Annotated in this window: 47 protein-coding genes and 3 riboswitches (1 of these 50 cut by a window edge); of the genes, 21 read left to right on the forward strand and 26 right to left on the reverse strand. The window is 72.4% G+C overall.

Annotation, left to right across the window (positions count from 1 at the left end; genetic code table 11):
- Window positions 1–700, reverse strand: partial view of an exodeoxyribonuclease III gene (locus tag ACH0BZ_RS10610; protein WP_406898317.1) — the 5' portion only. The gene continues 173 nt to the left of window position 1, outside the view; only the first 700 of its 873 coding nucleotides appear in the window; the start codon lies at window positions 698–700; its stop codon lies beyond the left edge, outside the window.
- A 298-nt stretch (window positions 701–998) separates the two neighbouring features.
- On the opposite strand from ACH0BZ_RS10610, the gene ACH0BZ_RS10615 reads away from it, so the two are divergent.
- Window positions 999–2,381, forward strand: a complete 1,383-nt coding sequence (locus ACH0BZ_RS10615) for a DUF222 domain-containing protein (RefSeq protein WP_406898247.1) — start codon at window positions 999–1,001, stop codon at window positions 2,379–2,381.
- Here the strand turns inward: ACH0BZ_RS10615 and ACH0BZ_RS10620 are convergent.
- The 3 genes from ACH0BZ_RS10620 to ACH0BZ_RS10630 all read right to left on the reverse strand — a co-directional run bounded on the left by ACH0BZ_RS10620 (window position 2,363) and on the right by ACH0BZ_RS10630 (window position 6,048).
- Window positions 2,363–3,553: an MFS transporter gene (locus tag ACH0BZ_RS10620; protein ID WP_406898249.1), complete on the reverse strand. Its 1,191-nt coding sequence runs from the start codon at window positions 3,551–3,553 to the stop codon at window positions 2,363–2,365. The genes ACH0BZ_RS10615 and ACH0BZ_RS10620 overlap by 19 nt on opposite strands.
- 353 nt (window positions 3,554–3,906) lie before the next feature.
- Window positions 3,907–4,785, reverse strand: coding sequence for a bile acid:sodium symporter family protein (locus tag ACH0BZ_RS10625; RefSeq protein ID WP_406898250.1), 879 nt, complete (start codon window positions 4,783–4,785; stop codon window positions 3,907–3,909).
- Between the two features lie 45 nt (window positions 4,786–4,830).
- Window positions 4,831–6,048 (reverse strand): NADP-dependent isocitrate dehydrogenase, encoded by a 1,218-nt coding sequence (locus ACH0BZ_RS10630; protein WP_406898251.1) that lies wholly within the window; start codon window positions 6,046–6,048, stop codon window positions 4,831–4,833.
- 162 nt (window positions 6,049–6,210) lie between these two features.
- Window positions 6,211–6,325: riboswitch (SAM riboswitch) on the forward strand.
- A gap of 50 nt (window positions 6,326–6,375) precedes the next feature.
- Here ACH0BZ_RS10630 and ACH0BZ_RS10635 point away from each other — a divergent pair.
- The 3 genes from ACH0BZ_RS10635 to ACH0BZ_RS10645 are packed head-to-tail and all read left to right on the forward strand — an operon-like array spanning window position 6,376 to window position 9,330.
- On the forward strand, window positions 6,376–7,710 hold the full coding sequence (locus tag ACH0BZ_RS10635) for an O-acetylhomoserine aminocarboxypropyltransferase/cysteine synthase family protein (RefSeq protein WP_406898253.1): 1,335 nt from the start codon (window positions 6,376–6,378) through the stop codon (window positions 7,708–7,710).
- A 13-nt stretch (window positions 7,711–7,723) separates the two neighbouring features.
- Entirely contained in the window at window positions 7,724–8,893 is a 1,170-nt protein-coding gene (locus tag ACH0BZ_RS10640; protein ID WP_406898254.1) for a homoserine O-acetyltransferase, read from the forward strand.
- Entirely contained in the window at window positions 8,884–9,330 is a 447-nt protein-coding gene (locus tag ACH0BZ_RS10645) for a hypothetical protein (RefSeq protein WP_406898255.1), read from the forward strand. The genes ACH0BZ_RS10640 and ACH0BZ_RS10645 overlap by 10 nt, the downstream gene beginning before the upstream one ends.
- Window positions 9,331–9,337: 7 nt before the next feature.
- Here the strand turns inward: ACH0BZ_RS10645 and ACH0BZ_RS10650 are convergent, their stop codons facing one another.
- Both ACH0BZ_RS10650 and ACH0BZ_RS10655 read right to left on the reverse strand, forming a co-directional pair.
- On the reverse strand, window positions 9,338–9,664 hold the full coding sequence (locus ACH0BZ_RS10650) for a DUF3017 domain-containing protein (protein ID WP_406898256.1): 327 nt from the start codon (window positions 9,662–9,664) through the stop codon (window positions 9,338–9,340).
- Window positions 9,661–10,524, reverse strand: a complete 864-nt coding sequence (locus tag ACH0BZ_RS10655) for a bifunctional methylenetetrahydrofolate dehydrogenase/methenyltetrahydrofolate cyclohydrolase (RefSeq protein WP_406898258.1) — start codon at window positions 10,522–10,524, stop codon at window positions 9,661–9,663. The genes ACH0BZ_RS10650 and ACH0BZ_RS10655 overlap by 4 nt, the downstream gene beginning before the upstream one ends.
- A gap of 54 nt (window positions 10,525–10,578) precedes the next feature.
- Here ACH0BZ_RS10655 and ACH0BZ_RS10660 point away from each other — a divergent pair, with 54 nt between their 5' ends.
- From ACH0BZ_RS10660 to ACH0BZ_RS10680, 5 genes are read left to right on the forward strand one after another with little or no spacing between them, the layout of a single operon-like run.
- Window positions 10,579–11,055: a tRNA (cytidine(34)-2'-O)-methyltransferase gene (locus ACH0BZ_RS10660; protein ID WP_406898259.1), complete on the forward strand. Its 477-nt coding sequence runs from the start codon at window positions 10,579–10,581 to the stop codon at window positions 11,053–11,055.
- Window positions 11,056–11,091: 36 nt separating this feature from the next.
- The gene (locus ACH0BZ_RS10665) at window positions 11,092–12,018 is read left to right on the forward strand and encodes a metal ABC transporter substrate-binding protein (RefSeq protein ID WP_406898261.1); all 927 of its coding nucleotides are present in this window, start codon (window positions 11,092–11,094) and stop codon (window positions 12,016–12,018) included.
- Entirely contained in the window at window positions 12,015–12,785 is a 771-nt protein-coding gene (locus tag ACH0BZ_RS10670) for a metal ABC transporter ATP-binding protein (RefSeq protein WP_406898262.1), read from the forward strand. The genes ACH0BZ_RS10665 and ACH0BZ_RS10670 overlap by 4 nt, the downstream gene beginning before the upstream one ends.
- Window positions 12,782–13,639 (forward strand): metal ABC transporter permease, encoded by an 858-nt coding sequence (locus ACH0BZ_RS10675; protein ID WP_406898263.1) that lies wholly within the window; start codon window positions 12,782–12,784, stop codon window positions 13,637–13,639. The genes ACH0BZ_RS10670 and ACH0BZ_RS10675 overlap by 4 nt, the downstream gene beginning before the upstream one ends.
- Window positions 13,636–14,334, forward strand: a complete 699-nt coding sequence (locus ACH0BZ_RS10680; protein WP_406898264.1) for a metal-dependent transcriptional regulator — start codon at window positions 13,636–13,638, stop codon at window positions 14,332–14,334. The genes ACH0BZ_RS10675 and ACH0BZ_RS10680 overlap by 4 nt, the downstream gene beginning before the upstream one ends.
- 69 nt (window positions 14,335–14,403) lie before the next feature.
- On the opposite strand, the gene ACH0BZ_RS10685 is transcribed toward ACH0BZ_RS10680, so the two are convergent.
- Window positions 14,404–15,312, reverse strand: a complete 909-nt coding sequence (locus ACH0BZ_RS10685; protein WP_406898265.1) for a LysR family transcriptional regulator — start codon at window positions 15,310–15,312, stop codon at window positions 14,404–14,406.
- Between the two features lie 104 nt (window positions 15,313–15,416).
- Between ACH0BZ_RS10685 and ACH0BZ_RS10690 the strand changes: the two genes are divergently transcribed.
- On the forward strand, window positions 15,417–16,547 hold the full coding sequence (locus ACH0BZ_RS10690) for a TDT family transporter (RefSeq protein WP_406898266.1): 1,131 nt from the start codon (window positions 15,417–15,419) through the stop codon (window positions 16,545–16,547).
- Window positions 16,548–16,590: 43 nt separating this feature from the next.
- Here ACH0BZ_RS10690 and ACH0BZ_RS10695 read toward each other — a convergent pair whose 3' ends face one another.
- On the reverse strand, window positions 16,591–18,027 hold the full coding sequence (locus ACH0BZ_RS10695) for a short-chain fatty acyl-CoA regulator family protein (protein WP_406898268.1): 1,437 nt from the start codon (window positions 18,025–18,027) through the stop codon (window positions 16,591–16,593).
- A 111-nt stretch (window positions 18,028–18,138) separates the two neighbouring features.
- On the opposite strand from ACH0BZ_RS10695, the gene prpD reads away from it, so the two are divergent.
- The 4 genes from prpD to ACH0BZ_RS10715 are packed head-to-tail and all read left to right on the forward strand — an operon-like array spanning window position 18,139 to window position 25,149.
- Entirely contained in the window at window positions 18,139–19,650 is a 1,512-nt protein-coding gene (prpD, locus tag ACH0BZ_RS10700; RefSeq protein WP_406898269.1) for a 2-methylcitrate dehydratase PrpD, read from the forward strand.
- On the forward strand, window positions 19,650–20,588 hold the full coding sequence (gene prpB, locus ACH0BZ_RS10705; RefSeq protein ID WP_406898271.1) for a methylisocitrate lyase: 939 nt from the start codon (window positions 19,650–19,652) through the stop codon (window positions 20,586–20,588). The genes prpD and prpB overlap by 1 nt, the downstream gene beginning before the upstream one ends.
- Window positions 20,585–21,715: a bifunctional 2-methylcitrate synthase/citrate synthase gene (locus ACH0BZ_RS10710; protein WP_406898272.1), complete on the forward strand. Its 1,131-nt coding sequence runs from the start codon at window positions 20,585–20,587 to the stop codon at window positions 21,713–21,715. Before prpB ends, ACH0BZ_RS10710 begins: the two co-directional genes overlap by 4 nt.
- A complete protein-coding gene (locus tag ACH0BZ_RS10715) occupies window positions 21,712–25,149 on the forward strand; it encodes a pyruvate carboxylase (RefSeq protein ID WP_406898273.1) in 3,438 nt (1,145 codons plus the stop codon). The genes ACH0BZ_RS10710 and ACH0BZ_RS10715 overlap by 4 nt, the downstream gene beginning before the upstream one ends.
- A gap of 28 nt (window positions 25,150–25,177) precedes the next feature.
- Here ACH0BZ_RS10715 and ACH0BZ_RS10720 read toward each other — a convergent pair whose 3' ends face one another.
- The 11 genes from ACH0BZ_RS10720 to ACH0BZ_RS10770 form a co-directional block, all read right to left on the reverse strand.
- A complete protein-coding gene (locus tag ACH0BZ_RS10720) occupies window positions 25,178–26,074 on the reverse strand; it encodes an LLM class flavin-dependent oxidoreductase (RefSeq protein WP_406898274.1) in 897 nt (298 codons plus the stop codon).
- Between the two features lie 5 nt (window positions 26,075–26,079).
- Complete coding sequence (locus tag ACH0BZ_RS10725) at window positions 26,080–26,835, reverse strand: ABC transporter ATP-binding protein (RefSeq protein ID WP_406898275.1); 756 nt, start codon at window positions 26,833–26,835, stop codon at window positions 26,080–26,082.
- On the reverse strand, window positions 26,835–27,860 hold the full coding sequence (locus tag ACH0BZ_RS10730; RefSeq protein WP_406898276.1) for a FecCD family ABC transporter permease: 1,026 nt from the start codon (window positions 27,858–27,860) through the stop codon (window positions 26,835–26,837). Before ACH0BZ_RS10730 ends, ACH0BZ_RS10725 begins: the two co-directional genes overlap by 1 nt.
- 17 nt (window positions 27,861–27,877) lie before the next feature.
- On the reverse strand, window positions 27,878–28,885 hold the full coding sequence (locus tag ACH0BZ_RS10735; RefSeq protein WP_406898277.1) for an ABC transporter substrate-binding protein: 1,008 nt from the start codon (window positions 28,883–28,885) through the stop codon (window positions 27,878–27,880).
- A gap of 32 nt (window positions 28,886–28,917) precedes the next feature.
- Window positions 28,918–29,040: riboswitch (cobalamin riboswitch) on the reverse strand.
- 50 nt (window positions 29,041–29,090) lie between these two features.
- Window positions 29,091–30,062: a class 1b ribonucleoside-diphosphate reductase subunit beta gene (gene nrdF, locus ACH0BZ_RS10740; protein ID WP_406898279.1), complete on the reverse strand. Its 972-nt coding sequence runs from the start codon at window positions 30,060–30,062 to the stop codon at window positions 29,091–29,093.
- The gene (locus tag ACH0BZ_RS10745; RefSeq protein WP_406898281.1) at window positions 30,059–30,376 is read right to left on the reverse strand and encodes a hypothetical protein; all 318 of its coding nucleotides are present in this window, start codon (window positions 30,374–30,376) and stop codon (window positions 30,059–30,061) included. The genes nrdF and ACH0BZ_RS10745 overlap by 4 nt, the downstream gene beginning before the upstream one ends.
- Complete coding sequence (locus ACH0BZ_RS10750; RefSeq protein WP_406898282.1) at window positions 30,373–31,011, reverse strand: superoxide dismutase; 639 nt, start codon at window positions 31,009–31,011, stop codon at window positions 30,373–30,375. The genes ACH0BZ_RS10745 and ACH0BZ_RS10750 overlap by 4 nt, the downstream gene beginning before the upstream one ends.
- Before the next feature lie 184 nt (window positions 31,012–31,195).
- Window positions 31,196–33,523 (reverse strand): 5-methyltetrahydropteroyltriglutamate--homocysteine S-methyltransferase, encoded by a 2,328-nt coding sequence (gene metE, locus ACH0BZ_RS10755; protein ID WP_406898284.1) that lies wholly within the window; start codon window positions 33,521–33,523, stop codon window positions 31,196–31,198.
- Between the two features lie 191 nt (window positions 33,524–33,714).
- A riboswitch (cobalamin riboswitch) is annotated at window positions 33,715–33,928 on the reverse strand.
- A gap of 112 nt (window positions 33,929–34,040) precedes the next feature.
- The gene (locus ACH0BZ_RS10760; RefSeq protein WP_406898286.1) at window positions 34,041–35,441 is read right to left on the reverse strand and encodes an FAD-binding oxidoreductase; all 1,401 of its coding nucleotides are present in this window, start codon (window positions 35,439–35,441) and stop codon (window positions 34,041–34,043) included.
- Window positions 35,442–35,503: 62 nt separating this feature from the next.
- Window positions 35,504–38,875 (reverse strand): error-prone DNA polymerase, encoded by a 3,372-nt coding sequence (locus ACH0BZ_RS10765; RefSeq protein WP_406898288.1) that lies wholly within the window; start codon window positions 38,873–38,875, stop codon window positions 35,504–35,506.
- Between the two features lie 48 nt (window positions 38,876–38,923).
- The gene (locus tag ACH0BZ_RS10770; protein WP_406898289.1) at window positions 38,924–39,865 is read right to left on the reverse strand and encodes a sucrase ferredoxin; all 942 of its coding nucleotides are present in this window, start codon (window positions 39,863–39,865) and stop codon (window positions 38,924–38,926) included.
- 95 nt (window positions 39,866–39,960) lie between these two features.
- Here ACH0BZ_RS10770 and ACH0BZ_RS10775 point away from each other — a divergent pair, with 95 nt between their 5' ends.
- Window positions 39,961–40,605, forward strand: coding sequence for a hypothetical protein (locus ACH0BZ_RS10775; RefSeq protein WP_406898291.1), 645 nt, complete (start codon window positions 39,961–39,963; stop codon window positions 40,603–40,605).
- Window positions 40,606–40,640: 35 nt separating this feature from the next.
- Here ACH0BZ_RS10775 and ACH0BZ_RS10780 read toward each other — a convergent pair whose 3' ends face one another.
- Window positions 40,641–42,308 (reverse strand): Y-family DNA polymerase, encoded by a 1,668-nt coding sequence (locus ACH0BZ_RS10780; protein WP_406898292.1) that lies wholly within the window; start codon window positions 42,306–42,308, stop codon window positions 40,641–40,643.
- A complete protein-coding gene (locus ACH0BZ_RS10785; RefSeq protein ID WP_406898293.1) occupies window positions 42,305–42,979 on the reverse strand; it encodes a hypothetical protein in 675 nt (224 codons plus the stop codon). The genes ACH0BZ_RS10780 and ACH0BZ_RS10785 overlap by 4 nt, the downstream gene beginning before the upstream one ends.
- A 218-nt stretch (window positions 42,980–43,197) precedes the next feature.
- On the opposite strand from ACH0BZ_RS10785, the gene ACH0BZ_RS10790 reads away from it, so the two are divergent.
- From ACH0BZ_RS10790 to ACH0BZ_RS10800, 3 genes are all read left to right on the forward strand, one after another.
- The gene (locus ACH0BZ_RS10790) at window positions 43,198–44,151 is read left to right on the forward strand and encodes an L-lactate dehydrogenase (protein ID WP_406898294.1); all 954 of its coding nucleotides are present in this window, start codon (window positions 43,198–43,200) and stop codon (window positions 44,149–44,151) included.
- 266 nt (window positions 44,152–44,417) lie between these two features.
- On the forward strand, window positions 44,418–44,780 hold the full coding sequence (locus ACH0BZ_RS10795; protein ID WP_406898296.1) for a hypothetical protein: 363 nt from the start codon (window positions 44,418–44,420) through the stop codon (window positions 44,778–44,780).
- A gap of 158 nt (window positions 44,781–44,938) precedes the next feature.
- Window positions 44,939–45,391 (forward strand): DUF6157 family protein, encoded by a 453-nt coding sequence (locus tag ACH0BZ_RS10800; protein WP_406898297.1) that lies wholly within the window; start codon window positions 44,939–44,941, stop codon window positions 45,389–45,391.
- 10 nt (window positions 45,392–45,401) lie between these two features.
- On the opposite strand, the gene ACH0BZ_RS10805 is transcribed toward ACH0BZ_RS10800, so the two are convergent.
- The 4 genes from ACH0BZ_RS10805 to ACH0BZ_RS10820 form a co-directional block, all read right to left on the reverse strand.
- Complete coding sequence (locus tag ACH0BZ_RS10805; RefSeq protein ID WP_406898299.1) at window positions 45,402–45,527, reverse strand: hypothetical protein; 126 nt, start codon at window positions 45,525–45,527, stop codon at window positions 45,402–45,404.
- A 44-nt stretch (window positions 45,528–45,571) separates the two neighbouring features.
- The gene (locus ACH0BZ_RS10810) at window positions 45,572–46,240 is read right to left on the reverse strand and encodes a GDSL-type esterase/lipase family protein (RefSeq protein WP_406898301.1); all 669 of its coding nucleotides are present in this window, start codon (window positions 46,238–46,240) and stop codon (window positions 45,572–45,574) included.
- A gap of 166 nt (window positions 46,241–46,406) precedes the next feature.
- A complete protein-coding gene (locus ACH0BZ_RS10815) occupies window positions 46,407–47,093 on the reverse strand; it encodes a response regulator (protein WP_406898302.1) in 687 nt (228 codons plus the stop codon).
- Window positions 47,090–48,352, reverse strand: a complete 1,263-nt coding sequence (locus tag ACH0BZ_RS10820; protein WP_406898303.1) for a PspC domain-containing protein — start codon at window positions 48,350–48,352, stop codon at window positions 47,090–47,092. The genes ACH0BZ_RS10815 and ACH0BZ_RS10820 overlap by 4 nt, the downstream gene beginning before the upstream one ends.
- 122 nt (window positions 48,353–48,474) lie before the next feature.
- Here ACH0BZ_RS10820 and ACH0BZ_RS10825 point away from each other — a divergent pair, with 122 nt between their 5' ends.
- Window positions 48,475–49,674, forward strand: a complete 1,200-nt coding sequence (locus tag ACH0BZ_RS10825; RefSeq protein ID WP_406898304.1) for a PspC domain-containing protein — start codon at window positions 48,475–48,477, stop codon at window positions 49,672–49,674.
- A complete protein-coding gene (locus ACH0BZ_RS10830) occupies window positions 49,671–50,057 on the forward strand; it encodes a hypothetical protein (RefSeq protein ID WP_406898305.1) in 387 nt (128 codons plus the stop codon). The genes ACH0BZ_RS10825 and ACH0BZ_RS10830 overlap by 4 nt, the downstream gene beginning before the upstream one ends.
- Before the next feature lie 41 nt (window positions 50,058–50,098).
- Here the strand turns inward: ACH0BZ_RS10830 and guaA are convergent, their stop codons facing one another.
- Window positions 50,099–51,703: a glutamine-hydrolyzing GMP synthase gene (gene guaA / locus ACH0BZ_RS10835; RefSeq protein WP_406898306.1), complete on the reverse strand. Its 1,605-nt coding sequence runs from the start codon at window positions 51,701–51,703 to the stop codon at window positions 50,099–50,101.
- 222 nt (window positions 51,704–51,925) lie between these two features.
- Here guaA and ACH0BZ_RS10840 point away from each other — a divergent pair, with 222 nt between their 5' ends.
- A complete protein-coding gene (locus ACH0BZ_RS10840; RefSeq protein ID WP_406898318.1) occupies window positions 51,926–53,323 on the forward strand; it encodes a WS/DGAT/MGAT family O-acyltransferase in 1,398 nt (465 codons plus the stop codon).
- The last annotated feature ends 132 nt before the right edge of the window (window positions 53,324–53,455 follow it).

The following is a 53,455-nucleotide window of genomic DNA, read 5'->3' on the forward strand; positions in this document are numbered from 1 at the left end:
AGTAGGGCCCCACCTCGTCGGGGCGACGATGCCGCACGATGTCGGTCCACCCCGACCCGTCCGCGAAGACCCCTGACATCCACTCCCGCTCGTGCGGTAGGAAACCGGAGGTCTTGTGATTGCCCTTGTGGTTCTTCAGATCCTCTTCGCGATGCGCGATGTTCCAGTCCCCGCACACCACCATCTCGTGACCGTCCCTCGCCGCGACTGCCTCGGCCCGCAGGTCGAGGAACCGCCGGAAGGTCACCAGGAAACGCTCCTTCTCGTCCTGCTTCGGCGTACCCGCCGAACCGGACGGCAGGTACAGACTGGCGATGGTCACCGTCTCGCCGGACGCGGGACCGTCGAACTCGGCCTCGATGTACCGGCCGGAGGCGGCGAACTCGTCGTCGTCATGCCCGATCCGAACCTCTCGCGGCTCGGCGCGCGACAACAACGCCACCCCCGCCCGACCCTTGAACTCCGAGTCCGCGATCACCAGGTTCCACCCGTCCGCCAACGCAGGCTCGAGCGCCTTGCGCGCCTGCTCCTCCGTGGCACGCACCTCCTGCATCGCCACCACGTCCACCCCCGACGAATCCAACCAGGGCAACAGGCCCCGATTGAGCTCATGGCGCTCGCGAACCGCGGCGCGGATGCCGTTGACGTTGACCGAAGCAATGGTGAGACTCACGCCGACCAGGGTAGCCAGCCGCCCCATCCGATGATTGACTCCATCCATTGCCATGACATTCCCGCCGACAGCCCGATGGCGGCGGGGCCGCACGCGTCCTGGTCTCCGTATGGGCGGGCCTCGTCGTCACCTCCCTCCTCTCCCCACCCTGCCCGCCGCCGGCGCGCAATCCCTCGGCGGATCCGCAGCGAGCGTCGAGGGCTCACCCCGACCGCCTCAACACGGTGGCGTAGGTCGGCCTGGCACCGACACTCTCCCACGGCGGTCGACGGCCCCTGAACTGCACGGACCCATCCTGTCGGACCCATGTGATCTACTCGAACACATGAACGGGAACGTGGAGGCCGAGCGGGGTGCCGGCGAGACGGTGGCGGTGGCGGAGGCCATGGCCGCCGCTGGTGCCGCGTTCGCCGACGAGTGCCGCGCCTGCGCCCGCCGCATCCGCCTCGCGCACACGATTTTCGCCGCGCGCGAGGACGGGGCGGACGATCGGACCGGACCCGCGTGGTCCCATGTGGACGCGTGGGACCGGGCGCGCGCGGATCTCGCCGAGGCTCTGGTCATCAACGTGGGCCGCGCCCAGTCGTTCCTGGCCTTCTCGCTCGACCTGGTCCGACGCCTACCCGCCGTGCTGGAGGCCATGGAGGCCGGCCGGATGGACGAGCGCATCGCCCGCGACTTCCACCGTCGTCTCGCGACGGTCGACTCCGACCGTATCGCGGCGGTCCAGGCCCGCGCAGTCTCCGAGTACCTGGACCGGCTCGATCGCGGCGAGCGTCCCGGCCGGGCGGCCGTGGACGCGCTCATCGACGAGGTCATCGAACAACTCGATGCCGAGGCTCTCGCCCGGCGCCGGAAGGCGGCGGTCCGGGACCGCTTCGTGTCGCTCCGCGAGGCGCCGGACGGGATGTGCACCCTCTACGCCTCCCTCACCGCCGCGGAGGGGGCCGTCCTCGCCGCACGCCTCGAGCACGACGCCGCCGACGCCCTGGATCGCGAGCCCGACGCCGGGACCAGCCGCGGCGAGCGGTTGGCCGATGCCCTGGTCCACCTGGCCGTCAACACGGCGGCCCCCTCGTGCTCGACCCCGGGATCCGACGGGGGCCCCGGGCGCGCGCCGATCATCCGTCCGCAGGTCACCGTCATCGCCGGTCGGGGCCCCGCGGCCGGCCGGGTCGTGTTCGCCCGGAGCGGCGCGGCCTCGGTGGACGCGCTCCTGCAGCTTCTCGGAGCCTGCACCGGCGCTACCCTCGAATCGGTCGATCCGACCCCTGGGGCGGCGGACCACGGCAACCGTGCCGAGCGTCGCGCCAGGACACGCACGTACCGCATCGCGGAGGACCTCAAGCGCCGGATCCGGTTGCGTGACGGCACCTGCCGCCACCCCGGCTGCAGCGTGCGGGCGGAGTTCTGCGACGTCGACCATGTTCGCCCCTTCGACCACACCGATCCCAGCCGCGGCGGCCCGACGGCCGAGCACAATCTCATGTGCCTGTGCAGGCGGCATCACCGGTTCAAGACCCACGGATCCTGGCACTACCACCTGGCGCGGGACGGCACGCTCACCGTCGTCACCGATACCGGCCGTCGGCTGCGCACCCGTCCCTTCGGCCCCCTGGCACGCTGGCGAGAACTCGAGGCCCGCGGCAGCGTCGCCCCGGATGTCGTGTGGCCGCCGAATCGCGGTCGTTACCTGCTGGCCTGCTGACGCGCCGCCCGGGCCGCCGGTGCCAGGATCGCGAGCCCGAGCGCGGCCAGGCCGGCTCCTGCGAGCGCGGGTGAGGTGTATCCGAAGTCGGCGGCGATCACCACGCCGCCAATCCACGCGCCGAGCGCGTTGGCCACGTTGAGCGCGGAGTGGTTGAGCGCCGCGGCGAGGGTCTGCCCCCGCCCGGCCACTGCCATGAGCCGCGCCTGCAGGCCCGGCACGAGCGCCGCGCCGGTGGTTCCCACGAGGAACAGCCCCACCAGCGCGGTCACCGGGTTGCGCGCGGCCACCGAGAACAGCGCCAGCACGGCGATCATGAACACCGTGGTGCCGACGAGGCCGCGGTCGAGGTCGCGGTCGGCGATCACGCCGCCGGCGAGGTTGCCGGTCACCATCCCGAGGCCGTAGAGCGCGAGCACGGCGGGCATCCACCGCGAGGAGATCCCGGCCACGTCGACCATGGTCCACTGGATGTACGTGTAGACGGCGAACATGCCGCCGAAGCCGACGCACCCCACGGCCAGAGTCGCCAGGACCTGGGGCCGGGCCAGCGCGCCGAGCTCCTCCCGGGCGCGGACGGGGTCCCCGGAGCCCGGCGGCTCGGGGACGAGGGTCGCGATCGCCGCCACCGTCACCAGGCCGACGGCGCCGACGGCGAGGAAGGCCACCTGCCACCCCACCGCCTCGCCCAGCCAGGTGGCTGCCGGCACACCCACGACGTTGGCCACCGACAGCCCGAGGAGCACCAGCGCCACCGCCCGCGCCTGCTTCCCGGCCCCGGCGAGCGACGCCGCCACGAGGGAGGCCACCCCGAAGTAGGCGCCGTGTGGGATCCCCGCGACGAACCGCGCCGCGACGAGCAGTCCGGCCGACGGCGCGAACGCCGCCGCGACGTTGCCCACGGCGAACAGGCCCATGAGTGCCAGCAGCAGGGTGCGGCGTCGCCACCGCGAGGTCCACACGGTGAGCAGCGGGGCACCCACGACCACACCGAGCGCGTAGGCGGAGATGACGTGGCCGGCCTGCGGCTCGGTGAGTCCGAAGTCGTCGGCGATGGCGCGGAGCAGCCCCATGGCCGCGAACTCGGTCACGCCGATCCCGAACCCTCCGAGCGCGAGCGCGGCCAGGGCGAGGGGCACTCGCCGGCGCGAGGGGCGGCGGGTCGGGGTCACCGACGCAGGCTACGCCATCACCGCTTCCCTGCAGAGACGAGGGCGATCACGGCCCCCAGTGCGACGAGAGCGACGAGCAGGCCGCCGCCCACGAGCCACGGCCAGAACCGGCCGCCGGACTCCCCCGCACCGTAGGCGAGCCTCCCAACGCATACCGGGACCGGCGCCCGGCAACCATCCCGGCACCACCACCGCGAGCAGCATCGCCACCACGGCCACGAGGGCGAGGACAGGCCGGGACGAACGGGGAACACGCACCGTGAGGCTCCTTCTGCCGCTGATCTGGTCGAACGCAACAGCAGGCGCGACAGACGTTGCCCCGGTTCACGTGTCGTTCATCAGCGCCACCCCGATCAGGACGTGGCGGTCCGCATGAGCCGCCGGCCGCCGTAGACGAGCGCGACCATCGTGAGATACATGACGAGGCTGTAGACAGCGGCCGCCAGGCCCACCTCCTCGTTCCCGATCACCGTGAACGCGATGAGCATGGACAACGTGGTGTTCTTGATGCTGAACTCCACGGCGATCGCGATCTGCTCGGCCCGCCCCAGTCGGCACGCCCACGCGACGAACCCGCCCAGGAGGATGACGGCGAGATTGAGCACGATGACGGCGGGGCCGACGGCCACGACGAGGTCCACGATCCGGTCCCGCTGCCCGATGACGATGCCCACGATGAGCAACACCAGGACCACGGCGCCGACGAGGCCGACGAAGCGCTCGATCCGGTCGGCGAGAGCCGGCTTGCGGGCCCGGAGGATCATGCCGAGCAGCACCGGGATGAGGATGACGCCGAGGAGCAGACCGAAAGTCTGCACGAGCGGCACGGTGACCTCGAACTCGGCTGCGCCCGGGATGATGCGGGCGCCGACGTCGAACCACAGCGGCAGCGTGAGGATCACCGCGACCGAGGCGATCGCGGTGAGGATGATCGAGAGCGCGACGTTGCCGCGCGCGAGGTACGTGATGAGGTTGGACGTGGCCCCGCCCGGGCTGGCCGCCACGAGGACCACGCCGAGCGCCAGCAGCGGCGTCATGCCGTCGAAGAGCATCGCGACGCCGATGCCGACGAGCGGGACCAGGACGAGCTGACCGACGAGCCCCACGATCGACGGCCACGGGGCGCGTGCCTGGACGGCGAAGTCCTCCCTGGTCAGGCTGAGGCCGATGCCCACCATGATGATCGCCAGGGCGATCGGCAGACCGATGTCGATGAGGGGATTCTGATCCATGAGTGAACGCTAACCCACGGGCGGGGCCGGGACCGGCGGGTCCGCTCAGTCGCGGGCCGCACGCAGGTTTTCGTCGAGCGCCGCGAGGAAATCCTCTGTGGTGAGGTACTCCTGGTCCTCGCCGACGAGCAGCGCGAGGTCCTTGGTCATCTTGCCGTCCTCGACGGTCTTGATCACCACGTCCTCGAGCTGGTGGGCGAACTCGATGACCTCCGGGGTGTCGTCGAGCTTGCCCCGGTGCTCGAGTCCGCGGGTCCACGCGAAGATCGAGGCGATCGGGTTGGTGGAGGTGGGCTTACCCTCCTGGTGCTGCCGGAAGTGGCGGGTCACCGTGCCGTGCGCGGCCTCCGCCTCGCAGACTTTCCCGTCCGGGGTGAGCAGGACCGAGGTCATGAGGCCCAGCGAGCCGAAGCCCTGCGCGACGGTGTCGGACTGCACGTCGCCGTCGTAGTTCTTGCACGCCCAGACGTAGCCGCCCTCCCACTTGATGGACGAGGCCACCATGTCGTCGATGAGGCGGTGCTCGTACGTCAGCCCCTTGGCCTCGAAATCGTCTTTGAACTCGCGGTCGAACACGTCCTGGAAGATGTCCTTGAATGCGCCGTCGTAGGCCTTGAGGATGGTGTTCTTGGTGGACAGGTACACCGGGTAGTCGTGCTGCAGGCCGTAGTTGAAGGAGGCTCGGGCGAAGTCCTCGATGGACTTGGTGAAGTTGTACATGCCCATCACCACGCCGCCCTCCTCGGGCAGGCGGACCACCTCGTGCTCGATCGGCTCGGAACCGTCCTCGGGGGTGAACGTGATGGTGACGGTGCCGGCGCCGGGGACCGTGAAGTCGGTGGCACGGTACTGGTCGCCGAAGGCGTGGCGGCCCACGATGATCGGTTTGGTCCAGCCGGGGACCAGGCGCGGGACGTTGGAGATGATGATGGGCGCGCGGAAGATCGTGCCGCCGAGGATGTTGCGGATGGTGCCGTTGGGTGAGCGGTACATCTTCTTGAGGCCGAACTCCGCGACGCGCGCCTCGTCGGGGGTGATGGTGGCGCACTTGACGCCCACCCCGTGCTTCTTGATGGCCTCCGCGGCGTCGACCGTGACCTGGTCGTCGGTGGCGTCGCGGTTCTCGATGCCCAGGTCGTAGTACTCCAGGTCCACGTCCAGGTAGGGGTGGATGAGCTCGTCCTTGATGAACTTCCAGATGATGCGGGTCATCTCGTCGCCGTCGAGTTCGACGACCTTGCCCTCGACCTTGATCCTGGACATCGGCCCCATCTCCTCCCGCCGACCCTGTGGGGCCCGCGCCTGCTCGACAGTGATCGTGATGTGGCTCTCACCTTACCGAGCACGGCGACGGCGGAAGGCCAGGAGACGGCACCCACCGCCTGCGTTGCGCATCGCGGTCCGCTTAGGCTAGCCTCGCCGACAGGTCATGAGTTCCAGCATCAAGCCCCGGCTCGCTGGACGGCAACCCTCCGCCGCGGTGGGGTGCCCCGGGAGACGACCTGGCCACCGTCGGACCGACGGCAGGCAAGCGCGGGTCCGCTCCGAGGAGCGGGCGGACCCTTCCACGAGAGGAGGGGCACCGCCCCCATGACGTACGACAACAGCAATCCCGACTGGTCGTTCGAGACCCGTCAGATCCACGCCGGGCAGCCGGTGGACTCCGACACCGGTGCCCGCAACCTGCCGATCTACCAGACCACCTCGTACGTCTTCTCCGACGCCAAGCAGGCGGCGGACCGGTTCGCCCTGGCCGAGATGGGCCCCATCTACACCCGGATCACCAACCCGACCGTCGCCGCGGTCGAGGACCGGATCGCCTCCCTCGAGGGCGGTGTGGCGGCGCTGCTGTTCGCCTCCGGCCAGGCGGCGGAAACCGCCGCCATCCAGGCGATCACCCAGTCCGGCGGTCACGTGGTGGCCTCCCCCCGCCTCTACGGCGGTACCGACGCCCTGCTGCGCCACACGCTGCCCAAGTACGGCATCGAGACGACCTTCGTCGAGGATCCGGACGATCCGGCCTCCTGGCAGGCGGCGGTGCGGCCCAACACCAAGCTGTTCTACGCGGAATCCATCTCCAATCCGCTCAACGACGTCCTCGACATCCCGGCGATCGCCGAGGTGGCGCACCGCAACCAGGTACCGCTGGTGGTGGACAACACGGTCGCCACGCCCTACCTGATACGTCCGCTGGAGTTGGGCGCCGACGTCGTGGTGGCCTCGGCCACCAAGTACCTCGGCGGTCACGGCTCCTCACTCGGTGGCGTGTTGGTCGACGGCGGGTCGTTCGACTGGCGCGTGCAGCGCGACGGCCAGGACGTCTTCCCGTCCTTCACCACCCCGGACCCCGCGTACCACGGGCTGGTGTACGCCGACCTGGGGGCGCCGGCGCTGGCGCTCAAGGCCCGGGTGACCCTCCTGCGTGACACGGGTGCGGCGATCTCACCGTTCAACGCGTGGACACTGGCCCAGGGCATCGACACCCTCAGCCTGCGCGTCGAGCGGCACGTGTCCAACGCGCAGCGGATCGCCGAGTGGCTCGAGGCGCGCGACGACGTGGCGGGGGTCCAGTTCGCCGGCCTGCCGTCCTCGCCGTGGCACGCCACCCAGCAGCGGCTGTCCCCCAAGGGCGCGGGCGCGATCGTCACCTTCGACCTCGCCTCGCCCGAGGGCGCCTCGGACGAGGAGGTCCGCGACCGTGCCTGGCGGTTCATCGACGCCCTCAAGCTGCACTCGTGCCTGGTGAACATCGGTGACGTCCGGTCGCTGGTGTGCCACCCGGCCACCACCACCCATTCGCAGGGCACGCCGGAGGACAACGCCCGTGCCGGGGTCACGCCCGCCACGATCCGCTTGTCGGTGGGCATCGAGGGCATCGACGACCTGCTCGCCGACCTCGAGCTCGGCTTCTCGGCGATCGCCTGACCCACGTCCGCGCATGGTCAGTTCTTCCGATCCGCTCGCGCTGTTGCCCCCGGGCGACGGCACCCTCGGCCACGTCGCCCTCGGTGACCTCACCCTGGTCTCGGGTGTGGTCCTGCCGGGGGTGACGCTCGCCGTCCAACGGTGGGGGCGGATCGCGGAGGACCGGTCCAACGTGGTCCTCGTGGAGCACGCGCTCACCGGGGACTCGCACGTGGTGGGCCCCGTGGACTCGCTGCACCCCACGCCGGGCTGGTGGAACGGGCTCGTCGGGCCCGGCCTGCCGCTGGACACCGACCGCTACTGCATCCTCGCCGTCAACGTCCTCGGCGGATGTAGAGGGTCGACGGGGCCGAGTTCACTGCACCCCGACGGCCACTACTGGGGCGCCCGCTTCCCGGCCCTGTCCGTGCGGGACATGGTGGAGGCCGAGCGCCTGCTCGCAGACCTGCTGGGGGTGCAGCGCTGGGCCGCGGTCGTGGGCGGGTCGATGGGCGGGGCGCGGACGCTGGAGTGGATGGTCACGTACCCGGGCCGGGTCGGGGCGGCGTGTGTCCTCGCCGTCGGCGCCCGGGCCTCGGCCGACCAGATCGGCATCCAGACCGCCCAGATCATGGCCGTCACCTCCGACCCGCACTGGCAGCAGGGCGGCTACCACGGCACCGGCCGCACCCCGGTGGCCGGGCTGGGCATCGCCCGCCGGATCGCCCACCTGACCTATCGGGGCGAGGAGGAGCTCGACGAGCGCTTCGCCAACCGTCCCCAGCCCGGCGAGGAGCCGCGCGGCGAGGACCTGTCCCTGTCCGGCCGATTCGCGGTCCAGTCCTACCTGGACCACCAGGCGGGCAAGCTCGTCTCGCGCTTCGACGCCTGCACGTACGTCCTACTCACCGACGCGCTCAATCGCCACGACGTGGGCCTGGACCGCGGCGGCGTCGAGGCGGCGCTGCGGTCGTGCCCCGTGCCGTGCGTGATCGGCGGGGTCACCACCGACCGCCTGTACCCGCTGCGTCAGCAGGCCGAGCTCGCCGACCTGCTTCCCGGGGCGGACCCGCTGGTGGTGATCGACAGTCCGGCCGGCCACGACGGCTTCCTCACCGAGTCGGACGTGGTCGGTCCCATGCTCACCCGTACCCTCGAACTGGCCGAGCAGGGCGCTCGGGACCGGACGAGAGGATGCGCGTGACGGAGCCGGACCACCCCACCCTCCCCGGCGCCGTGGTGGGCCTGGTGGCGCTCGCCGTGGGCTTCGGGATCATCGGCATGGCCACCGGCTTCGCAACGGTGCTCGGGATCACGGCCACCGCGAGCGGCGGCGACGACGTGGCACCCTACGCGTCGATGGCCGCGGTCGCTGCGTTTTCACTGATCCTCGGCGCGCTGCTCGTCGCGGGCGGTGCGCTGCTCTGGCGGGCCCGCCGCGCGGCGCTGCCCGTGGTGGGGGTGGCCGTGACGCTGCTCGCCGTGAGCTCGGTGGCACGGATCGCGCTCGACGAGGTCACCTTCGTCTCCGTCCTGGGCAGCGTGCTCTCGCTCGCCGCGCTGGTCGTCATGGCGATGCTGCTCTTCTCCGACACCGTGCGCGAACACGTGCGGGCGGGCCGGCCGCTGCGGCTGCGCTGACGCCCCGTTACGCCGTGCCGAGCGCGTCGATCGAGGTGGCCAGCCACAGGATCGCCGCGCCGAGGGCCGTGTAGAAGCCCACGTCGAAGACCTTGCTGCGCACCCCCAGCAAGCGCACCCGGTGCTCCGGGAGCAGGCCGCGCAGGAGCGCGGCGGCCAAGGCGACGATCCCCACGACGAACGCCCCGCGGCGCCAGCGTTCCAGCACGACGAAGGCCAGCGCGACCGCTATCCCGCCGAGCACCATCGCCAGCGGCCACTGCGCCCGGATCTGCGACCACCGCAGCCGGGCGGGCCGGGTGCGCTGCGGGCGGTCCGGGGCCGGGCGCGTCACGCGCGCGCGATCCCGGCGAGCCGCTCGGCGCGCTCCACCACGTTGGCGAGCAGAAAGGCCCGGGTGAGCGGGCCGACGCCGCCCGGGTTCGGGGAGACCGCGCCGGCCACGTCCCAGACGTCCGGGTGGACGTCGCCGGCCAGCGTGCCGTCCAGCCGCGAGACGCCCACATCGAGCACGGCCGCCCCGGGGGCCACCATGTCGGCGGTGAGCATGTGAGGCACGCCGGCGGCGGCCACGATCACGTCGGCGCGGCGGGTCTCGGCGGCCAGATCCCGGGTGCCGGTGTGGCACAGGGTGACGGTGGAGTTCTCGCTGCGGCGCGTGAGCATGAGACCGATCGGGCGGCCCACCGTGACGCCGCGACCGATCACCACGACGTGCGCCCCGCCCAGCTCCACGCCGAAACGCCGCAGTAGGTGGATGCAGCCGTTGGGCGTGCACGGCAGCGGGGCCGGTTCGTTCAGCACCAGCTTGCCGAGGTTGACCGGGTGCAGCCCGTCGGCGTCCTTGGCCGGGTCGATCCGCTCGAGGATCGCGTTCTCGTCGAGGTGTTTCGGCAGCGGCAGCTGCACGATGTAGCCGGTGCACGCGGGGTCGGCGTTGAGCTCGTCGATCACGGCCTCGAGCTGCTCCTGCGTGGTGTCGGCGGGCAGGTCGCGGCGGATCGAGGCGATGCCCACCTGCTCGCAGTCCTTGTGCTTCATCGTGACGTAGGAGTGGCTGCCGGGGTCGTCGCCGACCAGCACGGTCGCCAGGCCGGGCGTGACGCCCTTCTCGTGGAGCGCGGCGACGCGCGTGGTGAGGTCGGCGACGATCTCGTCGCGGGTGAGCTTGCCGTCCAGCTTGATCGCGGTCACGCCCGCCAGTATCCCACGCCGTGCGGGGGCGGTCGGTCTGCCATGCTGTCCCCCATGACGGGAGTGGGCGTGCGCGTGCTGTTCGACCGACCCTGCATCCCGCCCAACACCGGCAACGCGATCCGCATGTCCGCCGGCGCCGGGTGCGAACTGCACCTGGCCGGCCCACTGGGCTTCGACCTGTCCGAGCGCCACCTGCGCCGGGCGGGCCTGGACTACCACGACCTGGCCCACGTGGTGGTGCATGCGGACCTGGAGGCAGCCTTCGCGGCGCTGCTCCCGGCGCGGATGTGGGCCTTCACCGCCGGCGCCGACCTCGCCCTTCACCAGGTACGATTCGCCGCCGGCGACGTCCTGCTCTTCGGCCCGGAGCCCACCGGGCTCGCCTCGGACGTGTTGTGGGACGAGCGCGTGACGGCGAGGGTGCGCATCCCACTACTCCCGGGCCGCCGCTCCATGAACCTCTCCAACGCCGCGGCGGTGGCCGTCTACGAGGCGTGGCGGCAGCAGGGGTTCACGGGGGGCAGCTGATTGGATTTTCAAAATCTGCACGATACAGTTTTCAGCATGACGAAACTTCGTGCCGTGGGTTTGCGAATCCTCGCGCCCCTGCTCATCGTTGCCACCGTGACCGCCGCCTGCTCGTCGACCGGATCCGGGGACGGGGAGAAGGCGGACAAGCCGCTCGTCGCCACGACCTTCACCGTGTTGGCCGACATGGCGCAGCGGATCGGCGGGGACCGGGTGACGGTGGAGTCCATCACCCGCCCCGGCGCGGACATCCACGAATACGAACCCACCTCCGGCGATCTCAAGCGTGTCGCCGGGGCCGACCTGCTCATCAGCAACGGCCTCGGCGTGGACGACTGGCTCTCCCGCTTCCTCGACTCCTCCGACGCCGCGCACGCGGTGGCCTCCGAGGGGGTCGAACCCATGCCGATCCGCTCGGGAGACTACGAGGGCAAGCCCAACCCGCACGCCTGGATGTCGCCGATCGCGGGCCGCACCTACCTGCACAACATCGCAGCGGCGCTCTCGCGGGTGGACCCGGAGGGCGAGCGCGAGTACACCGAGCGCGCCGAGGAGTTCGGCGCCGAGCTCGACGCCCTCCACACCCGCGCCACCGGCGTGGTGGAGGCCCTGCCGCCCGCGCACCGGACCCTGGTGACGTGTGAGGGCGCGTTCTCGTACCTCGCCCGGGACGTCGGCCTGGACGAACTGTACCTGTGGGCCGTCAACACCGAGGCCCAGGGCACCCCGCAGCAGGTCGCGAGCCTGATCGACGAGGTGCGCGAGCGCCGGGTCCCCGCGGTGTTCTGCGAGTCCACGGTCTCGGACTCGGCCATGCAGCAGGTGGCCCGTGCCACCGGCGCCCGGCTCGCGGGGACGCTCTACGTGGACTCGCTCTCCGGCCCCGAGGGCGACGTGCCGACGTACGTGGACCTGGTCGGGCACGACCTCGACCTGATCACCGAGGGACTGTCCTCCCGATGAGCGGGACGGGCACCGCTGCCGTCGAGGTCACGGGACTCACCGTGGACCGCGGCTCCGTCCGCGCGCTCGACGATCTCTCCCTCACCGTTCCGGCGGGCACCGTCACCGTGCTGCTCGGCCCCAACGGGTCCGGCAAATCGACCCTCCTGCTCGCCCTGCTGGGCCTGCTCCGGCCCGCCGCCGGGCGGGTCCGGTTGCTCGGCCGGCCGGTGCGCGCCGCGCTGAAGTCGGGCCGGGTCGCCACCGTCGGTCAGTCCGATGGGATCGACGAGGGCTTCCCCGTCACCGCCCGTGAGGTGGTGATGCAGGGACGCCGGCCATTCCTCGGCGCGTGGCGCCACCCGTCGTCGGCGGACCGCGCTGCGGCCGACGCGGGCCTCGAGCGCGTCGGCCTGGCCGACCTCTCGCGTCGGCGCATCGGCGAGCTGTCCGGCGGGCAACGGCGGCGGGTCCTGCTCGCACGTTGCCTGGCCCAGGAGGCCGACCTGCTGTTGCTGGACGAACCGTTCAACGGGATGGACGCCGGCAGCGAGGAGGTCTACGTGGACGTCCTCCGCGAGCTCGCGGCGCAAGGCCGCACCGCCCTCGTGTCCACCCACCACCTCGGAACGGTGGAACGCCTGGCCGATTCGGTGGCACTACTCGACGGCCGCCTGGTCGCCCACGGCACCGTCGCGGAGACCACGACGCCCGAGATGCTGGCCACACTCCTCGGTGCACGCCACCCCACCCCCTCCCCGACCGCCACCGCGGGGGTGGGACGATGATCGACCTGCTGCTCGACCCCATGGTCTACGGATTCATGCGGCGTGCCCTGCTCGTGGTGGTGGCCTCCGGAGTCGCGGGGGCGCTCCTGAGCTGCTGGCTCGTCCACATGGGCTGGGCGCTCATGGGCGACGCGGTCTCCCACGCCGTCCTTCCCGGGGTCGTGATCGCCTCGATGCTCGGCATCCCGTTCGCGGTGGGCGCTCTCGCCGCCGCGCTGGTGGCCGTGGCCCTGATCGGGGTGGTACGGGAGGGCGGCCCCGTCCGCGAGGACGCGGCGATGGGCATCGTGTTCACCGCCTTGTTCTCGATCGGCCTCGTGCTGATCGCGCGGTTCCCCAGCCAGCAGGACCTGCACACCATCCTGTTCGGCAGCCTGCTGGGCGTGGGCGACCGCGAACTCGTCCAGGTGCTCGTGGTGGCGGCGATCACCGTAGCGCTCCTGCTCGCCCTGCGCCGCGACCTCGTCCTGGTGGCGTTCGACCGCCTGCACGCCCACGCCCTGGGCTTACGGACTCGCGCCCTGACCGGGGTGCTCCTGGTGACCCTGGCCACCGCGACGGTGTCGGGCGTCCAGTCGGTGGGGGTGATCCTCGTGGTGGCCACGCTCATCATCCCCGGAGCCACGGCGCAGCTGCTCACCGACACGATGCGCGGGATGATGATCGTCGCCGTCGTCGTCGCCCTGATCGGCGGCGTGGCCGGCGTCTACCTCGCCTACTACGCCGACCTCCCGCCCGGGCCGGTCGTGGTCCTGGCCCAGGCCGCCATGTTCACCCTGGCCCAGTTGTTCGCACCACGCCGGGGACTGTTCCCGCGTGCACTGGCGCGGTGGTCGGGGACAATGGCTGCATGACGGACGACCACCCCGGGCATCTCGCCGACCTCACGCCCACCACCCAGGCCTACCTCATGGCCGTCCACGCCCTCGGGGCGGGAGGAGAGGCGGTGACGCCCGGGGCGATCGCGGAGCGGTTGGGCGCCTCGCCCTCGTCGGTGACGGAGGGGGTGCGCAGGCTCGCCGCCCTCGGCCTGGCCGAACACCGGCCGTACGCACCGGTCGAGCTGACCGAGGCCGGACGGGGTTTCGCAGTGGCGATGGTGCGACGCCACCGGATCCTCGAGACCTTCCTCTCCCGATGCCTCGACTACGACTGGGACGAGGTCCACGCGGAGGCGGACGCGATCGAGCACGTGGTCTCCGACCGGTTCGTCGACGCCCTCGACGCATTCCTCGGGCATCCCCGCCGCGATCCGCACGGCGACCCCATCCCCACCCGCGACGGCCACCTCGACTCCCTCGGTGACGTGCCGCTCGACGAGGTCCCGGAGGGCCAGAGCTGCGTGGTGACCCGCGTGTCGGACCGGGACGGGACGGTTCTGCGGCACCTCGGCGAGATCGGGTTGCGTCCCGACACCCCGGTGCTCGTCCGCGCGCGCCGGCTCGAACTGGGGATCGTCGAGGTGGAGATCGGCGACGAGACTGTCCGCCTCGGAGTGCCGGTGGCGGCGGCGGTGCGCGTCCGGATCTGCCCGGCGACACCGAGCTGACCACCCGGGAGGCCGACATCGGGGTGAACCCCCGGTTCGGGCCTGATTCCCGCTCCGCTGCTTTCGGGGTCAGCGGTCGGCGGTGGCTACGTGGAGCAGGTCGGCGGCCACCCCGCGGGGGCGGCGGCCCCGGAGCCACACCGCCCGCAGGACACGTGGCCACGACGCGTCGGCCACGGGGACCACCGCGAGGCGACCGGACTCGACGGCCCCGCGTACGGCGAGGGAGGACAGCACCGCCGGGGCGTCCGCCGTGATCACCACGGAGGTCACGCTCGCGGTGGACCCGAGTTCCATGAGCGGCGCCGCGGGCTCCAGACCCCGCGCCCGCAGCACCTCCTCGAAGGTGGACCGGGTCCCGGACCCGGGTTCACGGACGATCAAAGGGGTCGCGGCGAGTTCGCGCACCGTCAGCGGCTCGCGGGCCCGCGCCCACCGGTGGGCCGGCGGGACCACCACGAGCAGCTCGTCGATCGCCACGTCGAGCGAGTCCAGGTCCCGTGGGACGCCGGGCGACTCGACGAAGCCCAGGTCGACCTCGCCGCGGCGGACGGCGTCGATCACGTCGCCGGAGTTGCCCGGCCGCACGGTGATCCGCGCCTCCGGTGCCCGGCCACGCAGCCGGGCGGCCCACTGTGGGAACAGCCATTCGAGAACCGTGTTGGACGCCGCGATCGTGGCGCCCGCTCGTGGGTCGCCCCGCAGGTCGGCCACCCGGCCGTCGAACTCGGCGGCCGCGCGTAGCAGTTCGTCGGCCCACGTCACCACGCTCCGACCCGCCGCGGTGAGCTGCACTCCGCGGGCGGATCTGCGGAACACCGCCACCCCGAGGAGGGTCTCGGCCGACCGCACCCGTGCCGACACCGCCTGTTGACTCAGCCCGAGTTCCTCGGCCGCCGACCCCATCGAGCCCCGCCGCGCCACCACCACCAGGACGTCGAGCGCGGCGAGATCCGGCAGATGGGTGGGTACGCTCACCCGGTTCACTCTAGGCGGTCCGTCCCCGGTCACACATCGCGGTTGTGACCCCACCACGACGAGCCCCCTACCGGACGCCGGGTGCCGCCGCGACCATGGTGGACATGTCCACCGCTCTGGCCACCCGCCCGGTCCGCCCCGCCCCACGCCCGGCACTTCCCGCGGCCGGGCCGGCGTGGTTTCCCTCGGTAATGGGCACCGGAATCCTCTCCACCCTCCTGGCCCAGCACCACGACCGGATCCCCGGCGCGCTCCCCGCCGCATCCGTGCTGTTCGTCGTGGGCTGGGTGCTCGTGCTGGGGCTGTCGACGGCCTTCGGCGTCCGCTGTGCCCGCCGACAGGAGAGCCTGTCGGGATCCCTGCGGGACCACGCGCAGGCCCCGGCGTGGGGGACCACCTCGATGGGGCTGCTCGCCATGGGGTCCGCCACCGCCACGGTGGTTCCGCTCGTGGCCCCGGGGTGGGGCTCGGCGGCGATCGCGGTGGACGCGGCGCTCTGGACCCTCGGCACCCTGTTGGGCGTCTACACCACCGTATCCTTCGTGTGGGGGCTGCGCGCACACGAGCTCGGCGCTCCCGCGCCGCCGTGGGGTCTCCCCGTGGTGCCGCCGATGGTCTCCGCCACCACCGGTGCGACGCTCGTCGACCACCTCGCCGGGCGCGGGGCCCAGGTCGCGCTGCTCACGGTCCTGGTCGGCTGCTTCCTCCTGGCACTGGTGCCGGGCCTGGCGATCTTCGCCCGCGCCTACCACCACCACCTCCGGCGGGAGGCGCTGCCGGATGCCCTGCTGCCGTCGTTGTGGATCCCCCTCGGCGTGGTCGGCCAGTCCACCGCCGCCGCGCAGTCCATCGCGCTGCGGATGGACCGCCTCGCCACCTCCGGGACGGGCGAGGCGGCGCGCGCCCTCGCCGACGGGTACGGGGCCGTCATGATCCTGGCGCTGGGGGTGCCGCTCACCGCCTACGCCACCGTCGGTTGCCTGCGCGGCGCCGCCCGACGCATGCCCTTCTCGCCCGGCTGGTGGGCGATGACCTTCCCGGTGGGCACCCTCGCCCTCGGCGCGGGACTCCTCGGTCGTTCCCTGTCCTCCCCCGCCGGGGAGGCCGCGGACACCGCCCTTACGCTCACCCTCGTGGGCACATGGACCCTGTGTGCCACCGCGAGCCTCGTCGCCGTGGGGCGCGCGGCCGCGCACGTCCGGAGCCGTCGCGCCCGCCCACAGGCCGAGGAGTGAGGCGCGGCCGCGGGCACGACCGAGGCGTACGGCGAGTCCCGAGCTAGGCCGAGGCATACGGCGAGGCGCCCTGCCCGTCCTCGGGCGGTATCACGTCGCGACCCGACCTCGGAAAGGCCCGCTGCAGACAGTCCCGCCGGTCGCAGACGCGGCAACCGGCCCCGATCGGCGTGGCCGCCGCGCGGTCCGACAGGTCCAGCCCCCGCGAGTACACGAGCTGGTCGGCGTGCTCGATCGCGCATCCCAGCGCCACCGCGAACTCCGGCGTCGGCGCACCGAAGCCGTGCGAGCGACCGGTGACGGTCCGGGCGATCCACAGGTACCGGCGCCCGTCGGGCATCTCCGCCACCTGCCGCACGACCCGTCGCGGCGATTCGAACGCCCGGTGCACCACCCACAGGGGGCAGCTGCCACCGGAGCGCGAGAAGTGGAACGCGGTGGCGGACTGCCGCTTGGAGATGTTGCCCGCGCGGTCGGTACGCAGGAAGAGGAACGGCACCCCGCGGGCGCCGCGCCGCTGCAGGGTGGACAGGCGGTGGCAGACGGTCTCGAACCCCACTCCGAACCGCTGGGCGAGCAGCTCCACGTCGTAGCGGCGCCGACGCGCCTCGTCGAGGAAGCGACCGTACGGCAGGACCAGGGCACCCGCGAAATACTGGGCCAACCCCACCCTGACCAGCGCGCGCGTCGCCTCGTCCAGTCCCGTCTCCGACGCCACGATCCGGTCCACCAGGTCGGCGTGGCGCAGGAACGCGATCTGGATGCCCATCTGGAAGCAGCGGCGACCCGCCGAGGCGTCGGCGGGCAGGGACAGACACCGGCGCTCGCGGTCGTAGCGGCGGCGGAACCCGACGCCGATCGAGGGCCGATCCCGGTCGCCCTCGTGCCCTTCCCCGGGCTCGTCCACGGGGACCGTCTCGACCCGCACCCCCAGTTCCTCGCGCATCCACCGGAGCAGTTCCGGCTCGACCGCCGCGCCCACCTCGGGGAAGCGGGCGGCCAACTCCTCGGCGGCGGCGTCGAGCTCCGCGATGTGGTTACGACGGCGGTAGAAGAAGTCCCGAACCCCCTCGTACGCCCGCTGCCCGTCGACCCCGCCGTCGGCCGGTTCCGCGGCGGCCCCGTCGAGCCGTCCGGTCAGCGCCACGAGGTGTCGCGCGATGTCGGGGAACCGGGCCACCAGCTCGGCGGCCACAGCCGACTCGTCGGTCCCGGCGTCGATGCGGGCGCCGCCGTCGGCCAGGGCCGCCCGGACGTCGGCCACCAGTCGCGCCTCGGCGTCGTCGGAGAAGAAGCCGGCGTCCAGGTCGAAGGTGGACGTGAGTCGCAGCAGCACCGGGACGGTGAGGGGACGCTGGTCGTTCTCGAGCTGGTTGAGGTAGCTCGTGGACAGGTCCAGGCGGCGCGCCAGTTCCACCTGGCTCACGCCGATCTCCGCGCGGAGTCGCCGGATCCGCGCGCCCGCGAAGTGCTTGGCCATGACCGGACCCTACCCTGTCGCACCATTCGCAGAAATCGTCACTTCATGCCACAGAAATACGCATGAGCAGCATCTATACCGGGTGGCCACCCGGTGCATACGGTGCGAATCATGCACAATCACACCATTCGGACGCGCCCGTCCGCCGACCGGTTCCCCCGCACCGAGCACCTCGCCTGGAAGATCGCCGAGGTGGCCACCGACCCCGTCGCCGTCACCGACGAGGTCGAGGAGATGATCGTCAACCGGATCATCGACAACGCCGCCGTCGCCGTCGCCTCCGTCTTGCGCCGCCCGCCGTCCACCGCGCGCGCTCAGGCCGTCGCGCACCCGGTGAGCCGGGGTGGTGCCGGGGCGACGGTCTTCGGTCTCCGCGGACGCGTCTCCCCCGAGTGGGCGGCGTGGGCCAACGGCACCGCCGTCCGCGAACTGGACTTCCACGACACGTTCCTCGCCGCCGAGTACTCGCACCCGGGCGACAACATCCCACCGATCCTCGCCGTGGCCCAGCACGCCGGGCGCACCGGCGCCGACCTCGTGCGAGGATTGGCCACCGGCTACGAGATCCAGGTGGACCTGGTCAAGGGCATCTGCCTGCACGAGCACAAGATCGACCACGTGGCCCACCTCGGCCCGTCGGCCGCCGCGGGAATCGGCACCCTGCTCGGGCTGGACACCGAGACGGTCTACCAGGCGATCGGCCAGGCCCTGCACACCACCACCGCCACCCGACAGTCCCGCAAGGGCGAGATCTCCTCGTGGAAGGCGTTCGCCCCGGCCTTCGCCGGGAAGATGGCCGTCGAGGCCGTGGACCGCGCGATGCGCGGCGAGGGGGCCCCGTCGCCGATCTGGGAGGGCGAGGACGGCGTGATCGCGCGCCTGCTCTCGGGGCCCGGGCACGAGTACACCGTCCCCCTGCCGGAGCCCGGCGAGGCCAAGCGGGGCATCCTCGACACCTACACCAAGGAGCACTCCGCCGAGTACCAGTCGCAGGCCCCCATCGACCTGGCCCGCCGCATGCGCGAGCGCATCGGCGACCTCTCGGCGATCGAGAGGGTCGTCCTGCACACCAGCCACCACACCCACGTGGTGATCGGCACCGGCTCCAACGACCCGCAGAAGTTCGATCCGCAGGCCAGCCGCGAGACCCTCGACCACTCGGTGATGTACATCTTCGCCGTAGCGCTGGAGGACGGCACCTGGCACCACGAGCGCTCCTACGCCCCGGAGCGGGCCCGGCGACCGGAGACCGTCGCACTCTGGCGGAAGATCTCGACCGTGGAGGACCCGGAGTGGACCCGCCGCTACCACTCCACCGACCCCGCGGAGAAGGCCTTCGGGTGCCGAGCCGAGATCACCCTGACCGACGGCACCGTGCTCACCGACGAGATCGGTGTCGCCGACGCCCACCCCTACGGCGCCCGGCCCTTCGCACGCGAGCAGTACATCGCCAAGTTCCACACGCTCGCCGAGGGGCTGGTCTCGGACGCCGAGCAGGAGCGGTTCCTCGACGCCGCCCAGCGCACCCCGGACCTCGCGGCGGGCGAGCTGGACCAGCTCAACGTCGTCCTCACCGATTCGGCGATCACGCGAGCCCCGCAGATCCCCGGCGGAGTGTTCTGATGAGCCCCGCCGACGCCACACCCGACTCGCCGGCCGGTCTCTACTCCAGTGTCACCACGGCCCACGAGAAGCGGTTGGCGCTGCGGACGGCGCTGGCCGCCCCGGAGATCTGCCGCCTACCCGGTGCCTTCTCCCCGCTGGTGGCCCGACTCGTCGAGGACGTCGGATTCGAGGGCGTGTACGTCTCCGGCGCCGTCCTCTCCGCGGACCTGGCGTTGCCGGACATCGGCCTCACCACGCTCACCGAGGTGACCGACCGCAGCCGCCAGATCGCGCGCGTCACCGACCTGCCGGTGCTGGTGGACGCCGACACCGGGTTCGGCGAACCCATGAGCGCCGCCCGCACGATCAGCGAGCTCGAGGACGCAGGGATCGCCGGCTGCCACCTGGAGGACCAGGTCAACCCCAAGCGTTGCGGTCACCTCGACGGCAAATCGGTCGTGCCGATCGAGGACATGGTGCGCCGCCTCGGGGCGGCCGTGTCCGCGCGGCGTGACGACGCCTTCGTGATCTGTGCCCGTACCGACGCCCGCGCGACGGACGGACTCGACGCCGCGATCGCCCGGGCAAGGGCCTACGCCGATGCAGGCGCCGACATGATCTTCACCGAAGCCCTCACCGGCGCGGACGAGTTCGAGGCGTTCCGGGCAGCGGTCGACGTGCCGCTGTTGGCCAACCTCACCGAGTTCGGCAAGTCCGAGCTCGTCGGCGCGGACACGCTCACCGAGATCGGTTACGACGCCGTCATCTACCCCGTCACCACCCTGCGCATCGCCATGGGCGCCGTCGAGGACGCCCTGCGCGAGATCGCCACCACCGGCACGCAGACCGGCTGGCTCGACCGCATGCAGCACCGCGAGCGGCTCTACGAGCTGAACCGCTACGCCGAGTTCAACCGGTTCGATTCCGCACTCTTCACCAAGGGGTTCTGGCAATGACCACTCCCGCACCGTCCGCCACCGAGATCCGTAAGGGACTGGCCGGCGTCGTCGTCGACACCACTGCCGTGTCCAAGGTCGTCCCCGAGACCAACTCGCTCACCTACCGCGGCTATCCCGTGCAGGACCTCTGCGCGCACTGCAGCTTCGAGGAGGTCGCCTATCTGCTCTGGTACGGCGAGCTGCCCACCCGCGGCCAACTCGACCTGTTCAGTCAGCGCGAACGGGCGGCCCGCCGTGCCGACCGTGCCCTGCTCGACCTGGTCGCACAGATGCCGCGCTCGGCACACCCGATGGACGTCATGAGGACGGTGGTGAGTTGGCTCGGCGCCCGCGATCCGGAGGAGGACGCCACCGACCCGAGATCCCTGCGGGCGCACGGCCTGCGCCTGCTGGCCGTGCTGCCCACCGTCATCGCCGTCGACCTGCGCCGGCGCCGCGGACTCGACCCGATCCCGCCGGACCACACCCGGTCCTACAGCGAGAACTTCCTCCACATGTGTTTCGGTGAGGCCGCGGCGGCGGACGTGCGCGCGTTCGACACCTCGATGATCCTCTACGCCGAGCACTCCTTCAACGCCTCGACCTTCACCGCGCGCGTCGTCACCTCGACCACCTCGGACTATTACAGCGCTATCACCGCCGCGATCGGCGCGCTCAAGGGCCCCCTGCACGGCGGCGCCAACGAGGCGGTGATGCACCACATGCTCGAGATCGGCGACCCCGCCAGGGCCGCCGACTGGGTGGAGGCCAGGCTCGAGGCCAAGGAGAAGATCATGGGCTTCGGGCACCGGGTCTACAAGCGTGGGGACTCGCGGGTACCCACCATGGATCGCGCGTTCCGCGACGTGGCGGCCGTCCACGGCGGCGAGAAGTGGGTGCGGATGTATGACGCCATGGCCGCCGCCATGGACGCCCGCACCGGGATCAAGCCCAACCTCGACTTCCCGTCCGGTCCCACCTATCACCTCCTCGGATTCGACGTCGAGTTCTTCACGCCGCTGTTCGTCGCCTCCCGGGTCGCGGGTTGGACGGCGCACATCATGGAGCAGACCGCCTCCAACGCCCTCATCCGGCCGCTCAGCGCCTACGACGGCGTGCCGCAGCGAGAGGTGAAGGCCTCGTGACGCCCGAGACGACGGGGTTCCGGAAGGTCCTCGTGGCCAACCGCGGGGAGATCGCCGTCCGCGCCTTCCGCGCAGCCTACGAACTCGGTGCCGCGACGGTCGCCGTCTACCCGTACGAGGACCGACACTCGGTGCACCGGTCGAAGGCAGACGAGGCCTACCAGATCGGCGAGAGGGGTCACCCGGTACGGGCCTACCTCGACGTGGACGCGATCGTCGACCTTGCCGAGTCCACCGGCGCGGACGCCGTCTACCCGGGATACGGATTCCTCTCCGAGAACGCCGGGCTGGCCCGGGCCTGCGAGCGCGCCGGGATCACCTTCGTGGGACCGCGCCCCGAGGTGTTGGACCTCACCGGGGACAAATCCCGCTCGGTGGCCGCCGCGCGGGAGGCCGGCGTACCGGTCCTCGACTCCAGTCCGCCGTCCCAGGACGTCGACACCCTGACCCGCGCCGCGCAGAGCATGACGTTCCCACTGTTCGTCAAGGCCGTCGCCGGGGGCGGCGGGCGCGGAATGCGGCTGGTCGAGGAGCCCGGCCCGGACGCGTCGGCGCTGCGGGAGGCGATCGGGGCGGCCTCACGCGAGGCCGCCGTGGCGTTCGGCGACGGGCGGGTCTTCCTCGAGCAGGCCGTCGTGGACCCCCGGCACATCGAGGTGCAGATCCTCGCCGACGCCACGGGAGAGGTCCTCCACCTCTACGAGCGGGACTGTTCCGTGCAGCGCCGCCACCAGAAGGTGGTGGAGATCGCCCCGGCCCCGCACCTCGACCCCGCGCTGCGGGACCGGATCTGCGCCGACGCCGTGGCCTTCGCCCGTCACGTGGGCTACACGTGCGCGGGGACCGTCGAGTTCCTCGTGGACTCCGCCGGACGCCATGTGTTCATCGAGATGAACCCGCGCATCCAGGTCGAGCACACCGTCACCGAGGAGGTGACCGACGTCGACCTGGTGTCCGCACAGTTGCGGCTGGCGGCCGGGGAGACGCTCGCCGACCTGGGCCTGGACCAGAAGTCGATCACCCTGCGCGGCGCCGCGCTGCAGTGCCGCATCACCACCGAGGACCCCTCCGCCGGGTTCCGCCCCGACACCGGGCGGATCACCGTGTACCGCTCCCCCGGCGGCAGCGGCGTCCGGCTCGACGGGGCCGCCCACCTCGGGGCGGAGGTGAGCGGCCACTTCGACTCGATGCTGGTCAAGCTCACCTGCCGGGGGCGGGACCTGCCCACCGCGGTGCGGCGGGCGCGGCGTGCCCTGGCGGAGTTCCGGATCCGCGGCGTGGCCACCAACCTGGGTTTCCTCCGCTCGCTCCTGGACGATCCGGACTTCCTCGCCGGTCGGGTCACCACGTCGTTCATCTCCGAACGCCCCCATCTGCTCGCCGACCGGGTGAGCGGCAACCGCACCGGGCGGCTCCTGGAGTACCTCGCCGACGTCACCGTCCACCGCCCGCACGGCGAGCGGCCGGCGACCGTCTATCCGCGCGACAAGCTGCCCGAGCTCCCGGCGGTGCTGCGGGACTCCGATCCGCCGGCCGGGTCCCGGGACCTGCTCCGTGAGCTGGGCCCCGCGGGGTTCGCCCGAGCCCTGCGCGAGCAGCCCGCCGTCGCCGTCACCGACACGACCTTCCGCGACGCCCACCAGTCGCTGCTCGCCACGCGCGTGCGCACCTCCGGCCTGGAGGCGGTGGCCGGGCACGTCGCCCGACTCACTCCACAGGTGTGGAGCGTGGAGTGTTGGGGCGGGGCGACCTACGACGTGGCGCTGCGGTTCCTCGGTGAGGACCCCTGGGAGCGGCTGGAACGCCTCCGCACGGCCATGCCCACCCTGTGTCTGCAGATGCTGTTGCGCGGCCGCAACGCCGTCGGGTACACCCCGTACCCCGAGAGCGTGACCCGCGCCTTCGTCGACGAGGCCGCGCGGACGGGCATCGACGTGTTCCGGGTGTTCGACGCCCTCAACGACGTCGAGGCCATGCGACCGGCGATCGACGCCGTGCTGGAGACCGGCACCGCCGTGGCCGAGGTGGCGATGAGCTACACGGGTGACCTCTCGGACCCCGCCGAGGACCTGTACACGCTCGACCACTGGCTGCGCCTGGCCGAGCGGATCGTCGGCACCGGTGCCCACGTCCTGGCGATCAAGGACATGGCCGGGCTGCTCCGACCCCAGGCCGCCACGACCCTGGTCTCGGCGCTTCGCCGCGAGTTCGACCTGCCGATCCACGTACACACCCACGACACGCCGGGCGGCCAGCTCGCCACCTACCTGGCCGCCGTGGCCGCGGGAGCCGACGCGGTCGACGGGGCGAGCGCCCCGATGGCCGGGACCACCAGTCAGCCACCACTGTCGGCGATCGTGGCCGCGTTCGCGCACACCGAGCAGGACACCGGCCTGGACCTGGACGCGGTGTGTTCGCTCGAACCGTACTGGGAGGCCCTGCGCGCCGTGTATCGCCCCTTCGAGGCGGCTCCCCCGGGCCCGACCGGTCGCGTGTACACGCACGAGATCCCCGGCGGTCAGCTGTCCAACCTGCGGGCCCAGGCCCGGGAGCTGGGGTTGGCCGACCGCTTCGAGGCCGTCGAGTCCGCCTACGCCGGAGCCGACCGGGTGCTGGGCAGACCGGTCAAGGTCACGCCGTCGTCCAAGGTCGTGGGGGACCTGGCGCTGGCCCTGGTGGGCGCGGGGATCACCGCGGAGGAGTTCGCGGACGAGCCGGCCCGGGTGGACGTGCCCGAGTCGGTCGTGGGATTCCTCCGCGGTGAGCTCGGGACGCCGGCCGGCGGTTGGCCGGAGCCGCTACGGTCGGTCGTGCTGGAGGCCCGGGGTTCGGCGCCGCTCGACGGCCCGCCCGAGGTCGACGAGGTCCCCGCCGGGGACGCCCCCGCCCTCACCGGCCCCGGCCCAGCCCGGCGAGACGCACTCAACCGCCTGCTCTTCCCCGGCCCCGCGGCCGAGTTCGCCGAGCACCGGCGCCGCTACGGCGACACCTCCCACCTCTCCGCGAACCAGTTCTTCTACGGGCTGCGGCAGGGTGAGGAGCATCGGGTCGCCCTGGAGGACGGGGTGGAGGTCCTCATCCGGCTCGAGGCGATCGGGGAGCCCGACGACAAGGGCATGCGGTCGGTCGTCCTCGTCGTCAACGGGCAGATCCGTCCGGTCCTCGTGCGGGACCGATCGGTCGAATCGTCGGCACCGGTCGCGGAGAAGGCCGACCGCACGGATCCGGGCCAGGTCGCCGCCCCCTTCGGGGGTGTGGTCACCCTCGAGGTGGCCGAGGGGGACACGGTCGCGGCCGGAGAGCGCGTGGGCACGATCGAGGCCATGAAGATGGAGGCGGCGATCAGCGCCCCTGTGGCGGGGGCGGTCCACCGGGTTCTGGTACCGGGACCCCGCCAGGTCGAGGGGGGCGATCTGCTCCTGGTGATCGGGTGAGGGCGGCCCGCGGTAGGGGCCCGCGGGCTCACCGCCGCGCGGCCACCTCCTCGGCCAGCAGCCGGATACTCTCCATCTCCACGGCCAGCGGGATCTCGACCGGGCGGGTGTGGATCAGCACGAGATCGGCGCGCATCACGCCGGGATCGGTGTCGAAGCGCTGACGCATCTCGGTCGGGGTCCCGATGGCGATCCCGCTCGCATCGGACCCGTCCTCACGAGCGCGGCGGTTGACCGCGGCCACCACAGCCGTCGGGTCGGTCGTAGCGATGACCGGTCGCGAGATCGCGACCCGCACGCCGCCGGCCGCCCGGTAGTCGTCCACGAGGCCCGCGGCCCGCCGGTCCTCACCGGCGGGCCCCTCGGCGCCGACCCTGCCACGGCCGGCGATGAGCCCGATGCCCCGCTCTGCCGCCGCGGCCACCGATTCCGCGCTTCCCGCGGTGACCCACATTCTCGAGGGGACGCCCGGGACGGGGGGCACCAACCGGGTGCCGGCGTCCGGGTCTCCGGAATCGAACAGTCGCCGTAGCTCGTCCACCACCTCCCACATGCGCCGGTGACGCCGGTCGTGGTCGAGTCCCCAGAGCGCGGACGCGGCGGGGTCCGACCCGCTCCCCAGGCCCAGTTCCATCCGGCCACCGGACAGGGTGTCGACGACGGCCACGTCCTCGGCCAACCGACGCGGATCCTCCAGTGGCGCGGCGATCGACGCCGTTCCCAGACGGATGCGACCGGTCTCTCGCGCGATCGCGCCGAGGAGGACGAGCGGCGAGGGCAGATGCCCCCGTTGCGCACCGAACCGGTGCTGGGCCACCCAGAAGGACTCGACACCGGCCGACTCGGCGGCCTGCGCCAGCCGGATCGTCCGGTCGTAGACGTGGCGTGCCGACTCGTGCCCACTGACATGCGTGAGCACACCCATCCGCCTCATCGGAGAACCACCATCGGTGAGCCGTCGACCGGGTGATCGAGCACCATCGCGTCGACGTCGTAGACCTCCGAGAGCAGCTCCGGACAGAGGACCTCGCGGGGCGTGCCCACCGCACGGATCGTGCCGCCCGCCATCATCGCGATCCGGTCACAGTACCGGCCCGCCAGGTCCAGATCATGCAATGCGACCAGCGTCGTCACCCCCCGACGTCTCACCAGTCGCATGAGGTCCACCTGGTAGTGCAGGTCCAGGTGGTTGGTCGGCTCATCGAGCAACAGCATTTCCGGGTCTCCCACCAGCGCCTGGGCGATGAGCGTTCGTTGCCGCTCTCCGCCCGAGAGTGTCGCGAACTCGTCGCGGATTCGATCCGTCATGTCCACCTCTCGGAGACACTCGAGGACACGGGCGTGGTCCTCCTCGTCGTCCCCCTCGAACAGCCCCTTGGCCGCCGCGAGTCCCAACATCACGACCTCCGCCACCGTAAGCGGGAAGTCCAGGGCGAACGCCTGAGCCACCACCCCGATGTGTCGTCCGACGAAAGACACCGGCTCGCGCCACACGTCCCTGCCCTGCAACGTCACCGAGCCCCGGTCGGGACGGCGGACCCGGTACGCCGTTCTCAACAGGGTCGACTTGCCGCACCCGTTGGGACCCACCAAGCCGACGATCTCGTTCTCCGCCACCTCGAGGCACACGCCGTCAAGCAGTACGCGCTCCGCAGTCCGCACACACACGTCGTCAAAGACAAGCATCACGACCACCGACCCGTGCGCCGCAGCAACCACACGAAGTACGGGCCTCCGACGAGCGCGGTGACGATGCCCACCGGGATCTCGACCGGCGGCGCCGCGGTGCGGGCCACCATGTCCGTGCCGACAGCGAACGACGCCCCGATCAGCAACGCGACGGGCAGGACACGACGGTGATCGCCGCCTACGAGGAGGCGGCTCATGTGCGGAACCATGAGTCCGAGGAAGCCGATAACCCCGCTCACCGCGACCATCACGCCGGTGAGGATCGCGGACAGTATCACCAGGATCACCCGGAGCCGCGGCACGTTCACGCCGAGCGCCGTCGCCGACTCGTCCCCCGTCAACAGGACGTTGAGATTCCGTGCCAGCGGGGTCACCAGGATCACCCCCACGGCCAGCGCCGCGACGGGGATCACCAGGGTGCCCCACCGGGCACCACCGAATCCGCCGAGCGTCCACTGCAGCACCTGGCCTGCCAGACTCGGATCGGGGGCGGTGAGGACGAGCAGCGAGGTCACCGCACTGAGGACCGCCGAGATCGCGACCCCCGACAGGACGAGTCGAACCGGGTCCATGGCACCGGCCCCGCGAGAGACCCCCACCACGGTGACGATAGCCAGGAGGGCGCCGGTGAAGGCTGCGAGCGGGAGCACAGCCGGCCCCCACCCCTCGACCGACCCGTACCGCAACGCGACCACCGCGCCGGTTGACGCCCCGGCGGACACCCCCAGGATGCCCGGGCCGGCCAGCGGGTTGCGGACGACCGCCTGGATCATCGTGCCCACCAGGGACAGTGCGGCGCCGACCACCGCCGCGAGCAGAACCCTGGGCAGCCGCGTGTCGGCGATGATGAGGTCCTGGGCCCGCGTCCAGTCCGGTGTCACCACCCTCGGGCCGAAGATCCGGTGCCCGAGAATCCGGACGGTCGTGCCCACATCGACCGCCACCGAACCCGCCATCACGCCGACGATCATCAACGCGACCAGCGTCGCGATCGCCGCCCCGACCACCACAGCGGCGTTCACACGAGTCCCGCGCCCGATCATCGCGTCGCGACGCCGTGGAACTGCTCCGCGAGGTGCTCGACGCCATCGATCGAGAACGGACCCGGTTGCAGCTGCGAGAGCGTGATGGTGGAAAACGCACCGGCCGTCATCGCGGGGGTGCCGGCGATCGCCGGCACCGATTCGAGATCCCGGATCTTCTTCGCCACCGACGGCGACCGGTACTGCGGGGTGGTGCCCTCCTCACGGACGAGGATCACATCGGGCCGCCTTTCCGCCACTTGCTCCCACGACACACTCATCCACCGCTCCGGCACATCGGCGAAGACGTTCTCACCACCGGCGGCCTCGATGAGTCGTGTCGCCATGCTGTTCCCGCCGGTCGTCTGCGCCTTGTCCGTACCCGAGGCGTAGAGAAAGACGCGGATCGGCTCCTTGTCGCGGACGGCGGCACGCACCTCGTCAAGCCGCGCCCGCAGCGCCGCGATCGATTCCTCGGCCCTGTCAGACACGCCGAAGATCCCACCGATGGTGCCGATCTCGGCGAAGATGTTCTCGACGGACACCGGCTCGGTCGCGCACCCTTCCGGGTTGAGGTGTCTGTCGATACCCAGTTCGGCGAGTTGATCGCGGGTGTGCCCGGTCCTCTCACCGAAGCCGTCCGGGTACCCCGAGTAGACGAAGTCGGGATCGACCGCCAGCAACTGCTCCCTGGTGGGTTGTTCGCTCGACAGGACGGGGACCATCGCGTACTGATCGGTGTAGGCGGGGGCGATCTCCCGGCCACGCATGTAAGCGGTCCCCGCCATCCGGTCCTCGAGCCCCAACTCCAGCATCGTCTCGGTCGCGTTGGAGGTCAGAGAGACCGCCCGCTCGGGGACGGTCGAGTATTCGGTGGTGACCCCACAGTTGTTCACGTCGGTGTATTCGACGGAAGTGTCTCCGGCCGCCGTGATGTCCTCGACCGGCGAGCCGCAGGCGGCGACGAGGCAGAGCGACACGACCACGGCCGCGGAGCCGGCACGACGGAGCAGAACGGTCTTCATGATGTGAGCCTCTCCGGGGGTCTCGCGCCCCAGGATCAGGGATTGGGGACGACAGGGCTCCCTGGCTCACGACGATCATGTCGTTCACAGTGGCGGGACCGCGCCGGAATCTCACCGGACTTTCACCCGTGGTCGTCGTCCCCCGTTGGACCGCCCGAGCCTAGCCCGAGCGGCCAGGGTCTGGTCCGCCACCCCCGCGAGGGGGCTACCACGCCCAGTCGTCGTCGGACGTCTGTTCCTTCCGGCCGATCACATAGGCACTGCCCGAGCCCGAGAAGAAGTCGTGGGTCTCCCCCGCCCCCGGGTCCATCGCCGCGAGAACGGCGGGGTCGGGTCGGCTGTCCGCGGCGTCGAAGGTGGGCTCCAGACCCATGTTCGCCATCGCCTTGTTGGCGTTGTACCGCAGGAACGGGATGACGTCCGCGGTCCAGCCCACCGGGTCGTAGAGAGAGGCGGTGTAATCGAGCTCGTTGCGGTAGAGGTCGTCGAGCAGTGCGCGCGCGAACTCCTCGTGCTGCCGGCGCTCGGCGGCGGTCAGCCCCCTCTGCATCTGTTGCAGCTTGTACCCGATGTAGTAGCCGTGTACCGCCTCGTCCCGGATGATGAGCCGGATGATGTCCGCCGTGTTGGTGAGGATCCCGCGTGAGGCGAACCGCAACGGCAGGAAGAACCCCGAGTAGAACAGGAACGACTCCAGCAGGACGGAGGCGATCTTCTTGTGGTACGGATCCTCCTCCCGATAGTGGGCGGCGATGATCCGCGCCTTGTTCTGGAGGAGCTCGTTCTCCAGCGACCACGCGAAGGCGGCCTCGATCTCCGGGGTGGAACACAGAGTGGAGAAGATGGTCGAGTAGCTCTTGGCGTGCACCGACTCCATGAACGCCAGATTGGTGAACACCGCCTCCTCGTGGGGAGTGGCCGCGTCCGCCATCATGCTCACCGCCCCCACCGTGGCCTGGACGGTGTCCAGGAGGGTCAGGCCGGTGAAGACACGGATCGTGAGCTCGCGGTGCACCTCGTCCAGCTGGCCCCACGACGGCAGATCGTTGGCCACCGGCACCTTCTCCGGGAGCCAGAAGTTGGTGGTGAGCCGGTCCCACACCGTCTTGTCCACCGGGTCGGGGATGTCGTTCCAGTTGATCGCGTGCTCGCGCTCGATCGGTCCGGGGGTGGTCACGGGACCCTCCTCGGGCGGTGCCCGGCGAACGGCCGGCTTCCGTAACGCGGCGGTGGGCCGCACCGGGCCGCCGCGGTGACGAACCGGGCGAGTGCGTCGTCATCGGCATCCAGCAGGTGAACTTCGACGAGCTGGAGCAGCATCTCGGTGAGCTGCCGGAGATCGCCGGTGGTGTCGAGGATCATGCGCCCCGCCAGTTGATCGCCCCGGTGCGCGGCGCGGAACAGATCGATCGCTTCGGCCCAGCTCGCGGCCGTGTCACAGGCCAGGTCGTCGGCCGCGCCGCCGGCCGGGTCGCGGTCCCTGGCCGTCATCGCCCACCCCCCGTCGCGGGCAGGTCGAGGGGCACCGTCGCGGCGCGGGCCACGTCGAAGCGGGCCTGGACGTCGTCCCAGTTCACCAGATTCCACAGTCGATCCACGTAGTCGGCCTTGACATTGCGGTACTGCAGGTAGAAGGCGTGCTCCCAGGCGTCAAAGACGAGGAGCGGGCTGCTGAGCAGGGCGGCGTTGGCGTGGTGGTCATGGACCTGGTGCACCACGAGACGCGCACCGACGGGATCCCAGGACAGCGCACCCCAGCCCGACCCCTGGATGGTGCTCGTGGCCCCGCTGAGCTCGGCACGGAAGGCGTCGAAGTCGCCGAAGAACTCGTCAACGGCGGCGGCGAGTTCGCCCTCGGGCCGGCCCCCACCGTCCGGGGACAGGTTGCGCCAGAACAGCGAGTGCAGACCGTGGCCGGAGAGGTGGAACGCCAGGGCCCGCTCCAGGCCCGGGAGGCTGCCGGTATCGCGGTTCGTGCGGGCCTCCGCGAGTGCCTCGGTGGCGTTGTTGGCGCCGGCCACGTAGGCGGCGTGGTGCTTGGAGTGGTGGAGTTCCATGATCTCGCCCGTGATCGCGGGGGCGAGGTCCCCGTAATCGTAGGCGAGATCGGGCAGCGAGTAGGTCATCGTGCTCCCTGTGCGGTCACGGCCGCGGTGCGGCACTCCGCGGCCTCGGATTTCGGGTAACTGAAGATTATCATTTCACTCCCCGAACTCACGGCTCGAGGTGTCTCACGCCCGAGGGGCGCGGGTCCCTGTCGGACCCGCGCCCCCTTCTCGGGACCCGCCGGAGGCGGATCTACCCCCTCTCCTACCGCGCGGCTCCGGTGAACCGGTCGGCCGCGGCCTCCTGCCGGACCTGCCGGGTGGCCGCGACCATCGCCGCCAACGCCGGCTCGACCTCCTCATCCCGGCGGGTCTTGAGTCCGCAGTCCGGGTTGACCCACAGACGATCGAGATCCATGGCGTCCACCGCCTCGCGGAGCAGACCCACGATCTCGTCCACGCTCGGCACCCGGGGTGAGTGGATGTCGTAGACACCCGGGCCCACCTGATTGGCGAAGCCCGCTGCGTCGAGGTCCCCGAGGATCTCCATGTGCGAGCGGGCGGCCTCGATCGAGGTGACGTCGGCGTCCAGACCCGCGATGGCGTCGATCACGTCGCCGAACTCCGAGTAGCACAGGTGCGTGTGGATCTGGGTCGCGTCCGCCACTCCCGAGGTCGCCAGACGGAACGACCGCACCGCCCAGTCGAGGTAGGCCGGTTGGTCGGCCGCCCGCAACGGGAGGAGTTCGCGCAGCGCGGGCTCGTCCACCTGGACGATCGCGATCCCGGCACCCTGCAGGTCCACCGTCTCCTGGCGGATCGCGAGCGCGACCTGATCGGAGACGTCGGCGATCGGCAGATCGTCGCGGACGAACGACCACGCCAGGATCGTCACCGGGCCCGTCAACATGCCTTTGACCGGCTTGTCGGTGAGTGACTGTGCGTACGCGGCCCATTCGACGGTCATCGGGCGTGGACGGCGCACATCGCCGTAGAGGATCGGCGGCCGTACAAACCGACTCCCGTAGGACTGGACCCAGCCGTTCGCCGTGGTGACGAACCCGTCGAGGAGTTCGGCGAAGTACTGCACCATGTCGTTGCGTTCGGGCTCACCGTGCACGAGGACGTCCAGGCCCAGACGCTCCTGCAGCTCGATCACCCGGCGGATCTCCGCACGCATGGTCTCGGTGTAGGCGGCCTCGTCCAATCGACCCGCACGGTGGGCGGCGCGGGCTCGACGGATGTCGGGGGTCTGGGGGAAGGACCCTATCGTCGTAGTGGGCAGGGCCGGCAGGTCGAGCCGTTCCAGCTGCCGCTCCGCACGCTCGGCGGCGGGGGCGCGGTGCGCGCCGGCGGACCGGAGGGCGTCCACACGACCGCGCAGGCTCATGTCACGGACCCGCGGGTCGCTTCTGCGCTCCGCCAGCGCCGCCCGGCATTCCTCGAATGCGGTGGCCTCGGACTCACGCCCGTCCCGCAGCGCGGTTGCCAGGACCCGCACCTCGGCGAACTTCTCGGCGGCGAACGCCAGCCAGGAGCGGATGGCGGGGTCCATACCCGTCTCCGGCTCGAGCGAATAGGGGACGTGCAGGGTGGAGCAGGAGGTGCTCACCGCCACGTGCCCGGCGGAGCCGAGCGTGGTGGCCAGCGTGCCGAGCGCGGTGTCGAGGTCGGTGCGCCAGATGTTGCGGCCATCGACCACCCCGGCGAGCACCAGCCGGTCATGGAACGAGGTGGTCGCCGCGAGCGTGCCCGGACCGCCCGCGACGAGGTCGACGGCGACGGCATCGATCTCGGTCGCGCCGAGCGCCTCCAGCGCCGGGCCCGCGTCGCCGAAATACGTGGCCACGCAGATCGCGGGCCGGTCACGGCCTGCCGAGAGTGCGCCGTAGACCTCGGTCACCTTCTCCAGCCGGTCGGTGTCGAGATCGGTGACGAGCACCGGCTCGTCGAGCTGCACCCACTGCGCTCCCCCGTCACGGAGGAGCGCGAGCAACTCCCGGTACAGCGGGATCAGCTCGTCGAGGCGGCCCCACGGGTCGTCCGCCCCGGGGGCCGGCTTGGACAGCGCGAGGAAGGTCGCCGGGCCGATCACGACAGGTCGGGCCGGCACACCCTCCGCGACCGCCTCCGCGAGGTCGGCCAGGACCTTCTCCGGGTGCAGCACGAAGCGGGTACCGTCGGCGATCTCCGGCACGAGGTAGTGGTAGTTGGTGTCGAACCACTTGGTCATCTCGAGCGGCCTGATGTCGGCGGTGCCGCGGGCGGCGGCGAAGTAGCGGTCGAGCGGATCGGCCACGGAGGCGACGCGCTCGGGCAGCGCGCCGAGGAGCACGGCGGTGTCGAGCATCTGGTCGTAGTAGGAGAACGTGTTGGTGGGAACCGAGTCGAGTCCCGCGCGCGTCATGCGGGCGCGGTCGTCGCGGCGGAGCCCGGCGGCGACGGCCTCGAGTGCGGTCGCGTCGAGCGTGCCGGCCCAGTAGGCCTCGACGGCCTTCTTGAGCTCCCGGTCGGGCCCGATGCGGGGCGCGCCGAGGACGGTGGCGGTGAACGGCTGCACGGTGTGCGCTGCCGTGGTGTCGGTGGGTGTCACTGAGGACGTCCTTCGTGTGCGGTTCGGCGTGGAATGCCGCCCTTATCCGGGTCCGCAGGTCGGTCCTCGTCACCGCTCGCGCCGGCGCCCCGAGGGGACGCCGGGGTGGGGCCGGGCGTGCGGCCCGGGTCCGTCGTCGGTGTCGTGATCGGCCGCGCGCCCGGTCCACGAGGCGGCATACCGCCGGGTGCGGCGCACCCGGCACAATCGGCAGGTATTCGGACTCGAGGGCGGGGGCCGCGGGGGCCGTTCCTACTGGCCGTCGCTTCCCAGGAGGCTTCCCAGTGCTCAGGTGACGGCGGTCGTTCCCTCATACCGCTGCGGGACAGTTCCGGATTCTCACCGGATTCCCTCTCGCGCTCCGGCATGGAGCGGGTCGACGGGGCCGACCGGACGCGTACGACCGCAGGGTCGTGGGCGGCGGGGTCGGTCCCGAACCGATTGCACCTCTCTGTCTACCACCTCGTGGCCCGGGCGCCCGCATCCTCCCTCACCGGGCACCCGCGACCGCGCGGACTCACAGGACCGCGCCCGGGTTGAGGATTCCCTGCGGGTCGAGCGCGGTCTTGATGCGGCGGGACAGCTCCATGACGTCGACGCCGAGCTGGGCGGGCAGCCACGGCGCCTTGAGCCGGCCCACCCCGTGCTCGCCGGTGATCGTGCCGCCGAGTCCGATCGCCAGGTCCATGACCTCGCCGAACGCCAGCTGGGCGCGCGCTGCCCGGTCCGGGTCGTCGTCCTCCAGCACGATGATCGGGTGCGTGTTGCCGTCGCCGGCGTGTGCGACCAGCGCGATCTGCACGTCCCGCTCGGCGGCGATACGCTCGATCCCCGCCACCAGCTCCGGCAGCGCGGGCAGCGGCACGCCCACGTCTTCGAGCAGGAGGGTGCCGAGCTTGCCGAGGCTCGTGAACGCCGCACGGCGGGCGGCGGTGAACATCTCGCCCTCGTCGGGGTCCTCGGTGGCGAACACCTCGATCGCTCCGTTCGCGCGGAACGCCTCGGCCATGAGCTCGGTCTCGGCGGCGCGCTCGGGGCCGGTGGCGTCGGACTGCGCGAGCAGCATCGCGCCCGCGCCCGTGTCCAGCCCCATCCGCAGGTCGGCCTCCACGGCGCGGATCGACGCGGTGTCCATGAACTCGAGCATCGCCGGCCGGATCCGGCGCGTGACGGACAGGACCGCCTCGCTGCACGCCACGACGTCGGGGAACACGCCCACGACGGTGGAACGCGGCGGCTGCGCGGGGATGAGCCGCACGATGATCTCCGTAACGACCCCCAGCGTGCCCTCGCTGCCCACGAAGAGCTTGGTCAGGCTCAGACCGGCGGTGTCCTTGAGGCGCGCCCCGCCCAGGCGGACCGCCGTGCCGTCGGCGAGCACCACGGTGAGCCCGAGCACGTAGTCGGTGGTGACGCCGTACTTGACGCAGCACAGGCCGCCGGCGTTTGTGGCCACGTTGCCGCCGATCGAGCACATCTCGAACGACGACGGGTCCGGCGGGTACCACAGCCCGTGCTCGGCCACGGCTCGCTTGAGCTCGGCGTTGAGCAGGCCGGGACCGACGGTGGCGGTGCGGGTGGCGGGGTCGACGACGAGGTCGCGCATCTGCTCCGTGGACAGCACGATGCCGCCCTCTACCGCCGTAGCACCACCGGAGAGTCCCGAGCCCGCGCCGCGCGGGACCACCGGGGCGCTGTGTGCCGTCGCCCACCGCAGGGTCTCCTGCACGTCCTGCGTCGAGCGCGCCCGCACCACGGCGAGCGGCCGTCCTGGGTTCGGCGCCTGCGCCCAGTCCTGGCGATAGGACTCCATCGTGTCCGGGTCGGTGAGGACCGCGGCGGCCTCGGTTCCGGTGGCCGCCGCTGCGTTGTCCAGCCGGGCGCGGAGATCGTCGAGTAGTGAAGCGGCGTCCGTCATGGCTTCGAAGCTACGCCGCCTTCGCTGACGGTGAGCCGGTTGCGGGCGGCGACGCGCCCCCCTCACCGGAAGTCACGGCTGCGGCCGATCGCCAGACCCAGGTGGAGGCGCTCGACCTTGTCGGCCACCACGCTCACGGCGCCGGAGCGGTTCTCGACGGTGCCGCGGATGATCAGTGCCGGCGACGCGGAGACGACGGGTCGGTAGCGCGCCCACAGTCCGACCGAGCAGACGATGTTGGTCATGCCGGTCTCGTCCTCGAGGCTGAGGAAGGTCACACCCTCGGCGGTGGCGGGGCGCTGGCGGTGGGTGACGGCGCCCGCGACCTCGACGCGACTGCCGTCGGGGACGTGGGCGAGCCCGGCGGTGGTGCACACGCCGCGGGAGTCGAGCCAGGGCCGGGCATGGACGGTGGGGTACTCCTCGGGGCTGATGCCGGTGGCGGCGAGGTCGGCGGAGGTGAGCTCGAGCAGGCTCATCCCGGGCAGTGCCGGCGCGGAGACCTGGCTGAGGCCGGGCAGCATGCCGGGCTTCTCGCGGGCCGCGGTGGCCGCCGACCACAGGGCCGCTCGGCGCCCGCCGGTGTCGAGCGCGTCGAGGGCGCCGGCGGTGGCGAGCGCCTCCATCTGTCGCACGCTGAGCCCGGTGCGCCCGGCGAGGTCTGCGGCGCTGGTGTACGGGCCGTGGGTGTCGCGCTCGTCGGCGATCGCGGCGGCGAGTTCGGCGCCGATCGCCCGCACCGACTCCAGCCCGAGCCGCACCTCGGTACCGCGGTTGGCGCAGGTGGCGCCGCCGAGGGAGCGGTTGACGCAGGGCCGGTGGACGGTGACGCCGTGGCGGCGGGCGTCGGCCACCAGCGACTGCGGCGAGTAGAAGCCCATGGGCTGGCTACGCAACAGCGCGGCGCAGAAGATCGCCGGGTGGTGACACTTGAACCACGCCGAGTAGTAGACGATCGCGGCGAAGGACTGGGAGTGCGATTCGGGGAAGCCGTAGTTGGCGAAGGCACACATCTTCTCCCAGATCCGCTCCCCCACGGCCGGGTCCTCGTCGCTGCCGGGCGGGCCGGTGCCGATGCCGTGGAGCTCGCGCATGCCGGCGAAGAACCGCTCGCGGAGCCGCGCCATGCGCTCGGGCGAGCGTTTGGCCCCCATGGCCCGGCGGAGCTGGTCGGCCTCGGCGCCGGTGAACCCGGCGACGTCCTTGGCGATCTGCATGAGCTGCTCCTGGAACAGCGGGATGCCGAGCGTGCGTTCCAGCGCGGGCGCGAGCGCCGGATGGTCGTACCGCACCGGTTCCCGGCCGTTTCTCCTACGGATGTAGGGGTGCACGGAGCCGCCCTGGATGGGGCCGGGGCGGATGAGCGCCACCTCCACGACGAGGTCGTAGAACGTCCGCGGCTTCAGCCGCGGCAGCGTGGCCATCTGGGCGCGGGACTCCACCTGGAACACGCCCACGGAGTCGCCGCGGCACAGCATCTCGTACACCTCGGGGTCGGCCAGGTCGAGCCGCGCGAGGTCCACCTCGAGGTCCTTGTGCTCGGCGGCGAGGTCGATGGCGTGGTGCAGCGCGGTGAGCATGCCCAGCCCGAGCAGGTCGAATTTGACCAGCCCGACGGCCGCGCAGTCGTCCTTGTCCCACTGCAGAACCGTCCGCCCGGGCATACGCGCCCACTCGACCGGCACGACGTCGCCGACCGGCCGGTCGCAGATCACCATGCCGCCGGAGTGGATGCCCAGGTGCCGCGGCAGCCCGACCAGCTGCCGAGCGAGGGCGAGCACGTCGGGCGGGAGGGTGTGCTCGGTGGCCTCCCGCTCGTGGTTCTTGAGCCCGGACCAGCGGTCGACGCTCTTGGACCAGGCGTCCTGCTGGCCCACGGAGTAGCCGAGCGCGCGGGCGACGTCGCGGACGGCGGAGCGGCCGCGGTAGGTGATGACGTTGGCGACCTGCGCGGCGTGGTCGCGCCCGTAGCGGGCGTAGACGTACTGGATCACCTCCTCGCGACGCCCGGATTCGATGTCCACGTCGATGTCGGGCGGCCCGTCGCGCTCCGGGGAGAGGAAGCGCTCGAAGAGCAGGTGCGCGCCCACCGGGTCGACGTTGGTGATCCCGAGGGCGTAGCAGACGGCCGAGTTGGCGGCCGAGCCCCGGCCCTGGCAGAGGATGCCCTCGCGGCGGCAGAAGTCCACGATGTCGTGCACCACGAGGAAGTAGCCGGGGAACCCGAGGTCGGCGATCACGCCCAGTTCGCGGTTGATCTGCGCGTACGCCTGTGGCGCGGTCTCGCGGGGCCCGTACCGGCGCGCGGCCCCGGCGTAGGCGAGTTCGGCCAGGCGCGTGTCCTCGGTGTGGCCGGCCGGGACGTCGAACGGCGGCAGCTCGGGGGCGATGAGACGCAGGTCGAACGCGCACTCGGCGCCCAGCCGTGCGGCGCCGGTCACGGCGTCGGGCCAGCGCTCGAACAGGTCGGCCATCTCCTCCCCCGACCGCAGGTGCGCCCCACCGGCGGCGGGCAGGTGCGCGGCGTGGGCCTCGAGCGCCGCACGTGCCCCGAGGGCCGCCATGACGGAGGCGAGCCGGGAGTCCTCCGGCCCCGCGCAGTGTGCGGCGGTGGTGGCGACGACGGGCAGGCCGGCCCCCTCGGCGAGGTCGTACAGCGCCTCGATGCGCTCGGTGTCCTCGGGCACGCCGTGGCACGTGAGTTCCACGGCGACGCGGTCGGCCCCGAACAGCTCGACCAGGGAGTCGAGCGCGGTGCGGGCAGCGGCCAGGTCGTAGGGGGCGGCGGGGCCGTGGCGTTCGAGCGCGCGGCGGACCCGTCCCCTGCGGCAGCCGGTGAGCACGTGCCAGTGACCGACGCCGTCGTCGCCACGCGCCGCGGCCGCGAGGTCGGCGATCTCGTAGCGCGGCTCGCCCTTGGCGCCGCCGCGCAGGTGGGCGCGGGCGATGGCGCGGGACAGTCGCCGGTAGCCCTCCCGCCCGCGTGCGAGCACGAGCAGGTGCTCGCCGCCGGGCAGCGAGAGCTCGGCGCCGAAGACGGTGGCCAGGCCCAGTTCGGCGGCGGCCTCGGCGAAGCGGACGACGCCGTACATCCCGTCGTGGTCGGTGATCGCCAGGGCCGTGAGCCCCAGTCCGGCCGCCGTCTCGGCCATCGCCTCGGGAGAGGAGGCGCCGTCGAGAAAGCTGAACGCGGTATGGGCGTGCAGCTCGGCGTAGGGCACGCGGGGGGCGGCCGCAGGCTCGGCGGCACCGGGCGTCGCGGGGCGGTCGGGGGGCGTGTACGCACCTCGGGTGCGCGACCATGCCGGCGCGTCGCTACCGTCGCCGGGGTGCGGGCGCTCAGGGCCGCGGGGCTCCTGCCCGCGTGGGTTCGGCCGGCCGGAGAGGATGCGCTCGAGCTCGGACCAGTCACTGGGCCCGTGGTACCAGTTCATCGTGCGCCACCGCCCGCGGCGGGGTCGGGGGCGCCGACCGCGGCGGGGTCAGAGCTGCGTGAGTGACTCCACGACCCACGCCGAGGCGTCGGTCGGGGGCTTGCGACAGCTGTTGCGCCGCGGCGGCAGGGGCCGTTGCCCGGCCTCGACCCGCCAGGCGCGGCCGTCGGTGTGGGTGACGGTGGCGACGAGCGGGGTGTCGGGATCGACGGCGACGACGAGGTCGTCGGTCCCCGCCTCGACGCCGGTCCCGCGCACGGCGACCTCCGCCACCTGCCCCGCCGGGGTCCACGTGCTGCGGCCACGCAGGTGCTCGGTCTCGACCCGGCCCGACAGCTCCGCCCCGACGACCCGCGTGGCGTGCTCCACCGTGGTGGGGCCGTAGGTGTAGCCGGTGCCGGGCAGCAGCAGGACGGGGGCGAAGCGGTGGCCGCCGGTGTGCGAGCACTCCCACACCCCGGCGTCGGGGTCGAGGGCCGCGAGCCGCTCACCCACCGCCGCCTCGAGTCCGGCCGCGACGGGGCGGCCGCGCGCGGCGCAGCACTGGTCCCGCTTGCCGTGGGTGCACACGAGCGCGAGCGGGCCCGCCATCTCCCGGGTGCCGGGGACGGGGGTGCCGGGCGTGAGGTCGAGCTGCAGCAGGTCCGAGGCGCCGCCGACGGTGCCCACCCGGATGCCGCGGTGGCCGGGGCGGGTGTCGCAGAGGAAGAGGTGCGGGCGGTCGATGTGTTGGCCCTCGCGACCCGGTCGGCGGACGAAGAGCACGCGGACCCCGCAGGCGGCGGCGTGCGCCTTGAGCCGCTCGGACAGGTCCTCGCCCAACGCCTCGCCGTCGAAGATGTCGCGGCCCCAGCGGACGGGGACCTCCAGCAGCACCCACGCCGTCTCGTGCGCGGCCGTGCCGGCCGGCGGCTCGTCCGCGGATTGGACGGAGCACCAGTCGGGGTGGGCTGCGGGGTCGAAGGCTGGCACGCCCCCATAGTGCCCCATACGGGGGTTCGACGCCCGTCGAGGCGGTCCGCACGGTGACATGACCGTAGCCACCTTGTGGGACAACAGTGACTGGTGGGACTTACACTGGGGGCATGCTGAACCGACACCGCCGCTTTGCCGCAGCCGTCGCCCTCACCGCCGTCGCCGGCCTGGGACTGGCGGCGTGCGGCTCCGACACCACGGAGGACGCCGGGGCCCCGGGCGGGGACACCACCTCGGCGAGCTCCGCGCCGGCTGCCCTGGCCAGGGCCCTGAACCCCGACGAGGCCACCGCGGAGGACACCACCGCGGGCAACCAGACGAACACCGCCCCCAAGGCGGTGACCGTGGACCAGCCGACGCCCGCGGAACTCGTCGTGACCGACATCCGGGTGGGCAGCCACCAGAACCGGGACCGCGTGGTGTTCGAGCTCGCCGGTACGGGCGTGCCGGGCTACACGGTCGACTACGTGGACTCCCCCGCCCAGCAGGGCAGCGGGAACCCGGTGGAGGTGGGCGGCGACTCCTTCCTCCAGGTGATGATCGACGGCCAGACCCTGCCCACCGAGGGCGGCCCCGCCGAGGTGGAGGTAGGCGAGGCCTCCGCCGACGAGGCGACCGGCGTGGCCGGCGTCGCCTTTGCCGGGCAGTTCGAGGGCCGAGCCCAGGCCGTGATCGGCCTCGAGGGCACGGACCGCCCGTACACCGTGTTCACCCTGCAGAATCCGACCCGCGTCGTGGTGGACGTGGAGAAGTAGGCCCCGCCGGCCGACCGGGCGGTGCGGGCGGGGGCTCATTCGTAAACCCCCTCGACCGTCCAGCGACCCGATTCGTCCCCGAGTACGCAGCCGAGCAGCAGCGCGGCCGCCCGCTCGGGGACGACCTGCATCCGGGCCCGGGGGCGACGCGGCGCGCCGTCCGGCGCCGACTCCCACCACCCCTCGTCGAGCGGCCACGGGCGCGACCAGCCGAGCAGCGCGCAGCGCTCTCGGCCCACCTCGAGCACCGCGGGGCGGCCGGTGAGCAGACCCCGCTCCCCCATGGCGACGGGCTCCCCGCCGCCGGTGCGCAACACGACGCCACCGGCCAGCGACACCCCGGACACGACGCGCGAGCCGGGGTCCGCGGACTCGCGGATCTCCAGACGGTAGGCCGCGCCCGGCCACACGACCGACGGCGACGGCGCCGGCAACGCGCCCGGCCACGGCCCCTCCGTGCCGGGGTCGGCCGGCTCCTCCCCGTAGGCGACGGACCGCACACGCTCGGCCGGGCCGCGTCCCCCGACCGCCACGGGCACGCGCACCGACTCGGGCCCGAGCAGACCCTGGACCCTGACGAGCGCCCGGTGGACCCGCGCCTCGGCCAGCCCGGCCTCGCCCCACAGCCCCTCCTGCACGTGGCCCGCGGGGACGACCTCCACCGGCTCGAGCACGAGCGCGGTGATCGCCCCGCCCCCGGGCCCCTCGGGCCCACCACCGGCGAGCGCCGTGCCGGTGAGCCAGCCCTCGAGCTGCCAACGCAGCCGGTCCGCGGTGCCCTCCGGGGTGAGCGGCGAGGAGCAGCGCCACACCCGGCTCACCTCGGCGCCGCCCTCCACCCGCGCGGTGATGGCCAGGCGCAGGCAGGCCACCCCGGCGGCGGCGAGCGCGGCGTGCATCTCCCCCGCCAGGCGGCGGCCGAGGAACGCCGCCTCGTCGACCCGCTCCAGGGGCTCGGGGCAGCGGTGCTCGATCGCCGAGCCGACGGGAACGGCCGTGACCGAGGGCGGCCGCCACGGCACGGCGCGGGCGATGCGGTGCGCCACCGTCCCCGAGGAGCCGAAGCGGGTGGCCACGTCCCGCGCGGGGAGGGCGGCGAAGTCCCCCAGCGTACGCACGCCGAGGCGCCGCAGCAGGCCCACGAGCTCGGCCAGCACCTCGACCTCGCCCAGCGCGGGTTCCATGACGAGCGCCCCGACGGGCAGGCCGGCCAGGTAGTCGACGTCCCCGCCCGGCTCCAGCAGCGCCGAGGCCCGCGCGCCGAGGACGGCGGTGGGCAGCTCGTCGGCCAGCCCCACCTGGCACTCCGCCCCGGCCGCGGCGACCGCGTCCACGACCCGGGTCACCACCTGCTCGACCCCGCCATGGAAACGCAGGGCGCCGGCCGCGGAGAACACGAACAGCCCGGGCCGCAGCACCTCGATCCCCGGTACCACGGCGTCCAACGCCTGCACCACGGGCTCGAACCACACGGCGTCCCGCGCCGGATCAGCCGGCACCACGACGAGCTCCGGACACCGGAACTGCGCCTCCCGCCGCCGCAGCCCGCGCCGCACCCCGACCGCCCGCGCGACGGCGTTGCACGCGAGGACGCCCCGCGGGCCGACGACGGCGAGCGGCAGGTGCAGGCCGTGCCCCTCGGCCCGGGCCGCCGCGACCGTCGGCCAGTCCGGGCACCACACCGCCATGACGCGCGCACTCATCCCGCGACCGCCCGTCCCGAGGCCGTCCACTCCGTGGACCGCGCCGGCGCCGCCCGCCCAGAGCAGCGCACCACCGTGGACACCGAGGCCAGCCTGCCCGCTCCCGCGCCCAGCCCGCCGTAGCGGCAGTGCCGCCCCGTGAGGACGAGTTCCGCACCGGGCCAGTCCGGACCCACGAGCAGCACCGCCCCCGCGGCGCGGACCCGCCCGGCGAGGACGCGGGCCCGGGACGGCGCGACCGCCGGGACGCCGGGGCCCAGGAGGACCAGGTCCAGGCCGTCGAGCAGCACCGAGACCACCGCCGCCGGGTCCGGGCCCGCGTCCGGGACGAGCGCCAGGCAGTCCAGCCGCCCGCCCTGCTCGGCCACAGCCGCCACCCCGAGCTCCGGCCAGCCCACCACCGCGCAGCGCGCCCCGGACGCGGTGGCCGCGGCGAGCAGCCCCACGCGCAGCGTCGCACCCCCGGCGACCGCCGTGATCCGCCCCGCGGGCAGCACCCCGCCCGGGAGCAGGGGCGCCACCGGGGCGGGGACGGCCACCCCGGGCACCGGCGCGGGGGCAGCGGGTGCGGAGGCGGCCGACGGCCCCGCGCCCGGCATCGCGGCCAGGCGCCGGCGCAGCTCCGCGACGCGTTCGGCCCGCGGATCGACAGTAGAGGCCGCCTGTACCATCACCAGCACCTCCCGTCACGGGCGACACGCCGCCCCGCCTGCAATCGAACCGATTTTCGACTACGCCGAACAGTGAACACCACGGGTACGACACCGCGCAAGAACACCTGTTCGAGACGGGGTCCTCGTCGTCGTCACCACCTCCCGCCCCCACCCCACACCGGCAGTTCACCGGCACTCCACCCGCACGGAAACCCGGTGCCCGTACCCTGGCCACCATGAAGGCCTCCATCGGGAACCGGATCGTGCTCATCGGGGCCGGCGACGTCGGCATCGCCTACGGATACGCCCTGGTCAACCAGGGCCTGGCCGACCACCTGTCGATCATCGACATCGACCACGACAAGCTCGTCGGCGAGGTCATGGACCTCAACCACGGCGTCGTCTGGGCGCCCTCCCCCACGCTCGTCACCGAGGGCGCCTACGCCGACTGCGCGGACGCCACGATGGTCGTCATCTGCGCCGGCGCCGCCCAGAAGCCCGGCGAGACGCGGCTCGACCTGGTGGGCAGGAACATGACGATCTTCGAGGGGATCGTCGGACAGGTCATGGACTCCGGCTTCGACGGCATCCTGCTCGTCGCCACCAATCCCGTCGACATCCTCACCCAGGCCACCTGGCGCTTCTCCGGGCTGCCGAGCGCGCAGGTCATCGGCTCCGGCACGATCCTCGACTCCGCCCGGTTCCGGTTCATGCTCGGCGAGTTCTACGACGTCGCCCCGATGAGCGTCCACGCCTCGATCATCGGCGAGCACGGCGACACCGAACTGCCCGTGTTCTCCTCCGCCAACGTCTCCGGCGTCCCGCTGCGCCGCGACCTCGACGGCGACCCGGCCAAGCGCGAGCGACTGGCGCAGATCTTCGCCGAGACCCGCGACGCCGCCTACCGGATCATCGACTCCAAGGGCTCCACCAGCTACGGCATCGGCATGGGCCTGGCCCGCATCACCCGCGCGGTGCTGCGCAACGAGCAGGTCTCACTGCCCGTCTCGACGCTGCTGCGGGGCGAGTACGGGCAGGACGGCCTCTACATCGGTGTCCCCGCCGTGATCGGGCGGACCGGCGTGCAGCGCGTGGTGGAACTGGAGCTCGACGCCACCGAGCGCGAGCAGTTCGCCGCCAGTGCCGCGGCCCTGCGGTCGGTGTCGGACCGGTTCGACATACTGCGGTGAGTTGAGCGCGGCGCACGAGACGGGCGGTCAGCAGAAGCCCACGTCATGACCGACCCGCGGGAGCCGCGTTGTTCAGTGCATGGATAGACGAATCCGGATCGGATTCACGACGCGACCCCGGCACCTACATCCTCGCTGCAGCGATCTGCGAGGAGAACGCGCTGGATGCCCTCCGCGGCCGCATGGAATCGCTTCGCCTCCCCGGACAACGCAAAGTGCACTGGAGAGATGAGCGCCCCTCCAGAAGACACACCCTTACCGCCACAGTGGCCGAACTCCCCGTGGAGCACATCGTGGCGGTCCGCTGCGATGCGGAACAGCGCCCGGAACGACGCCGCAGACTGTGCCTGCAGAAGGTCATGATCGAGCTCTCCGCCCTCGGCGTCGCGCGGGCCACCGCCGAATCTCGTGGAGCGAAGGATGACTCCCGGGACATGAAGATGGTCACGTACCTCCGGGCCAAAGGTGCACTCGATCCCTCGCTGCGACTACACCACGCCGCCGGGCCCTCCGACCCTGCGCTGTGGATTCCCGACGTCTGCTGCGGCGTCGTAGCCGCCCACCGTCTCGGCCACCCCGAATACTGGAACCTCCTCGCCGGCCGCATCACTCTTCACGACGTCGACTGAAATGCCGCGAACCCCAGGCCCTGCCGTCCGGCAGGATCTCCTGGGGTTCACTTCCACGCTCATCGCAATGAGCGGGCTACAGGACAAGTATGGGTGCCGGACCACCTGAGTGCAAGGGTGGCCCTGCGGTCCGTGTCGGACCGGTTCGACATACTGCGGTGAGAGGTGACGACGACGAGCTCACCCATCCCACGGAGGCGGCCATGGCCACGCACACCACCGACTACACCGACACGGTGATCCTGCCCTCGGCGGATACGAGGGCGGAGTCCGCGAAGGAGCCCCCGACCGGCAAGGGGTCGGTCGCCGAGCTGCAGTACGCGCGTCTGTCCGGCGGGGACTACGTGTGGACGAGCGACGACCTGCTCTTCGACGTCCACTGCGAGCGCAAGCAGATCGCGGAGGCCGACCGCGAGGCCGAGCGCGCGGCGTTCTTCTCCAAGGGCCAGCCGTGCCTGCGCACCTCGCCGCTGGCCAAGACGTACGGCTGGGCGTTCCACTTCGACTCGGCCGGCCGGATCGCCCTGCTGCCCATGGGGTCCGAGCGCGTGGCAGAGCTCGAGGCGGACCCGGCGGTCACGGTCACGCGGGCCATGAAGAGCTCGCGATAGACCCCGCCCGTCAGTAGTCCGCCGGCGGATCGCTGGCCGGGAAGGACTCGCGCCCCCATTCGTCGGCCAGGGCGTCGTCGTGGTCGTGCCGGGCCTGCTCGTCGCCGGACTCGGCGGGGGTGAGTGGTTCGGTCATGGCTGCCTCCCCTGCTGGTGTCGGAAGATCCGACACGGCCCACGCTAGTCCGCGTGGTGCGCCCAGCCCAGACCCCCGAGCCAGTCGAGGACCGGACCGGCGACGACGGCCACGAAGCGCTCGTAGCCGGCCGAGCCGGGATGCGCGCCGTCGCGGGCGGCCACCTCGCTCATCCACACCGCGTCGGCCAGCAGGGCGTCGTACGTCGGCACGAACGGCACCCCGGCCCCGGCGCACGCCGCCCCGATCGCCGACGACCGCGCCGCGATCCGCTCGTTGATCTCCGCGCCGGGGTCGATCCGCTGGTGGACGTCGTCCCACGCGATCGGCGGCGGCCCCACCACGAGGAACCGGCCCTCGGGCGCGCGCTCGATCATCCCGCGCAGCGCCGCGAGCGTGCCGGCCTCGTCGACCCGCTGGACGCCGTCGACCAGCATGACGTCGTTGACGCCGAACTCGGCGATCACCGCGGTCCCCGGCCACGACTCCAGCCGCCGGTCGATCTCGTCCCACCGCGCGAGGATCATCTCCGAGGTGTCGCCGCCCACGCCGACCTCGGTCACGTGGAGCAGCCCGCCGTCCCCGGCCGCGTGCTCCTCGAGGAGCCCCGTCCAGCCGCGGCCGGTCTCGTCGCCGAAGCCGGCGACAAAGGAGTCGCCGATGACGAGCACGGGCAGGTCGGTCAGGTCGGTCGGGCCAGTCGGGGCGGTCATGGGTCTATCCTCCCCGGTTGCGCTTCCTCTTGGGACCGCAGATGATGCACAACCCCGAAGCAGCAGGTTGGAAAGGATGCGCAACCCAGGGCGGGAGCGGGCCTAGGGCGGGAGCGGGCCCAGGGCGGGAGCGGGCCTGGGGCGGGAGCGGGCCCGGGAAGCGCGCTCAGTCGAGGTGCCGGGACTGCGCCCAGCGGGTGAGCGCGTGGCGGTTGGACTGCTGGGTCTTGCGCAGCACGTTGGAGGCGTGGGTCTCGACCGTCTTGACCGAGATGAACAGCTCCTCGGCGATCTCCTTGTAGGTGTAGCCGCGGGCGAGCAGCCGCAGCACCTCCTTCTCGCGCGGGGTGAGCGAGTCCACCTCGGGGTCGTGCACGGGCTCGCCGCGCTCCTCCGGGCCGGGGGCGGCGCGGGCGAAGGCGTCGAGGACGAACCCGGCCAGGCGCGGGGAGAACACGGCGTCGCCGTCGGCCACGCGGCGCACGGCGTCGGCCAGCTCGTCGCCGGAGATGGTCTTGGTGACGTAGCCGCGGGCGCCGGCGCGGATCACGGCGATCACGTCCTCGGCGGCGTCGGACACGCTCAGCGCGAGGAAGGTCGGCCCGGCCTCGTCGGCGAGCACGGTGCGCAGGACGGCCACGCCACCGCCGTCGGGCATGTGCACGTCGAGCAGCACCACGTCGGGCTCGGCCCGGCCGATCCCCGCCACGGCCTCGGCCACGGAGCCGGCCTCGCCCACGATCTCGATGCCCGCCTGGTCGCCGAGTTCGGCGCGGACGCCGCTGCGGAAGACCGCGTGGTCGTCGACGAGAAAGACCCGGCAGGCCCGACCACCCACGTCAGCGTCCGTCACTGTTCCTCCAGCGGCATCTCGATCCCGATCTCCGTCCCGCGACCGAGCGTACTGCGCACGGTCACGCGGCCGCCCCGGCTCTCCACCCGGTGGCGGATCGACCGGGTCAGACCGTGGCGGTCCTCCTCCACGGACGCGGGATCGAACCCGCGGCCACGGTCGCGGACAAAGGCACTGAGGACCTCGCCGTCGTTCTCCACGTACACGTCGGCCGTCTCCACACCGGCGTGCTTGGCCACGTTGACCAGGGCCTCACGGACAGCGCCCAGCACGGCCTCCTCCGACTCGCCGACGGGGCCGTCGCCGCCCACCACCACCTGGTCGACGCGCAGGCCGTAGGCGTCCTCGACGTCGCCCACGATCACCTCCACGGTCCCGGCCACGGTGGCCGCGCCCGAGGACATACGGGACTCGGAGCCGAAGAGCCACTGGCGCAGCTCGCGCTCCTGGCGACGTGCGAGCCGCGACACCTGCGCGGGGTCGTCGGAGCGCTTCTGGATCAGCGCGAGCGTCTGCAGCACCGAGTCGTGCAGGTGGGAGGCGATGGTGCTGCGCTCGGCCTCGCGGATACGCGCGGCGCGCTCCTCCTCGAGGGAGCGCCACAGCCGCATACCGAGCGGCACGCTGAGCAGGCCCACCCCCACGAGCGTGGCCGCCACGGCGAGGATCGACGACTGCAGCGCGGCGAGCTCGACCTGGCCCAGCACCACCACCGCCAGGCCCACCACGACGAGGGTCACGCCGGCCGTGACGCGAGCCCAGTCGAACGAGGACCGCGGGGCGATCCGGCCGCCGCGGTCGTACTGCTGCCACACGAGCATGGCGCCCACGGCCACGACGAGCACGGGGACGAGGACGTGCAGGGCCGTCGCCGTCGCCACCATCACCGAGAGCACCGCCCCCGCCACACCCACCACCAGCAGGGCGAGGCCGCGGCGCCGCTCCGCGGACTCGGGCGACGACGGCACCTCGCGCGCCGGCGCCGACGGGGTGAGCACCCACAGCACCGCGTAGAACAGCACGCCCGCCCCGGAGATCGAGGCGAGCAGCGCCATCGCCAGGCGGACGTGCGTAACGTTGACCCCGAGGTGCGCGGCGAGTCCGGCACACACCCCACCGAGCACCGAGCGGTCGGTGACGCGGGTGAGCGTGGGGTACCACCGGAACCCCGGCACCGGCGCGCCCGGGGAGCCCGGCGCACTCGGCGGCCGCGCCGGCAGCGCGGGGGGCGGGGCCGGGTCCGTCGCGTTCTCACTCATGTCCGCCATGCTCACAGATCCGACCCGGGGTCCGCATCGGGGTCCGACCCCGAGATCCCGGGGTCCGGAAATCAGGGTCGGCCCCCGATGTGGAACCGGCGCGCACCGGACACGATGGAGTCATGTCCAGCACGAGTAGCACCGACTTCCAGTCCGACCTCCGCGCCATGTGGCGGAGCCGACCCGTCCGGACCCCGGACGATTCCAAGATCGCCGGCGTCTGCGGCGGTATCGGTCGTCGCTACGGTGTCGATCCGGTGCTCGTCCGCGTCGCCTTTGTGGTGGCCGCCTTCTGGGGCGGGGCCGGCGTGTTCCTCTACGCCCTGTCCTGGCTCCTCATGCGCGACGCCGGCGACGAGGTGTCGATGGGCGAATCGCTCTTCGGCAAGGGCAGCTCCTCCGGGTCCAAGGGCCTGGCGGTGGTGCTCATCCTGGTGGCCGTGATCGCCGCCCCCACCTTCGGCGGCTCCGGCGAGACGATCTTCGTGGGGGCCGGCGCCCTCATGGCCCTGGCGCTGCTCGCCGGCTGGTACGGCCTGCACAAGCGCACCCCGGAGCCGCCCGCCGGGTGGGCCGAGGTGTCCTCGGTGCGGCCCCGACCCCGCCAGGCGGGCGCCCCCGCCGCGGCGGGTCCCGAGGCCGGCGCCCCGTACGGCCACCGCCCGCCCCCGTCGTGGGACCCGCTCGGCGCCGCGCCCTTCGCGTGGGATCTGCCCGAGCCCGGCGACGCGCCGGAGCCCGATCCGCGCTCGCGTCTGACCACGATCACCCTGGGCCTGGCGATCATCGCCGTGGCCGTGTGCATCGGGCTCGCGCAGTTCGCCGGCGTCACGTGGCTCTCCGCCACGACCATCGCGGCGATCGCCCTGGCCGTGGTGGCCGCCGGGCTGCTCGTCGGCGCCGTCACCGGCCGCGGTCACGGCCTGCTCGTGGTGGCCGGACCGCTCGCCGGGTTCGTCCTGCTGGCCTCGCTGGTCAACCCGTACATCCCCGAGGGCGGCTGGGAGGGCTCCGGCTCGCGCGACGTGGTGATCACCGAGCCCGCCCAGCTCGATACCCCGGTGGTCCACACGGTCGGCTCGGTCGATGTGGACCTGAGCGGCCTCGGACTGGACCGCGACCGCCACTACTCCGTCACCACCGACGTCGGCAGCATCGACATCGACCTGCCCCGCGACCTCGACGTGCGGGTCACCTGTCACTCCGGGGTCGGCAGCGTCGACTGCCCGTCCGGGCTCGACCACGGCGCGGACGGCCCCGGCGGCCCGGTGCTCACCCTCGACGTCCGTAGTGGCGTGGGCAGCGTGGCGGTGACCCGATGAGTGACGACGACGAGACCACATCCGCCACGGCCGATCAGGGAGAGACCATGCCCACCCACACCACCGACCCGGCCCACCGTCCCTTCGACGAGATCCCCACCCCGTCGCCCACCTTCGCCGACCGACCGCTCGACGACCCGCTCCCCTACGGCGTCGGCCCGGCGACCTTCGCCCCCCCGCCCGCCCCGGTGGACACCCGCTCGACCGCGGTCGCCCGCCGCGGGCGTTCCGGGTCGCCGGTCCTCGCGATCGCCGGGCTGCTCTCGATGGGCGTGGCGGTGTGGGCGATCGTCGGCGCGCCCGCGATCAGTACCACGCTCATGGGGGCCGCCGGTCTCGTCGTCGTCATCCTCGTCGGGCTGCTCATGGTCGTCCGCCGCTGACCGACGCCCTCCCTCACCCCACCGCTACGCGGGGTGAAGCCCTACTCCCACTCGATGGTGCCCGGCGGCTTGCTCGTCACGTCCAGGACGACGCGGTTGACGTCGGGCACCTCGTTGGTGATCCGGTTGGAGATCAGGGCCAGCGTCTCGTACGGCATGCGGGTCCAGTCGGCGGTCATGGCGTCCTCGGAGGACACGGGCCGCAGGACGATGGGGTGGCCGTAGGTGCGGCCGTCGCCCTGGACGCCCACGGAGCGCACGTCCGCGAGCAGCACCACGGGGCACTGCCAGACGGTGGCGTCCAGCCCCGCGGCGGTCATCTCCTCGCGGACGATCGCGTCGGCGGCGCGGAGGGTGTCGAGGCGCTCGCGGTCCACCGCGCCGATGATGCGGATCGCCAGGCCGGGGCCCGGGAAGGGGTGGCGGCCGACGATCTGCTCGGGCAGGCCGAGCTCGCGGCCCACGGCGCGGACCTCGTCCTTGAACAGCAGGCGCAGCGGCTCGACGAGGGTGAACTCGAGGTCGTCGGGCAAACCGCCCACGTTGTGATGGCTCTTGATGTTGGCGGTGCCGGAGCCGCCGCCGGACTCCACGACGTCCGGGTACAGGGTGCCCTGGACGAGGAAGTCCACGGAGCCTCCGTCGGAGCCCTGCACCTCGAGCGCCTGGCCCACGGCCCGCTCGAAGGAGCGGATGAACTCGCGGCCGATGATCTTGCGCTTGGTCTCGGGGTCGGTGACCCCGGCGAGGTGTCCGAGGTAGGTCTCGGAGTCGTCGAGCGTGATGAGCCGGGCGCCGGTGGCGGCCACGAACTCGTGCTCGACCTGCTCGCGCTCCCCGGCGCGCAGCAGGCCGTGGTCCACGAACACGCAGGTGAGCCGGTCGCCGATGGCGCGCTGGACGATCGCTGCGGCCACGGCCGAGTCGACGCCGCCGGACAGGCCGCAGATCGCACGGCCGTCGCCGATCTGCTCGCGGACGGCCGCGACCAGGTCGTCGGCGATCGCCGAGGCGGTCCACGTGGGCTCGAGTCCGGCGACCTCGGTGAGGAAGCGGGTGAGCACCTGCTGGCCGTGCGGCGAGTGCTGCACCTCGGGGTGGTACTGGACACCGGCCATGCGACGCTCGGCGCACTCGAAGGCCGCGACGGGCGCGCCGGCGGAGGAGGCGGTCACGGTGAAGCCCTCGGGGGCGCGGGTCACGGCGTCGCCGTGGCTCATCCACACGGGGTGGTGTCCGGGCAGGCCGGCGTGGAGGGCACCGCCCGACACCGTCATGTCGGTGCGGCCGTACTCGCGACTGCCGGTGTGCTCGACCTCGCCGCCGAGGGCCCGGGCCATGGCCTGGAATCCGTAGCAGATGCCGAACACCGGCAGTCCCAGGTCGAACACTGCCGGGTCGAGCGACGGGGCGCCGTCGGCGTAGACGCTCGACGGCCCGCCGGACAGGACCAGGGCCACGGGGTCCTTGGCGCGGATCTCCTCGATGCTCGCAGTGTGCGGGATCACCTCGGAGTAGATCCGGGCCTCGCGCACGCGCCGCGCGATGAGCTGCGCGTACTGGGCGCCGAAGTCCACGACGAGGACGGGTCGGGGTGCCGCCGCCTCGGCGGTGGTCTGGGAGTCGGTCTGTGCGTTCTCGGCCACGGGCCCGAGTCTAGGCCCTGACGGGTCCCGCTCCCCCGCCCCGTCCGACGAACTCGGCCACAACCGGGCCGGGCCCGGCCACAATGGAGCAGGTCATGGTCGCGGTGGGCCGGTGCGACCGGAGGGGTGGGACGCCCTCGCCGGCACGAACAGCGCCCGCTGCCACAAAGGCGGCCGGGACGGACCCCACCACGAAGAACGAAGGGTAACGCCGTGGAACGGATGACCGGGCTCGACGCCAGCTTCCTCTACCTCGAGACCGACGAGCAGATGATGGTGATCAACGGCGTCGTCCACCTCGACGTCTCGACCATCGAGGAGGGCTACTCGTTCGAGCGGCTCCGCAACGGACTGGCCCGGCGGGTCAAGGCGATCCCGCCGTTCCGGCGCAAGATCCACGACTCGCGGCTCAACATCGGCCACCCGGCGTGGGTCGAGGACTTCGACTTCGACATCGCCCACCACGTGCAGCGGATCGACCTCGGCCCGGGTGGGACGGAGGAGGAGCTGCTCGCCATGTGCGGCCACCTGGCCTCCAAGCCGCTCGACCGCGCGCACCCCCTGTGGCAGGTGTGGATCATCGAGCGCGGCGAGCCGGACGCGCCGGAGGTCACCGCGTTCTGCCGCGTCCACCACGCGATCATCGACGGCATGCTCGGCGCTGAGCTGCTCTCCACGCTCGCGGAGACGGACGCCTCGACGCCCGACCAGGACCCCGCGCTCGTCCGCACGCACGTGGGCCGCGCGAGCACGCTGCAGCTCATCGCGGGTGGCGCCTGGGACCTCCTCGGCCGGCCGCTGGCGTTCTTCCGCCTGCTGCCCGAGACGCTGTCCATCCCCAAGGAGATGAAGCGGGCCAAGGAGCAGGCCGGGGGCGGCGAGTCCATGCCCGCCCCGTTCACTGCGCCGCGGACGCTGTTCAACCGGACGCTCACCCCCCACCGCGCGGTCGCCACGGCCACGCTCGACCTCGCCCGGGTCAAGGAGGCCCGCCGGCGCCTCGGGGGCGGGACGATCAACGACGTCCTCCTCACCGTCGTGGGCGGGGCCGTCCGTGACTACCTCGCCGGGCACGGCGACACCCCGGCCTCCTCGATGGTGGCGATCGTCCCCATGTCCACCCGTGCCGACCTCACCACGCGCGGCGCCAACCAGGTCTCCGCGATGTTCGCCGCGCTCGCCACGGACGTCGCCGACCCGGTCGCGCGCTACCGCCGCATCGCGGCGGCGTCGGAGACCACCAAGAAGCAGGCCGGGAGCATCCGCCCCGCGCTGCTCGAGAACTGGGGCAGGCTGAGCCCGCGGTGGCTGCTGGACCTGGGGATGCGGGCGTACGAGTCGCTCCGCCTGGCCGACCGACACCCGGTGATCTACAACATGATCATCTCCAATGTGCCGGGCCCGCGGAACCCCATCTACTTCCTCGGCGCCCGGATCACCCACATGCACCCGTTCGGGCCGTTGCTGCACGGCGCGGGGATCTCGGTGACCAGCCTGTCCTTCGATGACCACCTCGACCTGGGCGTCATCACGTGCGAGCACCTCGTGCCCGACCCCGACGTGGTCGCCCGCGGCATCGAGGCGGCGCTCGACGACCTGCTGGAGTGCGCCGGGACGTGACGCCGTGAAGCGCCAACTCGTGCCCGCCCCGCAGGTCGGGGCGCGGTCCCCTAGCTGTACTGCCCAGGGAGGTTGTTTGATCTGGCTTCCCTGATGTGACGAGAACCTCCCGGCAGAGTGGAGCTGCTACCA

The organism is Dietzia sp. 179-F 9C3 NHS (assembly GCF_045369825.1).
GTDB lineage: Bacteria > Actinomycetota > Actinomycetes > Mycobacteriales > Mycobacteriaceae > Dietzia.

Coding starts and splice junctions, on each gene's coding strand:
- ACH0BZ_RS10615 (WP_406898247.1), top strand. CDS start 999: ATGAACGGGAACGTGGAGGCCGAGCGGGGTGCCGGCGAGACGGTGGCG.
- ACH0BZ_RS10625 (WP_406898250.1), bottom strand. CDS start 4,785: ATGGATCAGAATCCCCTCATCGACATCGGTCTGCCGATCGCCCTGGCG.
- ACH0BZ_RS10630 (WP_406898251.1), bottom strand. CDS start 6,048: ATGTCCAGGATCAAGGTCGAGGGCAAGGTCGTCGAACTCGACGGCGAC.
- ACH0BZ_RS10635 (WP_406898253.1), top strand. CDS start 6,376: ATGACGTACGACAACAGCAATCCCGACTGGTCGTTCGAGACCCGTCAG.
- ACH0BZ_RS10640 (WP_406898254.1), top strand. CDS start 7,724: ATGGTCAGTTCTTCCGATCCGCTCGCGCTGTTGCCCCCGGGCGACGGC.
- ACH0BZ_RS10645 (WP_406898255.1), top strand. CDS start 8,884: ATGCGCGTGACGGAGCCGGACCACCCCACCCTCCCCGGCGCCGTGGTG.
- ACH0BZ_RS10660 (WP_406898259.1), top strand. CDS start 10,579: ATGACGGGAGTGGGCGTGCGCGTGCTGTTCGACCGACCCTGCATCCCG.
- ACH0BZ_RS10665 (WP_406898261.1), top strand. CDS start 11,092: ATGACGAAACTTCGTGCCGTGGGTTTGCGAATCCTCGCGCCCCTGCTC.
- ACH0BZ_RS10670 (WP_406898262.1), top strand. CDS start 12,015: ATGAGCGGGACGGGCACCGCTGCCGTCGAGGTCACGGGACTCACCGTG.
- ACH0BZ_RS10675 (WP_406898263.1), top strand. CDS start 12,782: ATGATCGACCTGCTGCTCGACCCCATGGTCTACGGATTCATGCGGCGT.
- ACH0BZ_RS10680 (WP_406898264.1), top strand. CDS start 13,636: ATGACGGACGACCACCCCGGGCATCTCGCCGACCTCACGCCCACCACC.
- ACH0BZ_RS10690 (WP_406898266.1), top strand. CDS start 15,417: ATGTCCACCGCTCTGGCCACCCGCCCGGTCCGCCCCGCCCCACGCCCG.
- ACH0BZ_RS10695 (WP_406898268.1), bottom strand. CDS start 18,027: ATGGCCAAGCACTTCGCGGGCGCGCGGATCCGGCGACTCCGCGCGGAG.
- prpD (WP_406898269.1), top strand. CDS start 18,139: ATGCACAATCACACCATTCGGACGCGCCCGTCCGCCGACCGGTTCCCC.
- prpB (WP_406898271.1), top strand. CDS start 19,650: ATGAGCCCCGCCGACGCCACACCCGACTCGCCGGCCGGTCTCTACTCC.
- ACH0BZ_RS10710 (WP_406898272.1), top strand. CDS start 20,585: ATGACCACTCCCGCACCGTCCGCCACCGAGATCCGTAAGGGACTGGCC.
- ACH0BZ_RS10720 (WP_406898274.1), bottom strand. CDS start 26,074: ATGGGTGTGCTCACGCATGTCAGTGGGCACGAGTCGGCACGCCACGTC.
- ACH0BZ_RS10725 (WP_406898275.1), bottom strand. CDS start 26,835: ATGCTTGTCTTTGACGACGTGTGTGTGCGGACTGCGGAGCGCGTACTG.
- ACH0BZ_RS10735 (WP_406898277.1), bottom strand. CDS start 28,885: ATGAAGACCGTTCTGCTCCGTCGTGCCGGCTCCGCGGCCGTGGTCGTG.
- ACH0BZ_RS10745 (WP_406898281.1), bottom strand. CDS start 30,376: ATGACGGCCAGGGACCGCGACCCGGCCGGCGGCGCGGCCGACGACCTG.
- ACH0BZ_RS10750 (WP_406898282.1), bottom strand. CDS start 31,011: ATGACCTACTCGCTGCCCGATCTCGCCTACGATTACGGGGACCTCGCC.
- ACH0BZ_RS10760 (WP_406898286.1), bottom strand. CDS start 35,441: ATGACGGACGCCGCTTCACTACTCGACGATCTCCGCGCCCGGCTGGAC.
- ACH0BZ_RS10765 (WP_406898288.1), bottom strand. CDS start 38,875: ATGAACTGGTACCACGGGCCCAGTGACTGGTCCGAGCTCGAGCGCATC.
- ACH0BZ_RS10770 (WP_406898289.1), bottom strand. CDS start 39,865: ATGGGGCACTATGGGGGCGTGCCAGCCTTCGACCCCGCAGCCCACCCC.
- ACH0BZ_RS10775 (WP_406898291.1), top strand. CDS start 39,961: ATGCTGAACCGACACCGCCGCTTTGCCGCAGCCGTCGCCCTCACCGCC.
- ACH0BZ_RS10780 (WP_406898292.1), bottom strand. CDS start 42,308: ATGAGTGCGCGCGTCATGGCGGTGTGGTGCCCGGACTGGCCGACGGTC.
- ACH0BZ_RS10785 (WP_406898293.1), bottom strand. CDS start 42,979: ATGGTACAGGCGGCCTCTACTGTCGATCCGCGGGCCGAACGCGTCGCG.
- ACH0BZ_RS10790 (WP_406898294.1), top strand. CDS start 43,198: ATGAAGGCCTCCATCGGGAACCGGATCGTGCTCATCGGGGCCGGCGAC.
- ACH0BZ_RS10805 (WP_406898299.1), bottom strand. CDS start 45,527: ATGACCGAACCACTCACCCCCGCCGAGTCCGGCGACGAGCAGGCCCGG.
- ACH0BZ_RS10810 (WP_406898301.1), bottom strand. CDS start 46,240: ATGACCGCCCCGACTGGCCCGACCGACCTGACCGACCTGCCCGTGCTC.
- ACH0BZ_RS10820 (WP_406898303.1), bottom strand. CDS start 48,352: ATGAGTGAGAACGCGACGGACCCGGCCCCGCCCCCCGCGCTGCCGGCG.
- ACH0BZ_RS10825 (WP_406898304.1), top strand. CDS start 48,475: ATGTCCAGCACGAGTAGCACCGACTTCCAGTCCGACCTCCGCGCCATG.
- ACH0BZ_RS10830 (WP_406898305.1), top strand. CDS start 49,671: ATGAGTGACGACGACGAGACCACATCCGCCACGGCCGATCAGGGAGAG.
- ACH0BZ_RS10840 (WP_406898318.1), top strand. CDS start 51,926: ATGACCGGGCTCGACGCCAGCTTCCTCTACCTCGAGACCGACGAGCAG.